The organism is Bradyrhizobium sp. USDA 4341 (assembly GCF_054063755.1).
In genome coordinates this window covers 5,955,983-6,012,638 of sequence record NZ_JBSSGO010000002.1, presented here as the reverse complement: position 1 = coordinate 6,012,638, position 56,656 = coordinate 5,955,983, and the positions used below count along the sequence as shown (strand labels likewise).

At 64.2% G+C, this 56,656-nt stretch carries 53 protein-coding genes (2 of these 53 cut by a window edge); 25 read left to right on the top strand and 28 right to left on the bottom strand.

Going from position 1 to position 56,656, the window contains the following annotated elements; genetic code table 11:
* The 4 genes from ACVIGB_RS34580 to ACVIGB_RS34565 all read right to left on the bottom strand — a co-directional run.
* On the bottom strand, positions 1-643 hold the 5' portion of the coding sequence (locus ACVIGB_RS34580; protein ID WP_092122403.1) for a helix-turn-helix domain-containing protein. It extends 179 nt beyond the left edge of the window; 643 of the gene's 822 nt are visible here — the first part of the coding sequence; it begins with the start codon at positions 641-643; its stop codon lies beyond the left edge, outside the window.
* A gap of 201 nt (positions 644-844) precedes the next feature.
* Positions 845-1,501: a glutathione S-transferase family protein gene (locus ACVIGB_RS34575; protein ID WP_456719298.1), complete on the bottom strand. Its 657-nt coding sequence runs from the start codon at positions 1,499-1,501 to the stop codon at positions 845-847.
* Between the two features lie 94 nt (positions 1,502-1,595).
* Positions 1,596-2,807 (bottom strand): acyl-CoA dehydrogenase family protein, encoded by a 1,212-nt coding sequence (locus tag ACVIGB_RS34570; RefSeq protein ID WP_456719299.1) that lies wholly within the window; start codon positions 2,805-2,807, stop codon positions 1,596-1,598.
* Positions 2,808-2,857: 50 nt separating this feature from the next.
* A complete protein-coding gene (locus ACVIGB_RS34565; protein ID WP_456719300.1) occupies positions 2,858-4,015 on the bottom strand; it encodes an acyl-CoA dehydrogenase family protein in 1,158 nt (385 codons plus the stop codon).
* Between the two features lie 239 nt (positions 4,016-4,254).
* Here ACVIGB_RS34565 and ACVIGB_RS34560 point away from each other — a divergent pair, with 239 nt between their 5' ends.
* The gene (locus tag ACVIGB_RS34560) at positions 4,255-5,352 is read left to right on the top strand and encodes an ISAs1 family transposase (RefSeq protein WP_456718630.1); all 1,098 of its coding nucleotides are present in this window, start codon (positions 4,255-4,257) and stop codon (positions 5,350-5,352) included.
* Between the two features lie 56 nt (positions 5,353-5,408).
* On the opposite strand, the gene ACVIGB_RS34555 is transcribed toward ACVIGB_RS34560, so the two are convergent.
* Positions 5,409-6,545 (bottom strand): acyl-CoA dehydrogenase family protein, encoded by a 1,137-nt coding sequence (locus ACVIGB_RS34555; RefSeq protein WP_456719301.1) that lies wholly within the window; start codon positions 6,543-6,545, stop codon positions 5,409-5,411.
* A gap of 214 nt (positions 6,546-6,759) precedes the next feature.
* On the opposite strand from ACVIGB_RS34555, the gene ACVIGB_RS34550 reads away from it, so the two are divergent.
* The gene (locus tag ACVIGB_RS34550; protein WP_456719302.1) at positions 6,760-8,301 is read left to right on the top strand and encodes an acyl-CoA synthetase; all 1,542 of its coding nucleotides are present in this window, start codon (positions 6,760-6,762) and stop codon (positions 8,299-8,301) included.
* Positions 8,302-8,427: 126 nt separating this feature from the next.
* A complete protein-coding gene (locus ACVIGB_RS34545; protein WP_456719303.1) occupies positions 8,428-9,648 on the top strand; it encodes an ABC transporter substrate-binding protein in 1,221 nt (406 codons plus the stop codon).
* A 278-nt stretch (positions 9,649-9,926) separates the two neighbouring features.
* On the opposite strand, the gene ACVIGB_RS34540 is transcribed toward ACVIGB_RS34545, so the two are convergent.
* Complete coding sequence (locus ACVIGB_RS34540; protein WP_456749389.1) at positions 9,927-10,694, bottom strand: helix-turn-helix domain-containing protein; 768 nt, start codon at positions 10,692-10,694, stop codon at positions 9,927-9,929.
* Positions 10,695-10,946: 252 nt separating this feature from the next.
* Between ACVIGB_RS34540 and ACVIGB_RS34535 the strand changes: the two genes are divergently transcribed.
* From ACVIGB_RS34535 to ACVIGB_RS34525, 3 genes are all read left to right on the top strand, one after another.
* A complete protein-coding gene (locus ACVIGB_RS34535) occupies positions 10,947-13,166 on the top strand; it encodes a marine proteobacterial sortase target protein (RefSeq protein WP_456725009.1) in 2,220 nt (739 codons plus the stop codon).
* 200 nt (positions 13,167-13,366) lie between these two features.
* Positions 13,367-13,957: a class GN sortase gene (locus ACVIGB_RS34530; protein ID WP_456719304.1), complete on the top strand. Its 591-nt coding sequence runs from the start codon at positions 13,367-13,369 to the stop codon at positions 13,955-13,957.
* Between the two features lie 168 nt (positions 13,958-14,125).
* Positions 14,126-16,348: an acetate--CoA ligase family protein gene (locus ACVIGB_RS34525; protein ID WP_456719305.1), complete on the top strand. Its 2,223-nt coding sequence runs from the start codon at positions 14,126-14,128 to the stop codon at positions 16,346-16,348.
* A gap of 191 nt (positions 16,349-16,539) precedes the next feature.
* On the opposite strand, the gene ACVIGB_RS34520 is transcribed toward ACVIGB_RS34525, so the two are convergent.
* Positions 16,540-17,301: a S1 family peptidase gene (locus ACVIGB_RS34520; RefSeq protein WP_456719306.1), complete on the bottom strand. Its 762-nt coding sequence runs from the start codon at positions 17,299-17,301 to the stop codon at positions 16,540-16,542.
* A 436-nt stretch (positions 17,302-17,737) separates the two neighbouring features.
* On the opposite strand from ACVIGB_RS34520, the gene ACVIGB_RS34515 reads away from it, so the two are divergent.
* The 10 genes from ACVIGB_RS34515 (at position 17,738) to ACVIGB_RS34470 (ending at position 26,846) form a co-directional block, all read left to right on the top strand.
* Entirely contained in the window at positions 17,738-18,412 is a 675-nt protein-coding gene (locus ACVIGB_RS34515; protein WP_456719307.1) for a LuxR C-terminal-related transcriptional regulator, read from the top strand.
* 352 nt (positions 18,413-18,764) lie between these two features.
* On the top strand, positions 18,765-21,224 hold the full coding sequence (locus tag ACVIGB_RS34510; protein WP_456719308.1) for a S8 family serine peptidase: 2,460 nt from the start codon (positions 18,765-18,767) through the stop codon (positions 21,222-21,224).
* Positions 21,225-21,398: 174 nt separating this feature from the next.
* Positions 21,399-21,590 (top strand): hypothetical protein, encoded by a 192-nt coding sequence (locus tag ACVIGB_RS34505; RefSeq protein ID WP_029080476.1) that lies wholly within the window; start codon positions 21,399-21,401, stop codon positions 21,588-21,590.
* 58 nt (positions 21,591-21,648) lie between these two features.
* The gene (locus ACVIGB_RS34500; RefSeq protein WP_092126523.1) at positions 21,649-21,828 is read left to right on the top strand and encodes a hypothetical protein; all 180 of its coding nucleotides are present in this window, start codon (positions 21,649-21,651) and stop codon (positions 21,826-21,828) included.
* A 36-nt stretch (positions 21,829-21,864) separates the two neighbouring features.
* Positions 21,865-22,206, top strand: a complete 342-nt coding sequence (locus ACVIGB_RS34495) for a hypothetical protein (protein ID WP_143046797.1) — start codon at positions 21,865-21,867, stop codon at positions 22,204-22,206.
* Between the two features lie 99 nt (positions 22,207-22,305).
* Positions 22,306-22,992 (top strand): methyltransferase family protein, encoded by a 687-nt coding sequence (locus tag ACVIGB_RS34490; RefSeq protein ID WP_456719309.1) that lies wholly within the window; start codon positions 22,306-22,308, stop codon positions 22,990-22,992.
* Between the two features lie 155 nt (positions 22,993-23,147).
* Positions 23,148-23,780, top strand: coding sequence for an HAD-IA family hydrolase (locus ACVIGB_RS34485; RefSeq protein ID WP_456719310.1), 633 nt, complete (start codon positions 23,148-23,150; stop codon positions 23,778-23,780).
* 174 nt (positions 23,781-23,954) lie between these two features.
* Positions 23,955-24,266 (top strand): hypothetical protein, encoded by a 312-nt coding sequence (locus ACVIGB_RS34480; protein ID WP_092122361.1) that lies wholly within the window; start codon positions 23,955-23,957, stop codon positions 24,264-24,266.
* 249 nt (positions 24,267-24,515) lie between these two features.
* On the top strand, positions 24,516-25,463 hold the full coding sequence (locus ACVIGB_RS34475) for an AAA family ATPase (RefSeq protein WP_092126521.1): 948 nt from the start codon (positions 24,516-24,518) through the stop codon (positions 25,461-25,463).
* A gap of 6 nt (positions 25,464-25,469) precedes the next feature.
* On the top strand, positions 25,470-26,846 hold the full coding sequence (locus tag ACVIGB_RS34470; RefSeq protein ID WP_456719311.1) for a vWA domain-containing protein: 1,377 nt from the start codon (positions 25,470-25,472) through the stop codon (positions 26,844-26,846).
* A gap of 112 nt (positions 26,847-26,958) precedes the next feature.
* Here ACVIGB_RS34470 and ACVIGB_RS34465 read toward each other — a convergent pair whose 3' ends face one another.
* On the bottom strand, positions 26,959-27,486 hold the full coding sequence (locus ACVIGB_RS34465; protein WP_456719312.1) for a hypothetical protein: 528 nt from the start codon (positions 27,484-27,486) through the stop codon (positions 26,959-26,961).
* Between the two features lie 325 nt (positions 27,487-27,811).
* Between ACVIGB_RS34465 and ACVIGB_RS34460 the strand changes: the two genes are divergently transcribed.
* Positions 27,812-29,032: a T6SS phospholipase effector Tle1-like catalytic domain-containing protein gene (locus ACVIGB_RS34460; protein WP_456719313.1), complete on the top strand. Its 1,221-nt coding sequence runs from the start codon at positions 27,812-27,814 to the stop codon at positions 29,030-29,032.
* A gap of 243 nt (positions 29,033-29,275) precedes the next feature.
* Positions 29,276-31,144, top strand: coding sequence for a DNA helicase RecQ (gene recQ, locus ACVIGB_RS34455; protein ID WP_456719314.1), 1,869 nt, complete (start codon positions 29,276-29,278; stop codon positions 31,142-31,144).
* Positions 31,145-31,153: 9 nt separating this feature from the next.
* Here recQ and ACVIGB_RS34450 read toward each other — a convergent pair whose 3' ends face one another.
* Positions 31,154-31,534, bottom strand: coding sequence for a hypothetical protein (locus ACVIGB_RS34450; RefSeq protein ID WP_456719315.1), 381 nt, complete (start codon positions 31,532-31,534; stop codon positions 31,154-31,156).
* A gap of 60 nt (positions 31,535-31,594) precedes the next feature.
* Positions 31,595-33,334: an SWIM zinc finger family protein gene (locus ACVIGB_RS34445; protein ID WP_456719316.1), complete on the bottom strand. Its 1,740-nt coding sequence runs from the start codon at positions 33,332-33,334 to the stop codon at positions 31,595-31,597.
* Positions 33,335-33,691: 357 nt separating this feature from the next.
* Here ACVIGB_RS34445 and ACVIGB_RS34440 point away from each other — a divergent pair, with 357 nt between their 5' ends.
* Positions 33,692-35,440 (top strand): flavin-containing monooxygenase, encoded by a 1,749-nt coding sequence (locus ACVIGB_RS34440; protein WP_456719317.1) that lies wholly within the window; start codon positions 33,692-33,694, stop codon positions 35,438-35,440.
* Between the two features lie 83 nt (positions 35,441-35,523).
* The gene (locus tag ACVIGB_RS34435) at positions 35,524-36,465 is read left to right on the top strand and encodes a metallophosphoesterase (protein ID WP_456719318.1); all 942 of its coding nucleotides are present in this window, start codon (positions 35,524-35,526) and stop codon (positions 36,463-36,465) included.
* Positions 36,466-36,627: 162 nt separating this feature from the next.
* Here the strand turns inward: ACVIGB_RS34435 and ACVIGB_RS34430 are convergent, their stop codons facing one another.
* From ACVIGB_RS34430 to ACVIGB_RS34420, 3 genes are all read right to left on the bottom strand, one after another.
* Complete coding sequence (locus tag ACVIGB_RS34430) at positions 36,628-37,893, bottom strand: S1C family serine protease (protein WP_456719319.1); 1,266 nt, start codon at positions 37,891-37,893, stop codon at positions 36,628-36,630.
* A 205-nt stretch (positions 37,894-38,098) separates the two neighbouring features.
* Entirely contained in the window at positions 38,099-38,344 is a 246-nt protein-coding gene (locus ACVIGB_RS34425) for a hypothetical protein (protein ID WP_244549986.1), read from the bottom strand.
* Positions 38,345-38,729: 385 nt separating this feature from the next.
* Positions 38,730-39,743: a 1-aminocyclopropane-1-carboxylate deaminase gene (locus ACVIGB_RS34420; RefSeq protein ID WP_229166258.1), complete on the bottom strand. Its 1,014-nt coding sequence runs from the start codon at positions 39,741-39,743 to the stop codon at positions 38,730-38,732.
* Positions 39,744-39,904: 161 nt separating this feature from the next.
* On the opposite strand from ACVIGB_RS34420, the gene ACVIGB_RS34415 reads away from it, so the two are divergent.
* Positions 39,905-40,369, top strand: coding sequence for an Lrp/AsnC family transcriptional regulator (locus ACVIGB_RS34415; protein WP_092122337.1), 465 nt, complete (start codon positions 39,905-39,907; stop codon positions 40,367-40,369).
* Positions 40,370-40,388: 19 nt separating this feature from the next.
* On the opposite strand, the gene ACVIGB_RS34410 is transcribed toward ACVIGB_RS34415, so the two are convergent.
* Entirely contained in the window at positions 40,389-40,631 is a 243-nt protein-coding gene (locus ACVIGB_RS34410) for a hypothetical protein (protein WP_092122334.1), read from the bottom strand.
* 295 nt (positions 40,632-40,926) lie between these two features.
* Between ACVIGB_RS34410 and ACVIGB_RS34405 the strand changes: the two genes are divergently transcribed.
* On the top strand, positions 40,927-41,133 hold the full coding sequence (locus tag ACVIGB_RS34405) for a hypothetical protein (RefSeq protein ID WP_176534193.1): 207 nt from the start codon (positions 40,927-40,929) through the stop codon (positions 41,131-41,133).
* 194 nt (positions 41,134-41,327) lie between these two features.
* Complete coding sequence (locus ACVIGB_RS34400; RefSeq protein WP_456719320.1) at positions 41,328-42,461, top strand: LysM peptidoglycan-binding domain-containing protein; 1,134 nt, start codon at positions 41,328-41,330, stop codon at positions 42,459-42,461.
* 20 nt (positions 42,462-42,481) lie between these two features.
* On the opposite strand, the gene ACVIGB_RS34395 is transcribed toward ACVIGB_RS34400, so the two are convergent.
* Positions 42,482-42,862: a c-type cytochrome gene (locus ACVIGB_RS34395; protein ID WP_456719321.1), complete on the bottom strand. Its 381-nt coding sequence runs from the start codon at positions 42,860-42,862 to the stop codon at positions 42,482-42,484.
* Between ACVIGB_RS34395 and ACVIGB_RS34390 the strand changes: the two genes are divergently transcribed.
* Positions 42,846-43,817: an NAD-dependent protein deacetylase gene (locus ACVIGB_RS34390; RefSeq protein WP_456749255.1), complete on the top strand. Its 972-nt coding sequence runs from the start codon at positions 42,846-42,848 to the stop codon at positions 43,815-43,817. The two genes, ACVIGB_RS34395 and ACVIGB_RS34390, sit on opposite strands and share 17 nt — an antisense overlap.
* Positions 43,818-43,957: 140 nt before the next feature.
* On the opposite strand, the gene ACVIGB_RS34385 is transcribed toward ACVIGB_RS34390, so the two are convergent.
* From ACVIGB_RS34385 to ACVIGB_RS34355, 7 genes are all read right to left on the bottom strand, one after another.
* Positions 43,958-44,254: a hypothetical protein gene (locus ACVIGB_RS34385; RefSeq protein WP_092122321.1), complete on the bottom strand. Its 297-nt coding sequence runs from the start codon at positions 44,252-44,254 to the stop codon at positions 43,958-43,960.
* On the bottom strand, positions 44,251-44,529 hold the full coding sequence (gene minE, locus ACVIGB_RS34380) for a cell division topological specificity factor MinE (protein WP_456725011.1): 279 nt from the start codon (positions 44,527-44,529) through the stop codon (positions 44,251-44,253). Before minE ends, ACVIGB_RS34385 begins: the two co-directional genes overlap by 4 nt.
* Positions 44,529-45,344, bottom strand: a complete 816-nt coding sequence (gene minD, locus ACVIGB_RS34375; protein ID WP_092122315.1) for a septum site-determining protein MinD — start codon at positions 45,342-45,344, stop codon at positions 44,529-44,531. Before minD ends, minE begins: the two co-directional genes overlap by 1 nt.
* A 21-nt stretch (positions 45,345-45,365) precedes the next feature.
* Positions 45,366-46,082, bottom strand: a complete 717-nt coding sequence (minC, locus tag ACVIGB_RS34370) for a septum site-determining protein MinC (protein WP_092122312.1) — start codon at positions 46,080-46,082, stop codon at positions 45,366-45,368.
* A 169-nt stretch (positions 46,083-46,251) separates the two neighbouring features.
* Positions 46,252-46,500 (bottom strand): hypothetical protein, encoded by a 249-nt coding sequence (locus tag ACVIGB_RS34365; protein ID WP_212316731.1) that lies wholly within the window; start codon positions 46,498-46,500, stop codon positions 46,252-46,254.
* 46 nt (positions 46,501-46,546) lie between these two features.
* Positions 46,547-47,263: a TetR/AcrR family transcriptional regulator gene (locus tag ACVIGB_RS34360; RefSeq protein ID WP_456719322.1), complete on the bottom strand. Its 717-nt coding sequence runs from the start codon at positions 47,261-47,263 to the stop codon at positions 46,547-46,549.
* A 110-nt stretch (positions 47,264-47,373) separates the two neighbouring features.
* On the bottom strand, positions 47,374-48,360 hold the full coding sequence (locus tag ACVIGB_RS34355) for a tripartite tricarboxylate transporter substrate-binding protein (protein WP_456719323.1): 987 nt from the start codon (positions 48,358-48,360) through the stop codon (positions 47,374-47,376).
* A gap of 289 nt (positions 48,361-48,649) precedes the next feature.
* On the opposite strand from ACVIGB_RS34355, the gene ACVIGB_RS34350 reads away from it, so the two are divergent.
* The gene (locus tag ACVIGB_RS34350) at positions 48,650-50,308 is read left to right on the top strand and encodes an alkaline phosphatase family protein (protein ID WP_456719324.1); all 1,659 of its coding nucleotides are present in this window, start codon (positions 48,650-48,652) and stop codon (positions 50,306-50,308) included.
* 137 nt (positions 50,309-50,445) lie between these two features.
* Here the strand turns inward: ACVIGB_RS34350 and ACVIGB_RS34345 are convergent, their stop codons facing one another.
* From ACVIGB_RS34345 to ACVIGB_RS34320, 6 genes are all read right to left on the bottom strand, one after another.
* Positions 50,446-50,826, bottom strand: a complete 381-nt coding sequence (locus tag ACVIGB_RS34345) for a TadE/TadG family type IV pilus assembly protein (RefSeq protein ID WP_092122303.1) — start codon at positions 50,824-50,826, stop codon at positions 50,446-50,448.
* On the bottom strand, positions 50,823-51,320 hold the full coding sequence (locus ACVIGB_RS34340; RefSeq protein WP_456719325.1) for a TadE/TadG family type IV pilus assembly protein: 498 nt from the start codon (positions 51,318-51,320) through the stop codon (positions 50,823-50,825). Before ACVIGB_RS34340 ends, ACVIGB_RS34345 begins: the two co-directional genes overlap by 4 nt.
* A 14-nt stretch (positions 51,321-51,334) precedes the next feature.
* Positions 51,335-52,597 carry a TadE/TadG family type IV pilus assembly protein gene (locus ACVIGB_RS34335; RefSeq protein ID WP_456719326.1) on the bottom strand — a complete coding sequence of 421 codons (1,263 nt, stop codon included), beginning with the start codon at positions 52,595-52,597 and terminating at the stop codon, positions 51,335-51,337.
* Between the two features lie 240 nt (positions 52,598-52,837).
* Complete coding sequence (locus ACVIGB_RS34330) at positions 52,838-55,102, bottom strand: spermidine synthase (RefSeq protein ID WP_456719327.1); 2,265 nt, start codon at positions 55,100-55,102, stop codon at positions 52,838-52,840.
* Positions 55,103-55,314: 212 nt separating this feature from the next.
* The gene (locus ACVIGB_RS34325) at positions 55,315-56,562 is read right to left on the bottom strand and encodes an ABC transporter substrate-binding protein (protein WP_456719328.1); all 1,248 of its coding nucleotides are present in this window, start codon (positions 56,560-56,562) and stop codon (positions 55,315-55,317) included.
* Positions 56,563-56,606: 44 nt separating this feature from the next.
* Positions 56,607-56,656, bottom strand: the final stretch of a protein-coding gene (locus ACVIGB_RS34320; protein ID WP_092122295.1) for a VOC family protein. The gene runs 826 nt beyond the window's last position; the window shows 50 of its 876 coding nt (coding positions 827-876); its start codon lies beyond the right edge, outside the window; the stop codon is at positions 56,607-56,609.

The window sequence follows — 56,656 nt, the reverse complement described above, 5'->3', positions numbered from 1 at the left end:
GCAGATGCCGCGCGCGCTTCCAGGCGCGGAAGGAGCGGAACGATATTCCGGTCTCCTCCTTGAACAGATGCAGGAAGCGCGAGGGCGATAGCCCGGCCTCGGTGGCGCAGCCGGCCGCGGTCACCGGCTCGCCGGAGAACTGCCCGATGCGGCCGATCGCGCGCACGACCCGCGGATCGAGCACACGCTGCGGCAGCGCGTCGCCGAAGCACATGGTGTCGAACTCGGCATTCGCGATCGCGTCGCGATGCTGCATCTCGGCAAGCGTCGCATAAGCGTTGCGAATCCGGTTCGCGAACAAGTGAGAGTCGGGTCCTTGCAGGCGGCGGGCGACGGCTTCGAGCGTGCCATCAGGCACGCTCTCCGGCTCGATCGCAACGCAGATCGCGGATCGATATTCGCTGGTGATGGTGTGGCGCAGGTTCGGCATCGTCACCGCGAGCTCGCCGTGGGATTCGCGGCCTTCGCTGGTCGACAGATGCAAGCCGTCGCGGATCGCGACATAGACATGGAATGCGCCGGGACAGCGTTCGCGCGGGCGGCCGAGCAGCCCCGCATAGAACACCCGTTCCGGCGTGATCAACATCCGGTGGCCGGACTGCTGGCCGGACTTTTGGCACTTCGCGTCCACGATCGCGTCCATGGCGGTTCCTCCTCGCGCGGCTCTTTGGGCCGCTGCGGCAGAGCTACCATAGCGCAAATTCGCAAAAGCGATACGTCGTCATTCCGGGGCGATGCGACGCATCGAACCCCAATGCGCAATTGCGCATTATGGGATCTCTAGGTTCCCCAATGCGCAATTGAGTATTGGGGTTCAATGCTGTGCATTGCCCCGACGGGGAATTTACGGCCGCGCTCGCGGCGCAACGTTCTGTTCCTGCCCGGCTTTTTGCTCCGACGCCACCGCGCGCTTGTAACCTTCGCGCTGCTGCAGTCGCGCCCAATAGGCCGCGACATTCGGCCCGAAATCCTTGGCGAGGCCGATGTTGCTGGCGAGCCGGAGCGCATAGCCGTTGGCAATGTCGGCGGCCGTGAAGCGTTCCGCGCAGAGGAATTCAGAATTCGCGGCAGCGGCCTCCACCGCGCGCAGGCGGCCCAGGAACCATTTTGCATAATCGCCCGCGACCTGCGGGTTGCGCCGCTCCTCCGGCTCGAGCTGGCTGTAGCGAAGCACCAGTGTCTGCGGAAAGGTCAGCGTCGCGTCGGAAAAATACATCCAGTTCAGGAACGCACCATAGGCCGGCTCGTCGGGGCCTACGATCAACGGCGTTGGGCCATATTTGGTGCCGAGATAATGGCAGATGCCCGAGGACTCCGTCATCCTGGTCTCGCCATCGACCATGAACGGGATGGTGCCGAGCGGATTGATGCCGAGATATTCCTTGGCGAACACGCGCGGCGGGAACGGCAGCATCTTCAGCTCATAGGGCAGCCCGAGCTCCTCCAGCATCCACAGCGGACGGAACGAGCGCGCGGCATCGCAGTGATAGAGCGTGATCATCAGGCGTTTCCCATGTTCCGCCGCCACCATGGAGCGCCGGCGAGGTGACTGCAACATTGTCGTGCGCGGTGCATTCATCGCGCACGTTTCCGGTTCAGGCATTGCCGTATTTGCGCAGCTCGAGCCGCGCGATCTGGTTGCGATGGACCTCGTCCGGACCGTCGGCGAGACGCAGCAGCCGGGCCGTCGCGTAGGCCGCCGCGAGCCCGAAATCGTTGCTGGTACCGCCGCCGCCATGCGCCTGGATCGCCCAGTCGATGACCTGGCAGGCCATGTTGGGCACCGCGACCTTGATCATGGCGATCTCGGCCTTGGCCACCCTGTTGCCGACCGTGTCCATCATGTGGGCCGCGTTGAGCGTCAAGAGTCGCGCCTGCTCGATCATGATGCGCGATTCCGCGATCCGCTCTTGCGTAACGGTCTGCTCCGCGACCGGCTTGCCGAACGCGATCCGGCTCCTGGTCCTGATGCACATCTTCTCCAGCGTGCGCTCGGCGAGTCCGATCAGCCGCATGCAGTGATGAATGCGGCCCGGGCCGAGGCGGCCCTGCGCGATCTCGAAGCCGCGGCCCTCGCCGAGCAGCATGTTGCTTGCGGGCACCCGGACATTGGTGAACGCGACCTCCGAGGCGCGGTCCGGCACGCCGTAGAAGCCGAACACCGGCAGCGGGCGCAGCACCTCGATCCCGGGCGCATCCATCGGCACCAGGATCATCGACTGCTGGCGATGCCGGTCCGGATTATTGGGATCGGTCTTGCCCATGAAGATGCAGACCTTGCAGCGCGGATCGGTGGCATTGGTGGTGTACCATTTGCGACCGTTGATGACGTAGTCATCGCCGTCGCGCGCGATCGAACTCTCGATATTGGTTGCATCGCTTGATGCAACGGCCGGCTCGGTCATCGCGAAGCAGGACCGTATCTCGCCCGCGAGCAGCGGCTTCAGCCATCGCTCCTGATGCTCCCTTGTGCCGTAGCGCGCCAGCACCTCCATGTTACCGGTATCAGGCGCCGAGCAGTTGAAGAGTTCGGGTGCAAGGTGCGACCGTCCCATGATCTCGCACAGCGGCGCATATTCGAGATTGGAGAGACCTGCGCCGTGCTCGCTCTCGGGCAGGAACAGATTCCAGAGCCCCTCGTCCCTGGCTTTCGGTTTCAGCTCCTCAACGACAGGATAGACCTTCCACGGGCCGAGCTCTTCCGCCTCGCGGTAGAACCGGGCCTCGTTCGGACAGACATGGCGATCCATGAACGACTGAAGCCGATGCTTCAGCTCGATAACTTTCTGGCTCTCCTGAAAGAACATAGCGGCCTCCATCTCTGCGCGGCGATGCGATCCGTCGGACCGGCTTCGCGCTATTTCTTCATCCCGGGCAGCGTGCCCATCATCTTGCACAACACCATCAGCATCACCTCGTCGGCGCCGCCGCCGATCGAGGTCAGGCGGCTGTCGCGATAGGCGCGGCTGACCGGAGTCTCGTTGGTAAAACCCATGCCGCCCCAATATTGCAGGCAGGCATCGGTGAGCTCGCGGCCGAGCCGGCCGGCCTTCAATTTCGCCATGGTCGCAAGCCGCGTCACGTCTTCGCCCGCGACCAACGCCTCGCCGGCACGATAGATCAGCGAGCGCAGCAGCTCGACCTCGGTCTGCATCTCTGCGAGCTTGAAGTGCACCACCTGGTTGTCGAGGATCGAGCCGCCGAACGCCTTGCGGTTGCGGGTGTAGTCGATGGTCTCGTTGATGATGAATTCATGCGCCTTCAGGCAGGCGGCCGCACCCCACAGCCGCTCCTCCTGGAACTGGATCATCTGGTAGGTGAAGCCCTGTCCTTCCTCGCCGATCCGGTTGCGCTTCGGCACCCGGACATTGTCGAAGAATATCTGCGCGGTGTCGGAGGAGCGCATGCCGAGCTTGTCGAGCTTGCGCGCGACCTGCACGCCCTTGGTCTTCATCGGCACGCAGATCAGCGACTTGTTGCGATGGACCTGGCCGTCGCTGGTGTTGGCGAGCAGGCAGATCCAGTCGGCCTGGGTGCCGTTGGTGATCCACATCTTGCCGCCATTGATGACGTAGTCGTCGCCATCGGAGCGCGCGCTGGTCTTGATCGAGGCGACGTCGGAGCCGGCGCCGGGCTCGGAGACGCCGATGCAGGCGACCTGGTCGCCTGCAATCGCCGGCACCAGGAATTCGCGCCGCACCTCGTCGGAGCCGAACCGCGCCAGCGCGGGCGTCGCCATGTCGGTCTGCACCCCGATCGCCATCGGCACGCCGCCGCAGGTGATGGCCCCGAGCTCCTCGGCCATCATCAGCGCGTAGGAATAATCCAGCCCCTGCCCACCATATTCGACCGGCTTGTTGAGGCCGAGGAAGCCGAGATTGCCGAGTTTCTTGAACAGCTCGTGCGCCGGGAAGATGTCGGCCTTCTCCCATTCATCGACATGGGGATTGATCTCGGCCGCGATGAATTTCTGCAAGAGCCGGCGCGGTTCGTCGTGGTCGGCGGTGAAGAGCATTGTTGGTCTCGCGTTTCCTCGTCGTTTCTTTCACCTCCCCCTGAAAGGGGGAGGTCGGCGCGCTCGGCGACGCCGAGCGGGCCGGGTGGGGGTCACACTGCCAGTCGGACTTGCGGCTTGACCCCCACCCTGCCCTCCCCCTTTCAGGGCAGGGGAATCGCACGTGCGCGGCTGCAAGTAGTTGCCAAATCGGGAGAAAGAGATTCTGAAGGTCGCTCCTGATCTAGAGGGAGCGGCCGATGCAACGATTTGCCGAGTGCTTTGAAGATTTGCCCGACCCGCGGGCCGACAACGCGCTGCATGACCTGACCGAGATCTTGTTCATCGCACTGATGGCGACGCTGTGCGGGGCGACGAGTTGCACCGACATGGCGCTGTTTGCCCGGATGAAGGCCTATCTTTGGCAGGATGTGCTGGAGCTCAAGAATGGCCTGCCGAGCCACGACACGTTCAGCCGGGTATTCCGGATGCTCGATCCGAAGGCGTTCGAGGTCGCGTTCCGGCGTTTTATGACGGCCTTTGCGCAAGGCGCGAAGATCAAGCGGCCGCGCGGGGTGATCGCGCTCGACGGCAAGGCGTTGCGGCGGGGTTACGAACGCGGCAGGAGCCACATGCCGCCGGTGATGGTGACCGCCTGGGCGGAGCAGACGCGCATGGCGCTCGCCAATGTGCTGGCGCCGAACAACAACGAAGCCGACGGTGCCCTGCAGTTGCTTGCGCTTCTGCAACTCAAGGGCTGCGTGGTCACGGCCGATGCCCTGCATTGCCACCGCGGGATGGCCGAAGCGATTGTGGCACGGGGCGGTGACTACGTGCTGGCGGTGAAGGCGAACCAGCCCGCTCTGTTGGAGGATGCCAAAGCCGCAATCCGCGCCGTCAAACGCAAGGGCAAGACCTCGCTGACCACCATCGATGCGGAACATGGACGCAACGAGAAGCGTGTGGCGCTGGTCGCATCGGTTCCTGGCATGGCCAAGAAGTACGACTTTCCGGGCCTCAAAGCTGTCGCCCGCATCACCAGCAAGCGGGGACAGGACGACACGGTCGAGCGCTACTTCCTGATGAGCCGCCCCTACAGCCGCAAAGAGGTCCTGCGCATCGTCCGTGCTCATTGGGGCATCGAAAATCGCCTGCACTGGCCGCTCGACGTCACCCTCGACGAGGACCTTGCCCGCAATCGCAAGGGCAACGGACCGGCCAACCTGGCCGTGCTCAGGCGTCTGGCTCTCAACGTCGCCCAAGCCCACCCGGACACGACAGTCTCCCTGCGCGGCAAGCTCAAGCGCGCCGGATGGAACGATGCATTCCTCTTCGAACTCCTCGGCCACATGCGATAGCCCTGCCTTTCAGGGGGAGGGTGTTTCCTCACGCATAGCGTCGCCTGCTGCCTCGATCACAATCCCATCTGCCGTGACGCGAGATCCTTCATGATCTCCTCGGTGCCGCCGCCGATCGCGTTGACCTTGACCTCGCGGTAGATGCGCTCGACCTTGATGCCGCGCATGAAGCCGGCGCCGCCGAAGATCTGCACCGCCTCGGAGGCACAATGCGCCATGGTCTGCGTCGCCTGGTTCTTCATCATGCAGATCTCGGCGACCGGGCTTTCGCCCTGGCCGAGCCGCCACGCTAGCATTTCCAGCATCGCCTGCGAGGCCGCGACCTTCTGCGCCATGTCGACGATCTTGTGCCTGATCACCTGGTGCTGGGCGATCGGCTTGCCGAACGTCTTGCGTTCCTTGGCATAGGCGACCGCCTCGTCGAGGCAGACGCGTGCATAGGCGGTGCAGCCCGCCGCCATGCCCATGCGCTCGCTGTTGAAGTTCTGCATGACGATCTTGAAGCCCTGGCCCTCCTCGCCGATCAGGTTCTCGACCGGCACGCGGCATTCGTCGAAATGCAAGGTGGCCGTATCGGACGCCCACCAGCCCATCTTCTTCAGCTTGGTGCGGGAGAGGCCCGGCGTATTGCCCTCGATCAGGAGCAGGCTGACGCCGCCCGGCCCCTCGCCGCCGGTGCGCACCGCGACCGTCAGATAGTCGGCGCGCATGCCCGAGGTGATGAAGGTCTTCTCGCCGGAGACGACGTAATGGTCGCCGTCGCGCCGCGCCTTGGTCCGCAAATTCGCGACATCGGAGCCGCCGCTCGGCTCGGTGATCGCCAGCGCTGAGATCTTCTTGCCCGCAAGCACCTCCGGCAGCACCCGCGCCTTCACCTCGGGCCGCGCGGCGCGGGCGATCGGCGGTGAGCCGATGGTGTGGCTCATCAGGCTCGCGGAGACGCCGCCGGCGCCGGCGCGCGCCAGCTCCTGCGAGGCCACGATCTTCATGAACTGGTCGGCGGCGATCCCGCCATATTCTTCCGGGAAACCGAGGCCGAGCAGCCCGATTTCGGACGCCTTGGCATAGAGCGCACGGGGAAACTCGCCCTCTTCGTCCCATTGATGGGCATAAGGCTCGATTTCCTTGGCCACAAAGCGCCGCATCACCTCGCGAAAGGCCTCATGCTCGCCGGTGTAGAACGGGTTTGCCATCCGCGTGCTCCGTTGATTCCCGCCTCCGACGATGTCCGGATTTTTCCCTGTTCACTTGCGTCGAGTGGCTGTTCGCCGGATCGGGTTTCCATCTGGCCTCCCGCCAGCCACTAAACGCAAGACAGTATCCCGATACGCCCCTCCACTGCCAATTCATGGCATCAATTGAGCCAGGAACAGGCGGCGCAAGACTGCCGTTCCAGAGGAGGGACATTTGCCGGTTCGTTATTACGACTGGATCGCGCATCATCGCCGGCGCACGCCGGACAAGATGGCGCTTGTCGATCTCGCAAGCGGTCGCCGCTTCAGCTATGCGGAGCTCGACGCCCGCGTATCGCGGCTCGCGGGCTATCTGCGCGACACCCTCATGGTCGCCAGTGGCGACCGGGTCGCGGTGCTGGCGCTGAACACCACCGATACGCTGGAGGTGCAGTTCGCCTGCTTCCGGGTCGGGGCGGTCTTCCTGCCGCTCAACACCCGCCTCACCGTTCCCGAGCTGCGCTACATCACCGGCGACGCCTCGCCCAAGGTGATGATCCATGACGACGAGCTTGCCGAGACCGCGCTTGCGGTCGCAAGACTGTGCGATGTCGCGTCGACGGTGCGGCTCGGACCCGGCGGTGCCTATGAGGCCGGCATCGCGGCGGCGAAACCGCTCGAACGGTTCGAGGAGGCCACGCTCGATGACATCTCGACCATCATGTACACCTCGGGCACCACGGGCCAGCCCAAGGGCGCGATCATCACGCACGGGATGACGTTCTGGAATTGCGTCAATCTCGGCGGCCCCGCCTACATCTCGCCGGCCTCGGTGCTGCTGACCGTGCTGCCGCTGTTCCACACCGGCGGGCTGAATTGCTACACCAACCCGGTGCTGCATGCCGGCGGCACGGTGCTGATCATGCGCGCGTTCGATCCCGGCGAGGCGCTCAAGCTGATCGGCGATCCCTTGCAGGGCATCAACGTCTTCTTCGGCGTGCCCGCGATCTATCAGTTCATGTCGCAGCATCCGGCCTTCGCATCAGTGGATTTCAGCCGCCTGATGATCGGCGGCGTCGGCGGCGCGCCGATGCCGGTGCCGCTGCTGAAAACCTGGGAGGCGCGCGGCGTCGCGCTGCAGCAGGGCTACGGTATGACCGAGACCTCGCCGGCGGTGATGGTGCTCGACCGCGAGGATGCCGCGCGCAAGGCCGGCTCGTCCGGCAAGCCCGTGCTGCACACCGAGGTCAGGATCGTGCGGCCCGACGGCAGCGATGCCGCAGTCGGCGAGCTCGGCGAACTCTGGGTCAAGGGCCCGAACATCACGCCGGGCTACTGGAACCGGCCGGACGCCAACGCCTCCTCCTTCACCGACGGCTGGCTGCACACCGGCGACGCCACGCGGATCGACGAGGAAGGCTTCTACTACATCGTCGACCGCTGGAAGGACATGTACATCTCCGGCGGCGAGAACGTCTATCCGGCCGAGGTCGAGAGCGTGCTGCATCAATTGGCAGCCGTGGCCGAGGCCGCCGTGATCGGCATCCCGAACGAGCAATGGGGCGAGGTCGGGATGGCCGTGATCGCGGTGAAGCCGGGCCATACGCTGACGCCGGCCGAGATCCACGCGCATTGCCAGGCCAATCTGGCGCGGTTCAAGTGCCCGCGCCTGATCGAATTCATCGATGCCCTGCCGCGGAATGCGACAGGCAAAATTCATAAGCCGACGCTCCGGCAGCAATTCAGCCAGCCGAAGCCGACTGATACTGCGGCGTGATCTGAAACGCGCCTCGCGCGTTCCGGATTTCGCAGTGACAAGAATTGCCCCGCAACCGTCTGCCGGGACCGGCTGCGGGTTCGTTGCGTAAGTCCCCAACCAGACTCAATCGAGGAAATTGCCTTTATGAAAACCACAAAATTGTCGCTGCTGGCCGCCGCCGCCGCGCTCTGCCTGCTCTCCACCCAGGCCGCCTTTGCACAAAAGAAGTATGACACCGGCGCCTCCGACACCGAGATCAAGATCGGCAATGTCGAGGCCTATAGCGGTCCCGCCTCCGCCTACGGCGTCATCGGCAAGACCGAAGAAGCCTATTTCAAGATGATCAACGATCAGGGCGGCATCAACGGCCGCAAGATCAACTGGATCTCCTATGACGACGGCTACTCGCCGCCGAAGACCGTGGAGCAGATCCGCAAGCTGATCGAGAGCGACGAGGTCTTCCTTGTGTTCAACGCGCTGGGCACGCCAACCCAGACCGCGGTGCAGAAGTATCACAACGCCAAGAAGGTGCCGCAGCTGTTCCTCGCCACCGGCGCCAGCAAGTGGAACGATCCGAAGGATTTCCCATGGACGATGGGCTTCCAGCCGAGCTATCGCGTTGAGGCGCGGATCTTCGGCAAGTACATCCTCAAGGCCAAACCGGATGCCAAGGTCGTGATCTTCTATGCCAATGACGATTTCGGCAAGGACTACCTGGTCGGCCTCAAGGAGGTGCTCGACAAGTCGAGCGTCAAGATCGTCGCCGAGGAAAGCTACGAGACGACAGAGCCGTCGATCGATTCCCACATCGTCAAGCTGAAGGACACCGGCGCCGACGTGTTCGTCAACATCTCGACGCCGAAATTCGCCGCGCAGGCGATCAAGAAAATCGCCGAGCTCGGCTGGAAGCCGATGCACGTGATGACCGACGTCTCGATCTCGATCGGCGCGGTCATGAAGCCCGCCGGGTTCGAAGCCAGCGAAGGCGTGCTGTCGGCCGGCTACCTCAAGGACGCGTCCGATCCGCAGTGGAAGAATGACGAGGGCATGAAGAAGTTCATGGCGTTCGCCGAGAAGTACATGCCGGGCGCCAATTTGTCCGACGCCAATCTGGTCTATGGCTACGCCGCGGCGCAGACCATGGTGCAGGTGCTGAAGCAGGCCGGTGACAATTTGACGCGTGAGAACGTGATGAAGCAGGCCGCCAGCCTGAAGGATTTCACGCCCGACACGCTGATCCCCGGCATCCGGATCAACACCAGCGCGACCGACTTCGCTCCGGTCGAGCAGCTCAAGATGATGCAGTTCAAGAACGGACAGTGGGAGCTGTTCGGCGACATCATCAGCGCGGAGACCGGCGGCTAGCGCAACGCGCTCGAACAGCGAGCATCAGGTATCGCGAAGCCGCCCATCCGGGCGGCTTCGTTGTTATGCGGGTGTTCGCGAAAGCGAACTGACGTGAGGTCAAAGCAAGCGGGTGGCGCGCGTCTCTTTCACCGTCACCCTGACGAGCGCGCTCTTGCGCGCGTCTCGAAGGGTCGACGGCCCGGCTGTGGCCGTGCATCCTTCGAGGCTCGCAAGAGCTCGCACCTCCAGCCACAAAGGCAAAGCCTTTGCGCGGGGATGACGGAACTGGCAGGTGACTATCCCGGCAAAAAAATCGCGAACGGCTCGTCGATCGTGCGGCGCAGATGCTCGCGATAGAGGGCGTAGTTCGCATCGTCGGCCGACACCCGGCCGAGGCTCGGCTTCGGCACGTTCTTCACCGGCAGGAACGCGATCGGCGCGGCGACCGGCGTCAGCAGCGAGCCGCGGCCGGCGAGCAGCGTCGTGATGATGCCGTACATCTCACCGGAATTGCGCGGGCGCGAGACCGTGATCACGCGGTGTTGGCCATGTCTGTTGGTGACGAGATAGACAAAGCCCGATTCATTCGGCACCGCCACCTCGCCATACTGGGTGTAATCGGCATCCTGCCGCTCGCCCTCGCGGAAGCCGAGCGATGACGCCGTATCGTCCCAGGCGATCTCCGTCCGATAGGCATAGACCGCGCCCTGCTCGCCGAACGACGGGCGCACCGTGATGTAAGTCCCTTCGATCCGCGCCACCGAGCGGCGCGAATAGGATCCGAGGCTGTCGGGCGCGATCCCGCCATTGGCGGGCGCGGCCACCGTGATCGCCTCCGGCAGCTTGCGCTGCAGGGGAACGCCGAGCGCCTGCTCGAGCCGCACGGTGGTCGCCAGCGTGAACGGGCGGCGGCCGCCGAGCACCTTCTCCAGTGTCGAAAGGCTGAGCTTCGCCTGCTCGGCCAGCGTCTGCCGCGAGATGCGGCGACGCGCGATTTCCTCCCGGATGGTCTCCGCGACCTGCTGGCTCTGCTCGGCTGAAAGCTGCTTGTCCGGCGTCGGCATCGTGGTCCTGCGCTGATTCCCCATCAATCTGTGCAGTCTAGCAGACCGGACAATCCATCACAAAACCGCACAAACCCGCCTCGGCCGGCGGCGGGCCGCGCCGGACGGCGGCCAATCATTGCCGATCATTCTGCTCGCGCCAAAACCGCCGCTCTCCATGATTGCGAAGCAGCGAAAGTCTCGCTCGGAGTGATGAAAATGACGATTTACGATGCATGTGAGAGCAGCCCGCGGATCCGGCTGCCGCGCCGGATGCGCATTGCGCTGTTCTTCCTGGTGGAAGGCGTCGCCGCGCTGGCGATCGGCTTTGCGGCGCTGTTCGTGAGCTTTGATCCGGTGTGGTCGGCCGAGTTGCCGCAACAGGCGGCGCTGCGGCCATCAGATGCGCGCTCCGGCTCGCTGCTGTTCAAGACCGACGACGGCTATGCCGATGCAACCAGGCTCGGCATCGATGTCGACCTTACCGTGTCCGGTCCGACCGTCCGTGCCCGCGTCACGCAGATCTTTCGTAATCCGACCAAGGACTGGGTGGAAGCGACCTATGTCTATCCGCTGCCGGCCGGCGGCGCGGTCGACACGCTGAAGATGGTGGTCGGCGACCGCATCGTGGTCGGCGACATCAAGGAGCGGCAGCAGGCCCGCGCCATCTACGAACAGGCCAAACACAATGGCCAGAAGGCCGCGCTCACCGAGCAGGAACGGCCGAACATCTTCACCAACTCGGTCGCCAATATCGGCCCCGGCGAAACCGTGCTGGTGCAGATCGAGTATCAGGAGCCGGTGCAGCAGAACGGCAACGAATTCTCGCTGCGGGTGCCGATGGTGGTCGGACCGCGCTACAATCCGCGCCCGGTGGTGCAGAGCGTCGACCTCCGCGCCGATGGCAGCGGCTGGGGCGCCACGTCAATCGATCCGGTGCCAGACCGCGATCGCATCGCCTCTGAGGTGCTCGATCCCGCGACGAATGCTCCGGTCAATCCGACCAACATCACCGTGCACCTCAACGCCGGCTTTCCGCTCGGCGAGGTGAAAAGCCATTTCCACCAGGTCAGGATCGAGAGCCCCGGCAGCACCACGCGCGTCGTCAAGCTCGCCGAGGGCCCGGTGCCGGCCGATCGCGATTTCGAGCTGAGCTGGAAGCCGGCCGCCGAGAAAGCACCGTCGGTCGGGCTGTTCCGCGAGCATGTCGGCAATTCCGACTATCTGCTGGCCTTCGTCACCCCGCCATCGGTCGAGCAGGCGCAACAGAAGGCCCTGCCGCGCGAAGTGATCTTTGTGATCGACAATTCCGGCTCGATGGGCGGCACCTCGATCATCCAGGCCAAGGCGAGCCTCATCTACGCGCTCGGCCGCCTGCAACCGACCGACCGATTCAACGTGATCCGCTTCGACGACACCATGGACACGCTGTTCCCGGCGCCGGTTGCGGCCAACAACGCCAATATCGGCAACGCGACGTCGTTCGTCAGCGCGTTGCAGGCGCGCGGCGGCACCGAGATGGTTCCGGCAATGCGCGCGGCACTCTCCGACACCAACCATGACGACGCCGACCATGTCCGCCAGGTCGTGTTCCTGACCGATGGCGCGATCGGCAACGAGCAGCAATTGTTCGAGACCATCAGCGCGCTGCGCGGCCGCTCACGCATCTTCATGGTCGGCATCGGCTCGGCGCCGAACACCTATTTGATGACGCGCGCCGCCGAGCTCGGCCGCGGCACCTTCACCTCTATCGGTTCGGTCGAGCAGGTCGACGAGCGGATGCGCGACCTGTTCGCCAAGCTGGAGAATCCCGCGGTGACGAGCCTGTCCGCAAAGTTCTCCAATGCGACGGCCGACCTGACGCCGTCGGCACTGCCCGACGTCTACCGCGACGAGCCGCTGGTGCTGGCCGCGAAGCTCGACAAGCTTGCCGGCTCGGTCGAGATCAAGGGCCGCATCGGCGACCGTCCGTGGAGCGTGACGCTGCCGCTCGCGAATGCCGCCGAAGGCAAGGGCCTCTCAAAGCTATGGGCACGCCGCAAGATCGCGGACGCCGAGGTCGCGCGCACCACGCGGCAGGCGAGCCCGGAGGACGCCGACAAGACCATTCTTGCGCTGGCGCTGGAGCATCAGCTTGTGACGCGGCTGACCAGTCTCATTGCGGTCGACAAGACGCCGAGCCGTCCCGAAGGCGAGCCGCTCAGGCTTTCCGAACTGCCGCTCAACCTGCCCGCGGGCTGGGATTTCGCAAAGGTATTCGGTGAGCGTCCGCGCCTGCCGGCTGCACCGATCGAGCGCCGCGCTGAAGCCGGCGACGGCAAGCTGCAGCTCGCCGCGCTGAAGCGGTCACCGGTCGCGACGCCAGGTCCCGGCACGATCCAGCTGCCGAAGACCGCGACCGATGCCGAACTGAAGATGATCGCGGGCGTGATCCTGCTCACGGTCAGCCTTCTGCTTTTGGTGTTCAACCGGCGTCAGACGTCGTCCCACTGACGTCGGATGAAAGGAGGAGGTGCCCCCCGACCTCCTCTTTCAAGAGCGCGCGCGGCCTTCCCACCCGTCCCCCATGGGCCGCGCGCGCCATTCTTTCCCAATCGTCATTGCGAGCGAAGCGAAGCAATCCATGTCACCGCGCGGGGAAAGATGGATTGCTTCGTCGCTTCGCTCCTCGCAATGACGGGAGCAAGATAGCTATGCGCCGCTTCATCCTCCCAGTCGCCTTCGCCCTCATCGGCCTGATCCTGTTCGGCCAGGGCGCCTATATCCGAGCCAAGGCGCTGCTCGCGCAGGTGCTGCTGGAGCGCGCTTTCGCACAGAGCATCGCGACCGGACATTCCGTGAAGCCGTGGCGCTGGGCCGATACCTGGCCGGTCGCCCGGATCGAGGTGAAGCGCCTGCATGCTTCCGCGATTGCGCTGGCCGGCAGCAGCGGCCAGGCGCTGGCGTTCGGCCCCGGCCATGTCGAAGAGACCGTCGATGCCGGCGAGCCGGGCGTTGCGGTCTATTCCGCGCATCGCGACACCCATTTCCGGTTTCTGAAGGATGTCATCATCGGCGACGAGATCGACGTCACGAGAAGCGACGGCAAGATTTTTCGCTACCGGGCCGATCGCAGCGCGGTCGTCCGCTTCGACCAGTCCGGCATCGATCCGCTCACCAACCGGTATGAGCTGGTGCTGTCGACCTGCTGGCCGTTTGACGCGCTGACATCCGGTCCCGAGCGTTATCTGTTGCACGCGACCATGATCGACCCGGATTCGAGCCTATCCGACTCAGGTTCCTGATCCGCATCGATTTTGCGCCTGCCGGGATATTGCAAGCGATGGCCTGACTTGCGTCAGCGTGAGTTGCTACCCCCTTCCATCAGCCATAAAAACAATGAAAAATCGCGTTCTGCGGTGATCCGCCGTGGGCCAGAGGAAACAAGTAGAACAAGGATAAGGGCAGGCTCCATGGAAGCTTTCGCAGGCACCGCGTCACATTCGTCCCGCAAATGGGTACCGCCCGCTGACGCCAGCGACATCGTCAAGAGCATCCATGCGATGTTGCACCCGCGCAACATCGTGCTGGTGGGCGCCACCGACAAGCCCGGCAACTACGCCGAACGGATCTGGAACAATCTGATCAAATACCAATATGCCGGCGGCCTGTTTCCGATCAACGCCAAGCGCGAAACGATCTGGGGCGTCACCTGCTACAAGGATTTCGCCAGCCTTCCCGAAAAGCCGGACCATGTGCTGGTGCTGGTGCCGGCCCGCTTTGCCGTGCAGGTGATCCGCGATGCGGCCGCCGCCGGCGCGCGCTCGGCGACCATCGTCACCTCCGGCTTCAGCGAGCTGCAGGATGAGGAGAGCCAGCGGCTCGCGGTCGAGCTGAAGCAGGCGATCAAGGAGACCGGACTTGCGGTCACCGGTCCAAATTGCCTCGGCAATCTCAGCGCCGGCGAGAACCTGTTCACCAACATTGACGACCGCATCGTCACCATGGAGCCGGGTGCGGTCGCGATCGCCGGCCAATCCGGCGCGATCGTGATGGCGATCCGCCAGGCGCTGGAGGATCGCGGCGTCGGCGTCGGCTACATGGTCACGACCGGCAACGAATCCGGGCTCGAGACCCCGGACCTGATGAGCTATTTCGCTGCCGATCCGAGCATCCGCGTCATCGTGGTCTATCTCGAAGGCGTCAGGAACACAAAGGTGTTCCGCGAAGCCTGCAAGGCCGCGCGCGCCGCGGGCAAGCCGGTGATCGCGCTCAAGCTCGGCTCCTCCGAAGGCGGTCGCGCCGCCGCGATGGCGCATACCGGCGCGCTCGCCGGCTCGATCGAGACCTTCGATGCGATCTCGACCCGCGAAGGCGTGATCCGGGTGCGCGGGCTGGATGAATTGATCGAGACCACCGAGTGCTTCGTGCATGCCGATCCGCCGAAGGGCAACCGCCTCGCAGCGGTGTCGCTGTCGGGCGGCAAGCGCGGGCTGCTGATCGACGCGTTCTATTCGGCCGGCCTGAATTTCGCACCGCTGAGCCCGAACGCGACGGAGCAGCTGGCGAAGATGCTCGGCCCCGGCAGCATCGTCGGCAATCCGCTCGACGCCGGCTTTGCCGCGGTGGTCGATCCGTCCGTCTACATGAAGTCGATCAAGATCATGATCGACGATCCCGACACCGACATCGTCATCATCGATGCCGAGCTGCCGAAGGCGCCGCATGAGCTGCGCGAGCGCAATCTGCGCATCGTCAACGAGATGGCGGGCCAGGCCAACAAGCCGGTGATCTATATCAGCGCGATGTCGATCGGCTTCACCGAATTCACCAAGGGACTACGCAAGTCGCTGCCCGATATCGCGGTCATGCAAGGACTCGACCGCGCGGTCGGCGCGATCAAGTCGCTGATCGAGTACGCAGGTCTGCGCAAGGAAGTGCCCGACATCGTGTCGAGCTCGAAGGCATCCGCGCGCGCGGTGCTGGAGAAGACGCTGAAGGCCGCCAACGGCGCCGCCGCGCTCGACGAGGTTGCCTCGAAGCAGCTACTCAAGGCCTATGGCATCCCGATCTCCAAGGAGGACGTCGCGCAGACCGCGGCGGAGGCGGTGAAAATCGCCAAGGCAATCGGCTTCCCGGTGGTCGCGAAAGTTGTCAGCCCCGATATCCTGCACAAGTCGGATATCGGCGGCGTGGTGCTGAACCTTGCCAACGCCGCCGAGGTGAAGAAGGCGTTCAACGACATCACGGCGCGGGTGAAGAAGCTGAAGGGCAAGCCGAAGCTCGAGGGCATCCTGATTGCGCAACAGGTCAAGGCCGACCTCGAGCTCGTGGTCGGCGCTTCGCTCGATGCCGAGATGGGCCCCGTGGTGCTGTTCGGCACCGGCGGCGTCGATATCGAGCTGCTGAAGGACGTCGCCCTTGCCGGCGCGCCGCTCGATGCCGCCGAGGCGAAAGAGCTGATCGCCAAGACCAAGGCCGGGGTCAAGCTGAAGGGCTATCGCGGCAAGCCCGCGCTGCACGAGCCGTCGGCGGTGAAGGCGCTGGTCGGGCTCTCCAACCTGATGGCCGACGCCAATGGCCGCATCGCCTCGATCGACGTCAATCCGTTCCTGATCAACAGCAAGCTCGGCGTCGCGGTCGACGGCCTGATCGTGCTGAACAACGCCGCCGCGAACAAGGCGGCGGGGCATTAGGGGTCAGCGCACGTTGTCGTTCTCCGTCATCCTGAGGAGCGCGTAGCGCGTCTCGAAGAATGAATCGGCCACCGGCCGGGCCGTGCATCCTTCGAGGCTCGCTCCGCTCGCACCTCCAGCGACAAAGGCGAAGCCTTTGCGCGGGGATGACGGAACTCCGAGCGCGTTAGCGGCCCGAGCAGCGCAGCACGCTAAAAGCTCGCGCCCCACTGGCGCGCGGTCTGCGTCACCCAGTCGCGATAGAGCGTGAGCGGCGTCACCCCGGTGATGCCGCCGCAACCGGCTGCGCCGTTCGGGCCGGTGGACCAGCTCACCACGCCGACGATGACAGGCCCGCCTGGCTTGTCCTCGAACACCGGCGCACCGGAATCGCCGGTGCAGGCGCCGAGCCCGTCGCGCACGCCCTGCCCGACCGGATCGACCAGACGGATCTGCAGCGTGCCGGGCTTGCCGCTCGCGATCAGGCCGGCGACGCGAATGCTGCCGCCGCTCTTGCCGTCGCCGCGCACGGTGACACCGACGCCTGCGACGGTGAAGCGGCCGCCGACCTGGATCGGAATGTTGGGCATACCGAGCACGGCCGGCGCCTTGCCCGCGGCTGGGTCCGCAAGCTGCAGCAGCGCGACATCGGCGGTCGCCACATGATTGGTCATCGCCTGCATCCGAAAGCCGGGATGGATCGCAACCGTCTTGACGTCCTGCAGCTTCGGCTGCCGGTCCGGCCCATAATCGACGATCTTGTAATCGGCACCGGGCTGCACGCAATGCGCCGCGGTCAGCACCACCTTCGGCGCGATCAGCGCGCCGGTGCAGAAATTGCCACGCGAGCCGACGATGGTGACGACGGCGCGCGCGACGCCATCGGTCGACGGCGCGCCACCACCGACGATCGCGAAGGCCGGCGTTGCCATCAACAGGGTCAGAAAGGCTGTCGCTCGAATCACGCTCGTCATGGAACCCTGTTGATCTGCATCTGTATTGAGCACATCCGAGGCGCGGCATTGCGTCGCTCACACTCGGCCGAAGAACACGCAATCTTGTACAGAGCACCCGGGCCCGCACGCGTCAATTATCTAAATATCTAGACGTCGATCACTACGGCGTTGAAGTCGCCACGAGATTTCCTGCAGCCCATGGTGCGCACGCGCTGTGTCTCGCCGCCTTGCCGCGATATCCATCACATCGTATCCTGCGTCGTGCTGCCGGCACGACGTTCGAATGTGAACTGTATCTCTTGATCACGCGCCTATCGCGGCCGTAGTTTCGACCTGATAATAATACAACCTCTGGCAGCATACCGCATACTTACCTTCATGACTTTCTGGATGCCGGTGCCGTTGACATAGAGACGGCTTTTCATCCGCCATTTCGTTGAGTTCGAGGATAATGATGAGGATCGCGGTCGTCACGCCGATCAGGCTGTTCAGCGAGGGGCTTGCCTCGAGTTTCCACAACCACGCCGAGTTTGCCGTCGAGACGGCAGTCGCCGATCTTGCCGGCCTGCGTGCGACCCTCGAGACCGGCAGTGTGGGTGTCATTCTGATCGACGTCACACAGGGCATCGATCTCGACGAGGTGCGTGTGATTGCGAGCGAGCATGCGGAGATCGCGCTGGTAGCGCTCGGCCTCAACGAGGACCGGCGCGACGTGGTCCGCTGCGGCCGGGCCGGATTCAGCGGCTACATTTCCCGGAATGCCAGCTTCGACGAGCTGTGCCGCGCACTGTCGGACGTGGCGTCAGGGCGGCTTGCCTGCAGCGCCGAGATTTCCGGCGGATTGCTGCGCGCGTTGTTTTGCATGGAACGTCAGGCAGATACGATCGATACGGACCAGGGACTGACGCGCCGCGAAGGCGAGGTTCTCAAGCTCATCGGGCAGGGCATGTCGAACAAGGAAATCGCACGCGATCTCAATCTCAGTCTTGCAACCGTCAAGCATCACGTCCATCACGTGCTGCAAAAGCTCGGCCTGCCGCGCCGGGCGCAGGCGATGCGGCGGGTCCGCGAAGCGCCGTGGCTCGCATCATCTGCGCCGGCTCTCGATCGCCGCCGCGAGCTCGACTGACACCAGCGACCTGAATTCCGTATTCGACTGACCGCAGCGCGCGCACGCATTGGTGCGCAGATGCGGCGCGGCTTTGCCCGCATGCGCGCCGCATCACACCGCGAGACCGATCCCGACTAAACCCTTTGATCGATCTTTCGAGGCGCAGGATCGATCTCATGGATCGGTCGATCCGTATCATCGGCTCGATCCTTTCTGATCCACCACGGCGAATAGGCCTTTCGCGGCACACCTGCCACAACAGCACCAACGCAGCGACATGCCGCTCTTTTCGTTCGCTGCGCGATTGCAGATTGCCGTGGAAGACGGATCGGCTGCACGAATTCGCAGCAGATCGGCCAGGATCGATTTCATGAATCCAGTTGCCGACATCGCTGGTCTGGCTGCCTTGTGGCAGAGAACGTCGGGTGGCGACCCCGCGGTGAAGATCGCGATCATCGACGGCCCCGTCGATCTCAATCATCCCTCGCTCAGGCAGGCCCGTGTCGCCATGGGCGGCGAGTTCGTCGCGCCGTCTTCATCGATCATCCAGTCCGAGCACGGCACGCATGTCACGAGCGTGCTGATGGGCACGCCCGGCAGCCCGGTGCTCGGCGTCGCGCCGAACTGCAGCGCAACCGTGTTCTCGATCTATCGCGAGAATGCCGCCGGACAGATCGAGCCGTCCTCGCAAAGCACCTTGGCGCTCGCGATCAACCAGGCGCTGGCGGTGGGCGCCGACATCATCAACATCAGCAGCGGTCAGCAATCCGCGACGGGGCAGGCCGATCGCATTCTGGTCGACGCGGTGCGGGCCTGCGAGCGCGCCGGCAAGCTGATCGTCGCCGCCGCCGGCAATGATGGCTGCCGCTGCGTCCAGGTGCCGGGCAGCCTCGCTTCGGTGCTTGCAGTCGGCGCGTGCGATCTGGCCGGCAACCCGCTGCCGTTCAGCAATTTCGGCGACGCCTATCTGGAGAACGGCATCCTGGCGCCTGGCGAGAACATCGCCGGCGCCTCGCCGGTCCGCAACGTCAGCCTGCGTTCCGGAACGAGCTACGCTGCGCCGATCGTGACAGGCGTCGTCGCGCTGCTGCTCTCATGCCTGCGCCAGAACGGACGCAAGGCCGATCCGCAAGCCGTTCGTGCCGCGCTGCTCGAAAGCGCGGTGCCCTGCCGCAACGACGGCAGCGCCTCGCGCTGTCTCGCCGGACGGCTCGATATTCCCGCGGCTGTCGCCGCCCTGCTTGGCGAGCAGGCGGACGCCGTCATGCCGTCGGGTGCCACGGCCGCGCCTCCCCGCTTCTGGGGAGTGTCCGCGCGCCCTTTCGTCCAACCGTCATCCGCCGCTCAGCCAACTGCAACCAGAGAGGGTTCCATGGGAGATCTATCAGCAATGTCTGCACCATCGGCTCCGCGCATATTCGGGCCGGACGGCTCGGTCCTGCGAAGCAACGCCGGGATCATGCCAAGCGAGGCGCAGCCCGCCGCGCCGGCGGCACCTGCGGCCATGGCCGTCCCGGTTGATCACGGCGTCGTCGCCGCGCCGATCGCCGCACCCGCGCCTTATCCGTATCACGCCCCCCATGCGGGCGGCGACATGGTCTGGATGCCGGCACCGGCACCCCAGATGGTGATGCCGCCGATGATGATGCCGCAGATGGCAATGCCAACGGCCGGCATGATGCCGCAAACCTGGCTGCAACCGCAGCAGCTGCACGCGCTGATGCCGAGCAATGCGCTTCCCGTCGCAATGCCCCAGGCGCTGCCGATGTACGAAGCGCCCGCGGTTCGAGCCAGCGAGAAGAACTGCGGCTGTGGCGGCGGCATGCGTCCGCAGGGCGCTACGGCCGAGTCCACCGGTCAGCTCGCCTTCCCGATCGGCCGTCTGTTCTACGATTTCGGCAAGGAAGCCCGCCTCGACTACTTCGTGCAGGCGATCGCCAACTGGCGCGACAGCCTGATCGGACGCGGCGATCCGGCGTTCGGACCGGAGCGCGATCACTCCGGCGATACCTCGGCGCCGTACAATCCGGCGATCATGGCGCGCTATCTGTTGAACCAGGCTGAAGGCGAGACCGCGACGCCGGCCGGCGCCGGCAACAACTTCCCGGATGCGGACGCCATCACCTGGACGATGACGATCGATTCGATCCCGATCTATGCGATCAAGCCGCTCGACGTGTTCGGTCTCGGGTTCTTCGCCGCGCTGATCCTGGCGCTGTGGCATCAGGAGGTTTCGCACGACGATCCCGCGACGACCCGCACCGTGGTGCTGGCGAATGCGGCTGCCGCCGGCGCTGACGCACGACCGATCACGCCCCCCGCATTCCCGCCGCGCGGCGGCGTCGCGCGGGTCTCGATGGCCGGTTGGGTCGACAGTACCAACACGACCAAACTGCTCAACGGCACGGTCGTTCCGACGCTGGTGACCGATTGGCGCGGCTTCTACCAGTGGGATCTCTACACGCTGTTCGGGCCCGACCCCACCACCTGGCCGGACGGCGCCGAGGGCTTCCTCGAGCGGATCTACAACGAATTCCGCAATGTCGGTCTTTCGCCGCAGGATCGCGCGCTGAACTACTCGGCGATGAATGCCTACAATACGCGGAAGATCTTCACCGACGTCGCCAAGAAGGGCTTGCGGCTCGACACCGTCGAGGTCGACCAGAGTCTCATCTGCCGTCCGGAATCGATTTGCCACGACGTGACCTACCGCTTCTTCAACCCGACGCAGGTCCTGACCCAGGCTCGCGAAGTCTATCAGTACACGATCGACGTGAGCGACGTGGTGCCGGTGGCGGTCGGGCCGCTGCGGCAGTGGCAGGTCTATTGACGCGATTGCTCCTCTGCGTCCGGAGGAGATCAGAACGTGGCGCGAATTAGCGTCACGTGGTCCAGGGGATCGACGCGATGAGCGATTCCCTGGGCGACGTCCAGCGACGGCTGCCCCGGTCGGTGCCCACCTCCCGTAGTTGCCGTCAATTCAAACCGAAAGAAGGAGCTGAACATGTACGCAAGGAACGACTTTGAGACCTTCGGCAGCGTGCGTAGCCCGATCCAGTGTGAGGGCATCGAGCGCGGTCCGAAGCGGATTGCCGAAGTGGCGACCAACGGGTCGGTCAACCCGCAGGGTTGGCAGGACATCCTCGGTACGGCCGTGCAGGCGCTGCCGGGCGTCCTCGGTGCCTTCGGCATCTGATCGCCAAACTCGGGGCCCGGCGCTGTCGGGCCCCACCCCTGCCCTCGAGGAGGCCGACATGATGCAGAAATCCACCGCCAGGAGCCCACAGCAACAGCAGCAGAACGGTCGCCGGATCGAGCCCTCCGGAAAGATCGTCGTGTCGTCAGTCGTGAGCCACGCCTCGCTGCTCGCCGCGATCAGCGACCGCAACCCGATCATCGCCAAACGCACCACATCCGACGAAGACAAATCCTGACGTCGTCGTCATCACCGAACCTATGGAGCCGATGCCATGGCAAAACCGCCCCGCAAATCCGGATCCGACAGCGCCGCCTCTCCGCCGCCGGCGGAAACACCATCCGCAGCGTCAAGCCTTGCCGACGCGCGGCGCCCGTTGGAGGCGGCCGTTGTCGCCCGTCCGAAGATCGCCACCACGCCCGCCCCGCCGACAACGTCGGCCTACATGGCGCCGCCGCAGGGCCCCGGTGCTCCGCAGCAGATGCGCCATGATGGCTCGCCGCGTTCGGAGGAGCGGCTCAACACCGCGATGAAGATCCTGCTCGATCCCACGGCCCGCGCGTTGCCGAGCAAGGTCTATTCCGGACAGGCGCGAAACTGGACCCGCAGACCGTGACCAGGTCTGCGCACTGAGCGGCGCTTCGATCCGCTACCCGGACATGCAACGGCCCGCCCGATCCGGCGGCGCGGCCGTTGCCGCTCGTCGGAGAGAGACATGAACCAGAACGGCAATCCTCCTCGCATCAATCTGCGCCGCGCCGCCTGCACTTTTGTGGGCCTCGGGACACTCCTGTTTCTAGCGGCCGGCACCATGCGATGGGCCGGCGCGTGGATGTTCCTGCTCGAGATCACGATCGGCGGACTGATCACCGAGGCATGGCTCGCAAGACATGATCCGGGTCTGCTGGCGGAGCGCCGCACCGCGCACGGCCAGGCCGGGTGGGATCGCGTCATCACGACGATCATGCCGCTGTTGTGGCTGACATGGCTGCCGCTGATGGCGCTCGACGCGGTGCGCTACCGGACATCGTTCGTCCCGTTCTGGCTGCAATGCGCCGGCGCGGTGATGATCGCGGCATCGTTCTACATCGTCTACCGGACCTATCGCGAAAACAGCTACGCCGCCCCGGTCGTGAAGATCCAGCGCGAGCGCGGGCATGCTGCGGTGACCACGGGGCCGTACGCCTATGTGCGGCATCCGATCTATGCCAGCGGCCTGTTGACCTATGTCGGCACCCCGCTGCTGCTCGGATCCTGGTGGGGCCTTGGCATCGTGCCTGTCATGGCGGCGCTGCTCGGTTTGCGGTCGCTGATGGAGGAGCGGATGCTCACCGCCGAGCTCGACGGCTATGCCGAATATCTCGCCCGCGTGCGTTACCGCCTGGTTCCGATGGTCTGGTGAGCCCGTTCCGTATGGCGGAGTTTGCCGCAAACTGGCGGCTTGCCTGATCGGCGGCAATTCCAATAAAGAAGGCTGAACGCGCGTTTCCCTGTCTTCGGCCAAAACGGCCGGACGACCCGAGGCGAAGCCGCCGCTTTGCAACGGGCAGGACATTGATGATCGAGGCAGTGATCTGGGATTTCGGCGGCGTCTTGACCACCTCGCCGTTCGAGGCCTTCGCGCGCTACGAGACCGAGCGCGGCCTGCCGGTCGACATCATCCGCCGCACTAACGCCGCCAACCATCTCGAAAACGCCTGGGCCAGGTTCGAGCGCGCCGAGATCGGGATCGATGCGTTCGACGCGCTGTTCGCCACGGAATCGAAGGCGCTCGGCGCCGAGGTGCGCGGCAAGGACGTGCTGCCGCTGCTCTCCGGCGACCTGCGCCCCGAAATGGTCGAGGCGCTGAAGCGCATCAAGGCGAAATTCAAGACCGGCTGCATCACCAACAATCTGCCGTCGAACGCAATTGGCAGCCATAGCGGACGCACGCTCTATATCGCGGAAGTCATGGCGCTGTTCGACCATGTCATCGAGTCCGCGAAGATCGGCCTGCGCAAGCCCGATCCGCGCATCTACCAGATGATGGTGGAAGCACTGCAAGTGAACCCGAAGAACTGCGTCTATCTCGACGACCTCGGCGTCAACCTGAAGCCGGCGCGCGAGATGGGCATGACCACGATCAAGGTCGCGAACGCCGCGCAGGCGATCTCCGAGCTCGAAGCGGCGACCGGCCTCACGCTGAGGTGAAGCGGCCTGGCGGCATATTCACTCCGCATTCAGGCGGCAGTCGCTAATTCTCAACCTCCCTTGGGTCACGGCGCGACCATGAAATCGCATCGTAATCCCGTTCCTGGTCTGAGCATGACGCTCCGGAAAAGCCGACGTTCACTTCTCCGGATCATGCCCGCGGAGGCACATCCCATGAAACATCTCGTCGTCGCCTTGGTCTCGGCTGGTTCGCTGCTGGTCTCGGTCGCAGCGTTCGCGCAATCGACTTCAACCCCCGCGCCGGCGGCGGCTCCCGCGCAAGAGAACACGTCGGCGGCAGCGCCCGTGCCTGGTGCCAAGCGCGCGGCCTGCCAGAGCGCGGCGAAGGCGCTGAAGGGTCAGGAGCGGCACGACCAGATGCAGCTCTGCATGGCGCAGGCGCATCTCGACTGCCTGAAGCAGGCGATCGACCAGAAGATCGTCGGCCCACAGCGCAAGGATTTCGTGAAGAGCTGCGCGGGCTGAGCGTTTCGTAGCCCGGATGGAGCGAAGCGAAATCCGGGACAGACGATCCGGGGAAAGACCCTCCCGGATTACGCTGCGCTCCATCCGGGCTACGCGTTCCCCCGTATTGCGCTCGGCGGAAATACCCCGGAACCACGCGCTAACTCCAGCCTTTAATCCCATGCCTTTGCGGGCCAAACGAGCCTTGTGCTTTGCCCGCAACGGGAGCAGAACAGGTCCGAGTTCAAGACAAATTCGGAGCTGATCCTCGTGGCTGACACCAGGCCCACCGCCTCGATCGAGGCCGTGGAAAGCGGCCTCGCCGCGCAAGGCTATATTGCGAGCCGGCAGATCGCGACTGCGGTCTATCTGTCGCAGCAGATCGAGAAGCCGATCCTGGTCGAGGGCCCTGCCGGCGTCGGCAAGACCGAGCTTGCGAAGGCGATCGCCGCCTGGCGCGGCCTGAAGATGATCCGCCTGCAGTGCTATGAGGGCCTCGACGAGGCCAAGGCGCTGTACGAGTGGAAATACGCCAAGCAGCTGCTCTACACCCAGATCCTGAAGGACAAGCTCGGCGAAGTGCTCGGCGGCGCGCAGACGCTGGCCGCAGCGCTCGACCAGCTCCACACGTTCGGCGACGTGTTCTTCTCCAAGGAATTCGTCGAGCCGCGGCCGCTGTTGCAGGCGCTGGAGCAGCCGGCCGGCTGCGTGCTGCTGATCGACGAGATCGACAAGTCGGATGCCGAATTCGAATCGCTGCTGCTGGAAATTCTCTCCGACTTCCAGGTCACGATCCCCGAGCTCGGCACCGTCTCCGCGGTAGCGCCGCCGACCGTGATCCTGACCTCCAACAGCGAACGCGATCTCGGCGATGCCTTGAAGCGGCGCTGCCTACATCTGCATATCGGCTTCCCCGAGCAGAAGCTTGAAGAGCGCATCGTCGAGAGCCGGGTGCCCGGCATCTCGCAGACGCTGCGCAAGCAGATGGTCGGCTTCATCCACGAGATCCGCTCGCTCGACCTGAAGAAGCTGCCCTCGGTCAGCGAGGCGATCGACTGGGCGCGCGTGCTGGTGCTGCTACAGGCCAGCGAGCTCGACCACGAGATCGTCAAGGACACGCTCAACGTGCTCCTGAAATACGAGGCCGACATCGAGGCCGCGACGCCGCAGATTTCGTCCTTCATCGCCAAGGCGTCGCGCCAAGGCGTGTTCAGCTAGACCAAGATGCGCGAGAACCTGCATCGCTTCTTTCGTGCGGCGCGGGGAGCCGGGGTCCGGGTCTCGCCCGCGGAAAGCATCGATGCGATGCGGGCGGTCGCCCAGGTCGGCTTTGCCGACCGCGACATCCTGCGCGACACCTTTCTGCTGACGCTTGCCAAGACCCAGGACGAGAAGCGCTCGCTCGGCGAATGCTTTGACCTGTTCTTCAGCCAGCCAGAGCCGCAGCAGGAAAGCGCCGAGCAGAACAAGACCGACGACAACAGCGAATCCGGCGCCAATCCGTCGGCCGATGAGCATGGCGATACGGCGGGCGGCGCCGCCAACGAGAATGTCGGGCCGCTGGCGCAGATGCTGCTGTCGCAGGATCGCTCCGCGATATCGACGGCGATCGCCAATGCCTCGGGCGCCGCCTCGCTGCCCGACATCCGTTACTTCACCCAGCGCGGCATCTTCCAGACCCGCATCCTCGATGCGATGGGCATCCAGCGCCTGCGCGACGACATCGACGAGCAGACCACGCGCAATCCGGCGCTCGCCGAGCGGCTGCAGGAAGCGCTCAACGGCCTGCGCGGCACGGTTCGCGACGCGGTCTCGCAAGCCCTGCTGCTCTACGGGCGCGAGGAGACCGAAAATTTGCGCAACGAGATCCTCCGCAACGCGCCGCTGGCGCGGATCGAGCCGCGTCAGGTCGAGCAGATGCGCGCGCTGATCCGCCAGATCGCGCGCCGGCTGCGCGAGCGCTATTCCAAGCCGCGCAAGCGTCAGCGCCGCGGCCATCTCGACGTCCGCCGCACGCTGCGCCGCAACGCAGCCTGGGGCGGCGTGCCGTTCCTCACCGCGTGGAAGCGCAAGCATCGCGAGCGGCCGAAGATCATAGCGCTCTGCGACGTCTCGGGTTCGGTCGCCCGCGTCTCGGACTTCTTCCTGCTCCTGATCCACAGCCTGCACGAGGTGGTCGACGACGTCCGCTCGTTCGCCTTCTCGGGCCATTTGATCGAGGTCAGCGACATCCTGGAATCGAAATCGCCGGAAGAGGCGATGAAGGAGATCATGTCCAAGGTCGGCTTCGGCTCGTCCGACTACGGCAATTCCTTCGCCGATTTCGAGCACAATTGGATGAGCGCGATCACGCCGCAGACCACGGTGATCGTGCTCGGCGACGCCCGCAGCAACAATCTCGATCCGCGCGCCGACATCCTGCGCCGCATCGGCGAGCGCTCCAAGCGGCTGGTGTGGCTCAATCCCGAAGGCCGCATGGTCTGGGGCTTCGGCGATTCCGAGATGCCGCGCTACGCGACCTTCTGCACCGTCGTGCGCCAATGCGCGACCGCCCGGCAGCTCGAGCGCGCCGTCTCCGACATCGTGGCGACGTATCAGTAGATCGCCAGCGTTTTGGAGCGTTTTCGAGCGAAGTGGACACCGGTTCGCGTGAAGAAAAACGCGTCAAACAAAAATCTGGAGCTTCGGTTCTGATTCAATCAGAACCGAAGCTCTAGAGGCGAAGCGAGTCGCTGTGAAATTGCCATCCGACGAACGCAACGAGCGTCAGCGCGATCGAGGCAAAGATGCTGACGAGCTTGATCGTCGTGATCGCCTTCAGGATCGAGACGGAACGTGCCGCCGCATGCGGGTCGCCGTGCAGCAACAACCAGGCCAGCAAGCAATCCTCGATCAGGTCGCTGAGCAGATACACCGCCGGCACGACGAGGCCGAGCCACGCTGCAGTCGGATAGATCTGGTTGAGCCAGTATGATGACGCCGCGCCCATCGCGCCCGCCAGCGCCAGCATGACGGCGAGATCGAGCGGGAACAGAATCGGGAAGACATATTTCATCCGGAGATCGGATTGCACCAGCTCGCCGAGCTGTTCGCCGCTGTAGCTCAGCGTCTTCTCTGGAAAACGGGTCTGGAATCTATTAGCGAAAACGCGATCGGAGTAGCTGCCGACCCACCAGAACAGTCCGAACGCACTCACCACCAATCCCGCGAGAATGACCGTCACGAGAACTTGGTGGCTCATGCCGATCCGGTCCAGTCCAGGCTGCGGAAAACAGCGGGCAAGATGATCGCGCGCACCGGCGAAATCCCTGAAGGGCAGAAAAACATCGACGCAATATCGCAATGACTGACGATGAGATTTCCATCTTTTCCAAAGTGTTGCAATTGAATTCTGCGGATCGCCGTGGAGTGCGCGCACGCGCGCCCGATGCCGGCCGCACACTCCAGAACGACGGTCGGCGTTCATGCCGCATACACAGAACCGTCTTCGATTGGAGATTGAATCATCCCCGTGTTCTGCCGTACATAGAGGTCGCGAATTTTCACGGCGGCCGCGGGGGCAACGGATGCCGAAGGATCTTGTGATTTGTTGCGACGGCACGGGCAACGAGATCGGCGCCAATATTTCCAACGTCCTGAAGCTGTTTCGCGTCGCCGACAAGGATGACCGGCAGCGGATCTACTATCATCCGGGTCTCGGCACGATCGGCCTGCAGAACAGCTGGGGCCGCTTCAAGCAGGAGGTGCGCGGCCTTTTCGGCCTGGCCTTCGGCGCCGGTCTCGACGAGGACACGCTTGGCGCCTACCGGTTTTTGTGCCGGCTCTGGGAGCCCGGCGACCGGGTCTGGATGTTCGGTTTCAGCCGCGGCGCCTATACCGTGCGCACGCTGGCGGCCTTCGTCCATGTGATGGGCCTCCTGCCGGTCGACCAGCTCGATATCGCGGACTACGCGTTCAACACCTACAAGAAAGCCAGCTCCGACTCCCAGAAATCGGACGGCACGTTCGACGATGCCCCGCTGAAGGAAGCCTGGCACTTCAGCCAGATCGCCGGCGGGCGCAACATCGACATCGAGTTCGTCGGAGTCTGGGATACCGTGGCCTCGATCATCGTGCCGCGGCAGGACAACTTCCTGTTCGACATCCAGACGCTGCTGTTCACCCGCACCAACTCCAGTGTCAGGCGATTCCGCCAGGCGATCGCGATCGACGAACGCAGACGCATGTTCCGCCTCAACCGCTGGATTGAGCCGCAGAAATTCCGCTCCGATCCGTTCAATCCGGCAACGGAGGTGGAGCAGGACATTCGCCAGGTCTGGTTCGCCGGCGTGCACTCCGACGTCGGCGGCGGCTATCCCGAGGACCAGAGCGGGCCCTCAAAATTTCCGCTGATCTGGATGCTCGAGCAGGCCAGGGTCGCCGGGCTGCACATGGATCAGGCGCTGATCGATCATCTCGCCTGGGGGATGCCGTTGCCGCCGCACAAGCACGACTATGTGCCGCCGAGCGCGACCGCCCCGCTGCACAATTCGCTGACCGCCGCCTGGGAAATCCTGGAATGGATTCCGAAGAGCGACAAATGGAAGGAATGGCCGGAGCGGAAGTCCTTCCTCGGCTTCTATCTGCCGCGCGGCGAGCCGCGGCCCATACCGGAAGGGGCGACCATCCACGCCTCGGTGCTGGAGCGCATGGACAAGGATCCGGCCTACCGGCCGATCAACCTGCCGAAGACCTACAAGGTCGAGCCAATGACGCCGCAGCCGGCGCCGCTCGCTCCGACGGCCTGACAGCGTCAGAGTTTCCTATCTTGAGGCGCTTTTCTTCACGCGAAGCGGCATCCACTTCGCTCGAAAGCGCTTTGCGCATCGATCGGCATCCTTGATCCGCGTGCGGCTGAGCTCAGCCGACGCATCGGCGCGCGCGATGGCCGGCAGCCATTGCCTCAATTGAGTTTATCGCAGGACGGTGTATTAACACGTTTCGTTCCGGAATCGTTCGATCCGGGAACCCGAATCGCCCTCTCAGGGATCATGACCGCCCAACCCGCCCTCGATCATGCATCCGCTCCGCCCCGCGACGCGCGATCCGTGCTCAGTTCCGTGTTCGGCCTGTCGGGCTTCCGCGGCGCGCAGGAGAAGATCGTCCGCCACGTCACCGATGGCGGCAATTGCCTGGTGCTGATGCCGACCGGCGGCGGCAAATCGCTGTGCTACCAGCTGCCGTCGCTGCTGCGCGACGGCTGCGGCATCGTGGTATCGCCCTTGATCGCGCTGATGCGCGACCAGGTCGCGGGCCTCACCGAGGCCGGCGTCAACGCCGCGGTGCTGAACTCGACGCTGTCCTATCAGGAAGCATCCGAGGTCGAGCGGCGGCTGCTCGCGGGCGATCTCGACCTGCTTTATGTCGCGCCGGAACGGCTGCTCACGCCGCGCTGCCTCAATCTGCTGGGCCAGGCGCAGATCGCGCTGTTTGCGATCGACGAGGCGCATTGCGTCTCGCAATGGGGCCATGACTTCCGCCCCGAATATATCGGCCTGTCCGCACTCGCCGAGCGCTTCCCCAAGGTGCCGCGCATCGCGCTGACGGCAACCGCGGACGCGCTGACGCGAAAGGAGATCGCCGAGCGGCTGTCGCTCGCCGACGCGCCGGAGTTCGTCGCAAGCTTCGACCGCCCCAACATCCGCTACGAGATCGTCGACAAGCAGAACGCCACCACGCAGCTGAAGAACTTCATCAAGGAGCGGCATGCCGGCGACGCCGGCGTGGTCTATTGCCTGTCGCGCGCCAAGGTCGAGGACGTCGCGGCATCGCTGAGCGAGGCCGGCATTCCCGCGCTGCCCTATCACGCCGGGCTCGACGCCAGCGTGCGTGCCCGGCATCAGGACCGGTTCCTCAATGAGGACGGCATCGTGATCGTCGCCACGATCGCGTTCGGCATGGGCATCGACAAGCCCGACGTGCGCTTCGTCGCGCATCTCGATTTGCCGAAGAGCATCGAGGCCTATTACCAGGAGACCGGACGCGCCGGCCGTGACGGCAAGCCGTCGGCCGCGTGGATGGCCTATGGCCTCTCCGACATCGTGCAGCAGCGCCGCATGATCGACGAATCCACCGGTGCCGACGCCTTCAAGCGCGTCTCGATCGGCAAGCTTGACGCGCTGGTTGCGCTCGCCGAGACCGTGCATTGCCGGCGGCAGCGCCTGCTCGGCTATTTCGGCGAGACCCGCACGGACGAAAGCTGCGGCAATTGCGACAACTGCCTGACGCCGCCGCGTGTCCGCGACGGCAAGGTGCTCGCACAGAAGCTATTGTCCTGCGTCTATCGCACCGGGCAACGGTTTGGCGCCATGCACCTGATCGACGTGCTGGTCGGGCGGCTGACCGAACGCGTCAAGCAGTTCAACCACGACCAATTGTCGGTGTTCGGCATCGGCCGCGAGCTCAACGAGAAGCAATGGCGCGCGGTGCTGCGCCAGTTGGTGGCGATGGGCCATCTGCGCGCCGACAGCGACGCCTTCGGCGCGCTGAAGCTGACCGACAGCGCCCGCGGCGTGCTGAAGGGCGAGACCTCGGTGATGCTGCGCGAGCAGCCGGAAGGCGCGCGCAACCGCGCGGTGCGCGGCAAGTCGCGCCGCGGCGAGCTCGCGCCCGCCGCCGACAGCCCCGGCGGGATCGCCAGCCCCGCGTTGCATGCCGCCCTGCGCGCCTGGCGCTCGGAAGTCGCACGCCAGCGCGGCGTGCCGGCCTATGTGGTGCTGCACGATTCGACCATCGACGGCATCGCCGCCATGCGTCCGGACACGCTGGGCGAGCTGCGCAACATCGCCGGGATCGGCGACAAGAAGCTCGAGCATTACGGCGACGAGCTGATCCGGATCGTGAAGTCCAACGACGGCTGATTGCCCTAATCATCCGTCAGGGCATGGCCGCTCCCGATTGGCCCAGTAAGGACATTGAGGACAGACCTCACCTTCGGGATAATCAATTCCCTCCTCGTGAGGACAGCCCATCAGCTCAGAAGTCAGCGCCACCGAACGAACCTCCTCGACCCGAAGAAAGGTGGCGACTTCTTCCATGACCGTCGAATTGGCGCGGATGTCACCAGTTTCAACAACCCATCTGCGCAACGCGAATGGCGGCGCCTCCGGCGCCGTGATCACCGCAACAGCAACCTTACTGCCACGGGTATTGTCAGGCCCGTAGAACGCCACGGTCCCGACCGGATAACCGGAAAAGCCTGATCTGCTCTTCTTTTCCAGCCATTTCTGTGGTTGCCAACCGATTTTCATCGTGATTTCCTCGAATAGGAATTGGCAACGACATGCGTCACCTCACAAGGTCTGCTCGTTTCAAGAAGGCTGCTTGGACGTCAGCAACTTGATAAAATTCTGCTTCGCCTTGTGGCGCATCATGAGATCGGCGAGGTAGGTCGAATGTTGAGCGGCTCCGTCAAGCCGCCGCATGCGTTTGATCAGCGCATGTGCGGAGCCGTAGTTGGCCTGCCCTCCCATCCGAACCTTGCGTTCTACTAGGTAGGCATAGGCCTTCAGCGCCTCATCGGGAAGGTCCGGTTCGCTGGCTCTAGCGAGCTCTTCCATGAGATCTTCGCGGCACCCATGCTTGCCCACGGCCGCCCATGCGTCCGCCAGCAGCCCTTCCAGCATCAGCACTCGAACGAGAACATCGGCCGCCCCTAGCCAAACCCATTCCGTCTGCGGGCCCGACTTTGCAGCTCGGTCGTTCAGCACGGTAATGGCCCCGTCGCGAACCAAACTCTGTTGCTTGCGATCGCTGGCGGTAGATTTCAATCGCTGGTACAGCTCGACGCTGGGCTCTCTGCTGAACATTCTCCAAAGCAGCTTGTTGGCGTCTTCGTTCCGTCCGTTGCGCCCAAGGAGATCGCAAGCAAAGAGAACCAGACACCGGTCGGGGTCGTCCTCGAACTTCCACAGCCCCTCTTCGGCCCATTTCAACGCCTCTTGCTCCCGCCCGTTGTCGAGACAAACCTGAGCAATGCTAAGATAGTCACCGGCGCTCGACAAATCGCTCGATCGAATGGCGATGATCGCATCGATGTCGTTGTCTCGTTCGGCAAAACGCTCCAACATAGTTCGGATCGCATATTCACGGGCCCGACGGGTCTCCGCTCCTCTTCCCCGCCTGGACTTCACCTTTCGCCATGCCATGGTTGCGAGCCTGCGATACTCGGCAAGACCAGCCTCACCGAGTATGTCGGCGTAGGTCTCGCTTGCGCCGAAGAAGAAATCAGAGTCCGAGTCGACTTCGCGCACGAACAGCGTTCGCGCCAATTCGATAGGATCGGGCCCTGACTTCTCACAAGCACTCACATGAATCTCGCAGGCGCGCACGTAGCACGCCCCTCCGCCGCCGTCGGAATCATCGACCTTGGTCAGCGCATCGTCCATTCGCGCGAAAAAATGATCGAGCAGCTCCAGGACAAGCGAGGCTCTCCCACCTTCGAGCAGCCCCGAAATGTGATCAAGGACTCCGTCAATCGAACGAGTCCAATCGCGCATATCGCGATATTCGATGTAGCCACGGACACGGGTCGCACCGGTGATAGCCTTCTTGAAGCCCGCGAGCAGCGTGGTCTCGTCGCCCGTGTCCAATTCGGCCGACAGTCCCAATTGTTCAAACAGCTTGGTATCTTTCTCAGCGAGCTTCAGAACCATCTCGACGAGGTTCTCGACGCTCTTGGCACGCAGATGATTGCGAATCTTGCCAAGACGGCTGGAAACATGCTCCACAGCAGCCGGCTCAAGACTGTTGGCCGCCAGAGCGGTTGCAGCCATGTGCTTGCATGAGCCCCAGTCGCCGTAAGCCCGGCATGTGCAGTTGCCGGAAATCGTCCTGCCTTGGCCTTTCACCTCGCATCGATAGACATCCGTACCGACAACCCGTGCCACGACGCGGGCTTTGTCGATCGCGATGATCTCGACCCGCCCGTCCAGATGATAGGCGCGTCCTCGCACGAAGGCCTTTTCGCCGACGGCGTCCCGCAATACAGCGACATCGAACCGAGTGACAGTTCCGCTCTTAAGGAGAGCGCGCCCCGGCGCTTGCACCATTGACATGGGCCCCTGAACACTGATCGAGCTTCGTTTGTTTCACTATAACCATCGCGCGCTCGCGTCTCGACACAACTTGCAGGTTTCCAACTGCATTATCGACGGGCCGAGGGCAGTCTCCAACTCTTCCCTTCTTATGGAACTTGGCCCTTGCGTGCCGAACAGCCCGCACAAGAGAGCCCGTACCGAACCACCTTCGGACCCTCGGCCCGGCATAGGAGCCATACCCGGCGGGGCAACGCATGCGCTTGCGGGCCGCGCCGCCCTCGCCCTAATCTTTCGGTCGTCGCGTCCAACGAGGCGCGGCCAAGACTTGCCGACAAAACATAACGACAAGAGATAGGGAAGAGACGGGCCATGGCTCAGGAGAGCACCGCGCGCGAGGCTGCGCGCCCTGCCGAAAGTGGAACGTTCGACGCCGTCGTGATCGGCGCCGGGTTCGCCGGCATGTACATGCTGCATCGGCTGCGCGGGCTCGGCTTCACCGCGCGGGTCTATGAGGCCGGCGGCGGCGTCGGCGGCACCTGGTACTGGAATCGCTATCCCGGCGCGCGCTGCGACGTCGAGAGCCTGCAATACTCGTTCTCGTTCTCCGAGGAACTCGATCAGGACTGGAGCTGGTCGGAGAAATATTCTCCGCAGCCCGAAATTCTCGCTTACGCCAACCACGTCGCCGACCGCTTCGACCTGCGCAGCCAGATCGTGTTCGACACCCGCGTCACCGCGGCGACCTTCGACGAGAAGGCAGGCAGCTGGCTGATCGAAACCGATCGCGGCGACAGGATCACCGCCAAATTCTGCATCATGGCGGTCGGCTGCCTGTCGGCGCCGAACCGACCCGCTTTCCCCGGGATGGCAGATTTCCGTGGGCCGATCTATCACACCGGCGAATGGCCGCATGACGGTGTCGACTTCACCGGCCTGCGTGTCGGCGTCATCGGCACCGGCTCGTCCGCGATCCAGTCAATCCCGATCATCGCGCAGCAGGCGTCCGAGCTCACCGTGTTTCAGCGCACCGCGACCTGGTCGGTGCCGGCATGGAACGAGCGGCTGTCGGCGGAGTATCTGAACGAGGCCAAGGCGCACTATCCGGAGCTGCGCGCGAAAGCCCGTGCGCGCCCGACCGGCTTCTACTTTCAGTTCAACGCCCAGCCCGCCTTGCAGGCAAGCGAGCACGAGCGCGAGCGTCTTTATGAGGAAGCCTGGCAGCGCGGCGGCCTGCCCTTCCTCGGCGCGTTCGGCGACCTCCTGTTCGAGAAGGCCGCCAACGACACCATCGCCGATTTCGCGCGCGAGAAGATCCGCGGCATCGTCAAGGATCCCGCCACCGCCGAGCTGCTGTGCCCGCGAAACGTGTTCGGCTGCAAGCGGCTCTGCGTCGATACCAGCTATTTCGAGACCTACAATCTGCCGCATGTGAAGCTGGTCGACGTGTCGAAGACCCCGATCGAGCGCTTCACCACCGACGGCATCGTGGTCGACGGCACCGAATACAAGTTCGACGCGATCGTCTCCGCCACCGGCTTTGCCGCCATGACGGGCTCATTCGACAAGATCGCAATCACCGGCCGCGGCGGGCAGACGCTCGCCGAAAAATGGCAGGCCGGCCCGCGCGCCTATCTCGGCCTCGCCTCGGAGGGATTTCCGAACCTGTTCATGATTACCGGGCCCGGCAGTCCGTCAGTGCTCGCGAGCATGATCCAGGCGATCGAGCAGCATGTCGACTGGCTGGCGGATTGCATCAGCCACATGCGCGACGTCGGCGCCGGGACGATCGAGGCGGTCCGCGACGACGAGGACGCCTGGGTCGCCCATGTGAATGACGTCTCCACGGTCTCGCTGCGCTCGACCTGCAGCTCCTGGTATGTCGGCGCCAACATCCCAGGCCGTCCCCGCGTGTTCATGCCCTATATCGGAGGCTTCCCGATCTATGTGCAGAAGTGCAATGAGGTGATGAATTCGGGTTATGACGGCTTCGTGCTGCAGGGTGCCCGCAAAGGCAACACGCCGCCGCAGGTCCGCTTCACCGAGCGCTGGCAGGTGCCGCTCGACATCGAGGTGATCTCGCCGGCCGCAGTTGCCGCCAAGCGCGTCCCCATGGTCTGAGCCTCAGTGGTATCCCGGCCGGGATTGCGCGTGATAGTGTCGTGCCGGGTTCGCGTTTCGCATCGCGGGCCGCACGGGGGACGATGGCCGACACTGCATTGCAGGGATTGGTCGAGCGGATCGGCGCGGATCACGTCGTGCGCCGGCTTGGAATCGAGGCCGCGCACGAAAAGCAGCTGTTCGGCCAGGGCACATTGGTGTTCAACGTCGAGAACTGGAAGCTGGCGCCGTGGATCGTCGAGACCGCGCTCAAGCTGGCCGGCCTCCATGGCCGGGCGCGCCGCAACGCCGACCGGGTCGAGGTGCGGCGCAACCTCGTGACGTCGGCGCGTCTGCCGGCGGCCTTCGACGGCTTCACCATCCTTCATCTCAGCGATCTCCACGCCGACATCAGCCAGGGAGCGATGCGGCATCTGGCTGACATCGTCCGCTATGTCGCTTGCGACATCTGCGTCCTCACCGGCGATTATCGCGGCAAGACGTTTGGCCCGTCCGAAACCAGTCTCGCGCTGATGAAGGATCTCTGCGCGCGGATCAAGCTGCCGCTCTACGGCATCCTCGGCAATCACGACAGCATCCGCATGACGCCGGCGCTGGAGGCGATGGGCATCAGGATGCTGTTCAACGAGCAGGAGCCGATCACGCGCGATGGCGCGACGATCCATCTCGCCGGCATCGACGATGCGCATTTCTATCGCACCGACGACATTGCAAAATCTGCCGCGGCGATCCCGCGCGATGCGTTCTCGATCCTGCTCGCGCATACGCCGGAATCCTATCGCGAGGCGGCAGCGGCCGGCTTCGACCTGATGCTGAGCGGCCATACCCATGGCGGCCAGCTCTGCCTGCCCGGCGGCATCGCGATCAAGCTGGAGGCGCGACTGCCGCGCAGGATGGGCAAGGGCGCCTGGCGTTTCCAGACGCTTGCCGGTTACACGTCAACCGGCGCCGGCACCAGCCTGGCGCCGGTGCGGCTGAACTGCCCGGCCGAGATCACCGTGCATACGCTGCGGCGACTCGGCTGATACCCGCCCGTACGTCGCAGGCGCGCACGGCCAAAATAGCGAAAACAACCACCCCATGCAAAGTAGCCGGCGGCTGCCCGGACTTTCGCAGGGAATGACGTGTGGCCGATCGCCATATGCGATCGCCCTGCCTAAGGATGGGGAGAGGGAGTAGCGGAGGTCTCAATTGCCCTTCTTCGCGCTCGCGCTCTGCTCATTCACCGTGCAGGTGATCAACAGGGTGTAGCCGCGCGCATCCTTGGCGATATCGGACGTCTCCTTCTTCGTCCCGTCGCGCCATTCGGCGGTCCGGTACATCACCGCGCTGTTGTCGAGGAAGTCGCGCAGCGCGCCGGTCTTGATGGCGAAGTTGACGTTTTCCGGGATCGATCCCGTAGCCCGCGCCATCCTGACCGCGTCGAGCTTCGCGGCCACCACGCCGACCACGGCGCCGCCGAGATCGAACAGCGGCCCACCGCTGTTGCCGGGCTGGACCGCGGCGCTGATCTGCAGATGACGCGTGTCGTTGAGGATACCGCTCAGCGACGAGACGATGCCCGTGGTCACGGTGAAATCGGATGTCAGCAGGCCGTGATAGGGATAGCCGATCGCCACGACTCCGTCGCCAACCCGAATCGAGTTCTGCCGGATGCTCGCGACATCCTTGAATGGGGACGGCGCCTGCAGCAGTGCGAGATCGTTGGTCTCGTCGTCGGACACCAACCGTAATTTGACCGCCGCCGCGCCGCTCAGATTGCCCGTGATCTCGCTGCAACCATCGACGACATGATGGTTGGTGACGACGTGGCCGCTATCGCTGACGACGAAGCCGGTGCCGGTCCCCGATCTCGCCTGCTTCGCGGGCGGCGCGTTGGGTGCTGCAGCCTGCTGCGGCGGCGCGGCCGCAGGCTTTGTCGCGACCGCGAACTCGCCGGCGTTGGAGACGCCGTTCTTCTTCACCGAGACCACGCAGTTGAGCAGCGCCGGCAGCAATTGCGCGGTCTGATTGAGATTGAACTGAAACAATTGCCCCTGCGCGAACGCCGTCATCTGGCGCGCCTTGCGGAACTGATTGATCAGCGCCGAATTCACCGGCATCTCGACATTCACGAGCTTCTCGCCAAGCGGCATGCCGTAGACATTGAACGCGGGCTGGCCGTCGAAGGTCAGCGCAAGCGGAAAGGCTTCGCCCGGCGTCAAACGCCAGCTGTCATGAGCCAAGCCCAGCCGCCAGCTGCCATTCGCGGCAACCGCCACCATGAAGAAGATGCCGCTCTGGTATGTGCTCCCCGCCGAGCAATGCGTGAACGCACCGCTCTTGTCGTCGGTAAAGGCGCCGCCCTTCCAATTGCCGACCGTGATCGAACCGTAGGGACCGCGGGCGCTCGATGGGGTTGCGGACGCAAACAGCCACGCGGCCACAACGGCCGCCCAGATCGCAACTCTCATGACATGCACTCCCCAGCCACAACCCCTTATAGGAGGCGGAGAAATTCATCCGCAAGTGGTGCGTGGCTTGGCCTTTGGTCCAGCGGCCAAGCAATACCGCCGCGGATGAGGCGATCACCACACCCTCTGGTTACAGACGGCATGTTCCTATTATGTTCCAAAAATGTCAACCCGGACATAGTCCAGCCGCCGCGCCAGGCGGACGCTATTGCGGCTCCCGAACCGAAGACTGCGCCGGCGGATTTGGATCGCTGAACCAGTAGCGGGATGCCAGCCCGTGAACGCCGACACCGATCAGGAAAATGCCGGCATAGAGTTCGACCGCGTGATTCATCGCCAGCAGGCGGGCGCGCAACACGGCGCCGTGGCCCGGGCAAGCCCAAAACCAATGCCCCACCGCGACGATGCCGACGCCGAGCGCGGCGATGGCTCGGCCGGCCGCATTCATCATCCTCACGCGAAGGTCTCCCGACTCGCCCGGCCTAGACAGGATATCGGGAGAAGCTGACGCCGACCTGACGCGTCAGCCTCGCGAGAGCCCGTGGACGTAGCCCGGATGGAGCCAATGGGTCGCGCAAACGCGCGCCCGATGACAGGCCCCGCACAATCCGGGACGGTCTTTCCGCGGAGGGTGCTGTCTTCTCCTTCCCCCTGAAAGGGGGAAGGTCGGGATGGGGGTCAGCCGCAGGCGATGCTGCAGGTGGAGAAAGCAGATCCCCACCCGCTTTGCTCTGGCGAGCAAAGCGACCTCCCCTTTTCAAGGGGAGGTTTGGAGCAGCGTAGCCCGGATGAAGCGAAGCGTAATCCGGGCTACGACGTGAGAAGCGCCGCCCGCCTCAGCCGTTCCTGAACGCGTAGGCGTAGCCGTTGAGCGCCGGCGCACCGCCGAGATGGGCGTAGAGCACCTTCGACCCGGCCGGGAAGAAACCCTTCTGCACCAGATCGATCATGCCCTGCATCGACTTCCCCTCGTAGACAGGGTCGGTGATCATGCCTTCCAGCCGCGCGCTGAGGCGGATCGCCGCCTTGGTCTCTTCCGACGGCACGCCATAGGCGGGATAGGCGTAGTCCTCGATCAGCACGACATCATCCTCGACGATGTCGCGGCCGAGTTCGACCAGATCAGCGGTGTTCTGCGCGATCGACAGCACCTGTGCCTTGGTCTGCGCAGGCGTGAACGAACCATCGATGCCGATCACGTTGCGCGCGCGCCCGTCGGCGGCGAAGCCGACCAGCATGCCGGCATGGGTCGAGCCGGTCACCGTGCAGACGATGATGTAGTCGAACTTGACGCCGAGCTGGCGCTCCTGCGCGCGCACCTCTTCGGCGAAGCCGACATAGCCGAGCCCGCCATATTTGTGCACGGACGCGCCGGCCGGGATCGCGTAGGGCTTGCCGCCCGCCGCCTTCACTTCCTCGAGCGCCTGCTCCCAGCTCTTGCGAATGCCGATGTCAAAACCTTCGTCGACCAGGCGCACGTCCGCGCCCATCACGCGCGAGAGCAGGATGTTGCCGACGCGGTCATAGACTGCGTCCTCGTGCGGCACCCAGCTTTCCTGCACCAGCCGGCACTTCATGCCGATCTTGGCCGCAACCGCCGCAACCATGCGCGTATGGTTCGACTGCACGCCGCCGATCGAGACCAGCGTGTCGGCGTTGGAGGCGATCGCGTCGGGGATGATATATTCGAGCTTGCGCAGCTTGTTGCCGCCGAAGGCGAGGCCGGAATTGCAATCCTCGCGCTTGGCATAGAGCTCGACCTTGCCGCCGAGGTGCTTTGACAGCCGATCGAGCTTCTCGATGGCGGTCGGCCCGAAGGTGAGCGGGTAGCGTGCGAACTTCTCCAGCATACTGGCATCCTCTTTGGTGGTCTGGAACGGCGGCCAGAACTATCACTCCATCTGCGAAAGGTGCTCTCTAAGTCAGGCCCCCTGATCGCCGAAGATTGCTGGATTTGCACCAGATGATATGTTTTCTCTCACATTTCCGGCCAATAATGAGAGATTCTTCCATGTCCGCCCGACTCGACCGCATCGACCTCAAGATGTTGAGATTGCTGCAAAAGAACGGCCGGCTCAGCAACGCCGAGCTGGCCGACCAGGTCGGCGTAAGCCCCGCCACTTGCCATCGCCGGACCCAGGCGCTGTTCGACGAGGGCTTTCTCAGCGGCGTCCGCGCGATGGTCGCGCCGCGCAAGGTCGGCAAGGGCGCGCTGGTGATGGTCGGAGTCGTGCTCGACCGCTCGACGCCGGAGAGCTTTGCGAGCTTCGAGCAGGCGGTGGCGAAGCTGAAGTTCGTGCTCGACTGTCACCTCGTCGCCGGCGACTTCGATTATTTCCTCAAGATCCGCGTCGGCGACATGGAGGATTTCAACCGCATCCATGGCGACCAGCTGATCGCGCTGCCCGGTGTGCGGCAGACCCGCACCTTCTTCGTGATGAAGGAGGTGGTGGACAATGCGGAGCTGGAGTTCTGAGCTGCGGTTCCGCCGGCACCTACTTCGAAGCTTTGGCGATCTTGTGCGCGAGGTGGCCGGTCTGATGATCTCTGCGGAGTTGGCTCAGCGAGGTCTCGTTCAACGCAGCCAGGACATCGCTCAGCTTCTCGGTTTCGGGATAACCCGCCGCGAAACTTGGCCCGTAAACCTTGCGCAAGGTGCGGAGCAGCGTGTTGCCGTGCTTGCCGCTGATTTCGCCATCCTTGTTGGGATGCCGGTGGTCGAGACCTGCCTTGCTCATGTTGCTCTCCCTTGTACCATTGGCTGGCAGCATCTGCCTGCGGAGATCAAATGGCAATTGAGGCCGCAAACGGCCGGGAACCCACCCCGCGCGCTCACCCATCCTTGGTCGAAGGCGAGTATTCGGTGGCTATTTGCGGCGTATTCGGTCAATGTAACCAACGTGCTCCTGCGGACTCCGGAGAGGCCTGACGCGGCCATCGAAGTAGCAAGTCGCGTCCATACGGGAAGCCACAGCTCCATTGCGTCACAGCACAGTCCTGCGTGAGAGCACCCCCAACTGCAGAGGTGGACAGATGTCATATGCCTACAAGCTGAATGAAGACGTTCACCACCGGGCCCAGGGGCCGCAAGGTCGCGCCGAGGCCGATGAGCCGGCGGTCTACACCATCATTCAACGCATGCCGATCGAAGCCGACGGGCGGCTTCGATACCGAATCAGGAGCAAGGCAGGCAATATCGAGCGCGTGGTGACGGAAGAACAGCTGTCGTATTCGCAATAGGCAATGCGCCGCCGGGGTTCTGAGCCAGACGCGATCTCCATCAGTTGCGGCGTCGGCCAGCCTGCCCGAGAGGAGTAGTCCTTTCATTCGACTTGATGGGCCGCGCAAATCGGCGCAGTCTCTCCCGGACTCCCCACAGGGCTGCAGGGTCGCGCGCGTGGATGCGCGGGTCGATTCATCCGGGGATGACAGTCATGAACGTCACGGCGATGAGACTGGCCATACCGTTGCTGGCACTTGCGGCCGGCGGCACCGCTGCGTTCATCTTCGGCATCCACCGAACCCAGCAGATCCTGGGCGTAAACACCCGCTTGATGGCGACGGCGCCAGCGGCTTCCGCGGGAAACCAAGACAAGACTGCGCTGGCAAAGACGCAGACCGAGACCGCGGCGCTGGCCAACGCTTTGGCAGGACCGTCGCCAACACCGGGCGGCAACGCGGTGCCGGAGTTCGACGTCGTCAGCATCGAGCCGACCGGCGAGACCGTTGTCGCCGGCCGGGCGCTCCCTGGCGCGACGGTGGAATTGCTGCGCAATGGCGAGGTGCACGATCGCGCCGTGGCGGACAAGTCCGGCCAGTTCGTCATGGTGCCGCGCCCGCTTCCGCCGGGAAACTATGACCTCACCCTGCGCATCACGCATGACGGCAAGCCAGTGACCTCCAAGCAGAGCGTGGCAGTGGCGCTCGACGCTGCGGCTAGCGAGCGGCCGATGGTGGCACTGATGGCGCCGGACAAGCCGATCCGCGTGCTGTCGCAACCTGCGGCGGCGACGCACGGGAAGGTGGCTGTCGAGGCCGTCGAGACCGAACCGGGCGGCAAGCTCCATGTCAGCGCTCAGGCAACTCCCGGCGCGAACGTCAGGCTCTATCTCAACGACAGTCTGATCACATCCGCGACTGCCGACGCGGCGGGGCACCTCTCGGTCACGATCAACAAGGGCGTCACGACCGGCGATTATCGGATCCGGCTTGACGACGTCGACCCCGGCTCCGGCAAGGTCCGCGCGCGTGCCGAAGTGCCGTTCAACGTTCCGGACACGACGACGACCGCATCGATCCCGGCCCCTGCGGCATCGTCCGGCCGTACGGATGGGACCGCGCCGCAGCTGGCGGCGGCAACCACCGCCGCATTGAGCTCACCCTCCGCCGTGATCGTGCCGAAGATCACCACGACCACGGTCGCCCGCGGCGACAGCCTGTGGCGGATCAGCCAGCGCGCATTGGGCGCCGGCCAGCGCTACGCGGTGATCTATCGGGCCAACTCGCAGCAGATCCGCAATCCCAATTTGATCTATCCCGGCCAGGTCTTCGTGCTGCCGGCACGGTGAGGCCGGCATTCCGGCAACGCTCACTTGCCGGGGGATTTCAGGAAGGCGACGATCTTGGCGCGATCCTCCGCCGAGCGCACGCCGGTATACGGCTTCATGCCGTTGCCCGACACCACGGCTTCGGGATCCTCGATGAAGCGCAGCAGCGCGCTGTCATCCCAGACAATGTCGGATGATTTCATCGCCTCCGAGTAGGGAAAGTTCGCAACCGATCCGGCCTTGCGGCCGACGATGTTGTGCAGGTTCGGGCCGACACGATTGTCCCCCTCCTTGACGGTGTGGCAGGTGCGGCAGGAATTATTGAACGCCTGCTCGCCGGACACGCCCGCATCCTGGCCATGGGACGGCGACAATAGCAGGTACATCAGGCCGCAAACGACGACGATGAATCCTGGCCGCATCGGTCTCTCCCTCGGCAATTGCGCTAAACAAGACAGTTTGCAACACCCCGCCCCGGCCACCATGCCGTCAACGCAGAGGCCACCCGAAGGGTCCTCATCTGGCAGGCCCCACATCTGGCGCAGGCATGCCCGCCACACTAGATGTGCTGCCATGCAACACCCCGCCCTTGAGGATTTCGTCGCCGGCCACCAGCGCCTGTTTGTCCTGACCGGGGCCGGCTGCAGCACCAATTCCGGCATTCCCGACTATCGCGACAGCGACGGTAACTGGAAGCGGACGCGGCCGGTGACGATCCAGGCATTCCTGGGTGAGGCGGCGACGCGCCAGCGCTACTGGGCGCGCAGCATGGTCGGCTGGCGGCGGTTCGGCCGCGCGATGCCGAATGGTGCGCATCGCGCCCTGGCGAAGCTCGAGCAACATGGCCGCTGTGAGCTGCTGCTGACCCAAAACGTCGACCGGCTGCACCAGGCCGCGGGCAGCCAGCGTGTGATCGACCTGCACGGCCGGCTTGATGTGGTGCGCTGCCTCGGCTGCGGCGTGACGACGCCCCGCGAGCAGTTTCAGGGCGAGCTGGCGCGGCTGAATCCCGCCTGGCTCACGCTCGATGCCACTGACGCCCCCGACGGCGATGCCGACCTCGAGCAGGATTTTTCGTCGTTCGTGGTGCCGGCCTGCGAGGCCTGCGGCGACGTGCTGAAACCCGACGTGGTGTTCTTCGGCGAGAACGTGCCGCGCGACACCGTCGCGTCGGCGCAGGCGCATCTCGAGCAGGCCGATGCTCTCCTGGTCGTCGGCTCCTCGCTGATGGTCTATTCCGGCTTTCGCTTCGTCCGGATGGCGGAGCAGCGCGGCTTGCCGATCGCCGCAATCAATCTCGGCCGCACCCGCGCCGACGAGCTGCTCACGCTCAAGATCGAGGACCAGTGCGAGGCTGCGCTGGCGTTTTTGCTATAGATCAGCCGTCATTGCGAGCGCAGCGAAGCAATCCATCGTGCCGCGCACGTTGAAGCATGGATTGCTTCGTCGCTTCAGCGCAAAATTGCTCTGCAATTTTGTCGCGAGCTCCTCGCAATGACGATGGGCAGGTTATCGCGTCACGCGCGATGGCGCTGCGACTTGGCCATCGGCATGTTGGCGTTCCAGTGCGTCCAGCTGACGCTGGCGAGGCTGCCCCGGTCCGTTGCCAACGGGCGACGCGTGCGGCGCTCGTACTCGGCGATGCAGCGGCCGGATTCGCCGATCTTGCGCTGCAATTCGTCGATCGTCATCTGCGTCGCGCGGCCGCAATTGGCCTTGCCGAGCTGATCGACCTCGATCGCCTTCAATGCCGCACGCAGCTTCTTCAGCTGCGCGCGCTGCCAGGCAATGTGACTGTTGCTGTCTGCTGTCATGTGGCCGCCACCGTCTTTGATCGTTGCACGCCGTTGGGAACCTCGATGTCGACTTCGAGCATCGAAACGAACTTGCCCCGGTCCATCCGGACCACGACCTTGTCGGGATCGACGTCGATATGCTTGGAGACCACGCCCAGGATTTCCGAGCGGAGCATCTCCAGAAGGTCCGGCGTGCCGGTCCGGCCGCGCTCATGCGAAAGCAGGATCTGCAACCGCTCCCGCGCGACGGGCGCCGATGCAGAGCGGCCGCCGAACAGCCGCATTACGTTCATCATGCCGCCCTCCGTCGCAGCAGCCGGTCCATCAGCCCCTTGCGTTCGACCGGCACGGTCATCTCCACCGCCTCGCCCATCAGGCGCCGCACCGCGTCGGTATAGGCCCGCGCCGGCGCGCTGCTCGCAGCGTTCAGCGTGACCGGGCAGCCGACATTGGAGGCGCGCAACACGTCCTGGCTTTCCGGGACGATGCCGAGCAGTGGTGTGGCAAGGATTTCCAGGATGTCGTCGATCGACAGCATCTCGCCGCGGGCGGCGCGGGCGCTGTCATAGCGGGTGACCAGCAGATGCTTCTCGACGCGCTCGCCGCGCTCGGCGCGGGCCGTCTTGGAATCCAGCATGCCGATGATGCGGTCGGAATCGCGCACCGACGACACTTCCGGATTGGTGACGATGATGGCCTCGTCGGCATAGCGCATCGCGAGCGTCGCGCCGCGCTCGATGCCGGCCGGGCTGTCGCACAGGATCCAGTCGAACTTGGTCTTGAGATCGGCGATCACGCGCTTGACGCCTTCTTCGGTCAGCGCGTCCTTGTCGCGGGTCTGCGACGCCGGCAGCAGCCAGAGATTCTCCAGCCGCTTGTCGCGGATCAGCGCCTGCGGCAGCTTGGCGACGCCCTGCACCACATTGATGAGGTCGAACACGACGCGCCGTTCCGCGCCCATCACCAAATCGAGGTTACGCAGGCCGACGTCGAAATCGATGACGACGACGTTCTGGCCCATTTGCGCGAGCGCCGCGCCAAGCGCGGCGGTGGAGGTCGTCTTGCCGACCCCGCCCTTCCCAGACGTCACGACCAATACCTTGGCCATTCTCTCTCTCCTTGTGGTCGATCAGTTCAAAGCTGTGATGCGCAGCATTTCGCCCTCGAGCCACGCCTGGGCGGGCCGGTTGCGCAAGCTGTCGGCGATTTCATCTGCGGTCTGGTAGTAGCCGTCGATGGCGAGCAGTTCGGCCTCGATCTTCTGGCAGAAGATCCGGGCCGCCGAATTGCCGTTGATGCCGGCCATCGCGCGGCCGCGCAGCGTGCCGTAGACATGGATCGAGCCGCCGGCGACGATCTCGGCGCCGGAGCCGACCGAGCCGAGCACGGTGACATCGCCCTCGGCAAACACGATCGACTGGCCGGAACGCACCGGGCTCTCCAGCAGCAGCGACGGCAGCTTGGTCTTGTCCTTGTCTTTGTTCTTTTCCTGCGCCGGCGGCGTCTTCGGCTCGACATGGGTGATCGCGCAGGCGCGGCCGCCGGTCAAAAGCGGCGGCAGGTTGGCGCCGAGCTTGGATTCGTCGACACCTTCGATGCCGAGAATACGGATATTGCGTTCAGCGAGGCTGCCGACCAGATGCGCGATCGCGGCCTGGCTGAGATCGACCGCCGACAGGTCGAGCACCACAGGCTTGCCGGCGAAGAAGCCCGGCGACTTCCCCAGCGTCGCGTCGATCTCGGCGAGCCAGGATACGACCGGCACGACGGGCGAGAAAACGAACGCAACATAGGAACGGCCGCGCATGCGGACCTGCTGACGTGCCACCTGTTGAGTTGCGTCCATCGCCTCTGACTCGGTTCTCTTGTCGAATGGTTAACAATCGGACCGCATGGTTAATCAAAGGTTAACGGAAGGAGGTGTTTTCACGGATTTGCGAGGGCTGCTCCTCCGGCAACCGCTGTTGGCTGCGACCTGTTGCCTGGACGCATGATTCTGGGACCGGCGGCGAGGATCAACGCCGCGACGGCGATCGCTCGGCCTGCACCGATGCATCGAATACCGCGCGGCATGACGGGCTGAGCTGCTCGACCTGCGCCGCCATGCAGTCCCTGATCCGGCCGCGATCCGGAATGTAGGCGCCGCACAGGCGGACCGCGTCACCCATGCAGGCTTGACGCTGCATCGATTCGTTCAGTCCGGACTGGGCCATGGCGGGCGCGATGGTTGCACCGAGAAGCACGAGGGCAAGACGAAGTTTCATGGATACTCTCTCACTGACAGGTTGAAGTGTTGGTCGAGACTGGATGTCACGACAGCGGCGTGCGGCCGTTGCCGGCTGCGGGTTCGGCGTCGGCTTGCGACGGCGGAAGATGCAGAAGCGTTGCGATCGTCGTATCGAGCAGCTGCGTCCGCGCTGTCTCGGGATCGATCTCGGGGGCGAACCGGCCGAGCAGCATCGGAAAGGCCGGCGGCTGGTTGAGCGCCGCGTTGAGCAACGCAAAGAACAGCGCCGGATGGCTGCTGCGGATGATGCCCGCCGCGATGCCGGCCTCGAAGAGCTCGCGCGCGCTCTCATAGGCCGGACGCAGCAGCTTTTCGGTCACCATTGCGGAGCGCTCCGGCGCTTCCGCGCCGTGGCGCACCACGAAGTCCCTCACCTGCGGATGCGCGGCATAGAACGTGGCGACGCGGATGATGAGATCGCGCAGCCGGTCAGCCAGCGAACGGCGCGTGTCCGTGGCGATGGCGTGCACCTCGGCCATCACAGGCTCCGCAAGTGTAACGACGCGGTCGAGGCAGGCCTCCCACAGCGCGGCCTTGTTGCCGAAGTGAACGCGCACGAGGTTCGGCGCGACGCCCGCCGCCGCCGCGACGCTGCGCAGGTCGGCGCCGTCGAAACCGAGACTCGCAAAGGCCTCGGTCGCCGCGATCAGCAGCGCCTGGCGGCCGTCGGGCATGTCCTTGCTGCGGCGTCCCTTGGGCCGGGAGGCCGGCGCCACCATCAATTTGCTTGGATCAGTCATCGCTACCATCATATGTACGATTGAACATATAAGAGCGTAATCCTGCTTTCCAAGGGCACAGGCCCGAACCGGCAGCACATCAAAACACGTTTGAAATCAGACGATTATGCCTATTCCGCCTTGATGTTGGCCGACTTGACGATCGGCCACCATTTCTCGACCTCGGCGGCCTGATGGTCGCGGAGCGCAGCGGGGCTCTGTCTATCCGGTGAAGGGATCTCCTGCCCGAGTTCGGCGAAGCGTTGCCGGACGACGGGCTCGGCGAGCGCCGACGTCACCGCCTTCGACAACGTCGACACGATATCGGCCGGCGTGCCCTTCGGCGCCCAGATGCCGTGCCAATAGGCGATGTAGAGACCCGGCAGTCCGGCTTCGTCGACGGTCGGAATCTCGGGTGCCGATGCGAGCCGCGATGATGCGGTCACCGCAAAAGCCTTCACGGTTCCGCTCTTCACCTGCGGCAGCGAGTTGGAGGCCTGATCGAACATGATGTCGATATGCCCGGCCATCAGATCGTTCAGCGCGGGACCGGCGCCGCGATACGGCACGAACGAGAAGTGGCTAGCCGTCAGCTGCTGGAAGAACACGCCTGCGACATGCGCGCCCGAACCCGGGCCCGCGGTGCCGGCGGTCGCCTTGTCGCCATTGGTCTTGAGCCAGGCGATCAGCTCTTTCAGATTCTGCGCCGGCAGATCGGGCCGTCCGATGATGAGCTGCGGTCCGCTCGCGATCAGCGCGATCGGTGCGAATTCGCGCACGTCATATTGCAGCTGATAGATCGCGCCGTTGAGGCAATGCGTGCCCCAATGCCCGATCGTGATCGTCGTGCCGTCCGGTGCCGCGCGCGAGGCGCGCAGCCCCGCGACGGTGCCGGAGGCACCCGTGACATTCTCGATGATGACGGGATGGCCGAGCGTATTGCGCATATATTCGGCGAGGATCCGCGCCAGCACGTCGGTCGGTCCGCCCGCGGCGAACGGCACGATCATCGTGATGGGGCGCGCAAGCGTTTCCGCGCGCGTACCGCGCGAAGCAAGCGGCAGCGTCGCCGCGCCGAGCGCGAGTTGCAGGAATGGCCGGCGAGACATGTTGGGCATGCGCGTTCCCCCCATGCTCTCATAGAGCCGGCAGTGTCGCGCGGTCCAGCGTAAGGTGTCAGAGACGCGATGTCCGTGTTTGAACGGCAAAGCTTGCCGTTGCCAAGCGTCGCCCGGCCGGCGCGTCGCCCAGATTGGGCCAATCCTGTAACCATTGGATGCCGGTCAGCCCCGACCACGGTCATCGAACTCGCATGAAAGCGTCATCCCGCCGTCAATTGACCGCGACAAGTTGTCGCGGCCAGCGCAGACGATTCCAAATTCACTGAAATTAAAGAGGGGCGAACTCATGAGTGGCTTTCGTGACTATTTCTTGTCAACCGCCGCGATCGCGGCAGCCATGCTGGCTTGCGGCGTCGCCGTCGCGCAAGCGGATGACGACAATGACCATTCGCAGCGACATGGCTACAAGCACGTCCTGCTGATCAGCGTCGACGGCATGCACGCCGTCGATTTGAAGCGTTGGGTCGAAAGCCGCCCCGGCGGCAACTTCGCCCAGCTCACCGGAAAGGGCGTGGTCTATCCGAACGCCTATACCACCGCGCCATCCGACAGCTTTCCCGGCATGCTCGCGCAGGTCACGGGCGCCACGCCGAAGGGCGGCGGCCTGTTCTATGACGACAGCTATGATCGCACCGAATATCCGGCCAAGGCCTTCTATACCAGCCAGGGTCTTGCGGACCCCGGTTGCGTGGGCCCGGCGGGAACCGAACTGACCAACTTCGAAGCGCTCGACAAGACCTACAATTACTCCAGCGGGCTGGTCGCTGATTACACCGCCGGCGGCACGCTGGGTCAGGTCTACACGCAGCTCGATCCGGATCACATGCAGCGCAAGCTGGTGAACGGCCAGTGCGTGCCGGTCTATCCCCACGAATACGTGCACACCAACACGATCTTCGAAGTCATCAAGGAGGCCGGAATGCGCACGGCCTGGTCCGACAAGCATCCGGCCTATGAGGACCTCGCGGGCCCGTCGGGCAAGGGCCTCGACGAGCTCTTCACGCCGGAGATCAATTCGCAGGACACCATCGACGCCGGCGCCCAACCCGGCGACGACTACACCACGAGCTACACCGGCGTCCGCTCCTACGACTCGCTGAAAGTGAAGGCGGTGTTGAACTGGATCGACGGCTACGATGGCACGCGAACCCAGCGTCAGCCGGTGCCCGCGATCTTCGGCATGAACTTCCAGGCGGTCAGCGTCGGCCAGAAGCTCGCCAAGGCCGGCCATGCGGATGCCGACAAGTCGCTCGTCGGCGGCTATGCCGACGGCAAGGCAACGCCCGGCAATGCGCTCACGCTGCAATTCCAGTTCGTGGACGACGCGCTCGGCAAGTTCGTCAACGAACTGAAGGCGCAAAACCTCTACGATTCGACGCTGATCATCGTCAGCGCCAAGCACGGCCAGTCACCGATCGACGTCAAGGACCGCGTGGCGATCTCCGACGCCTTGTACAGCAAGGCGCCCGGTTTCGGCAGCAACGGCTTCGAGATCTGCGACGACGAGGCGCTGGTCTGGTTGTCGCCGGAGCTGCAGCAGGCGACCAATCCGGCGACCGGCCATCTCTACTACGCAGATGCCAAGGCTTACATCCTCGCCCACGCCGCCGATCTGCATATCCAGAAGCTGCTCGACCGCGACGAACTGACCAAGCTGTACGAGGATCCGTTCCACAACAGCCGGGTGCCGGACTTCATCGCCATCACCGATCATGGCGTCATCTGCACCGGCGGCAGCAAGCTCGCCGAGCATGGCGGCTTCTCCAACGACGATCGCAACGTCCTGCTGCTGCTCTCGTCGCCGCGCATCAAGCATGCCAGGGTCGTCGAGGAGACGACCTTCACCACCCAGATCGCGCCGACGATCCTCCATGCGCTCGACCTCAATCCGCGCAGCCTCCAGGCGGTTCGTGACGAGGGTGTCGAGGCCCTGAAGCTGAAGTAAAGCGCAAAGGGAGCAACGCACCGAATGGCTTGCACCGGCACATCGTGACCGGGCCAGCCGAACAGTCTCGCCTGCACATCGGCGCCCCGGGGCACGGGACGCCGATGTCCTCACGGCACGCATCGGGGCGCGAACTTCTAGGCGGGAAAGCAGGCCGCTGCCGTCAGCGTGAACGGAGCCAGATTGAGAATCTGGGGAAACTGGAATTGATAGTTCGCGCTCACCTGGCTGCCGCACGCCGCGGCGCTGTAGGTGAATGTCGAGGACGGCAAGCTCAGTCCAAACGCCTGCTGGGTTGCGTAGGTGGCTATCGCGCTCGGGTTGCCGGTCGGACAAAGCGCAGTATTGACGCTGGCGCATCGCGCCGTGACCGCCACTGCGTGCTGCATTCCCACCTGCGTCCACATCAACAGCCCGAACTCGATCACGCCGAACAGGAACGCGAAGAAGAACGGCGCGATCAGGCCGAATTCGAGCGCCGACGCCCCGCTCCGGTCGGGCCAGAATGCGCGTCTCACTGCAGCCTCGCTGTCGACTGGGTGCTGATGATATAGGTGTTCGGAACGACCTGATAGTTGATGATGGTCGAGTAGCTGCCTTGCGCGGAGACGATGGTGTATGTACCCGCCATTCCGCCTCCGGGACAGATTCCGCCGCAGGTCATGCTGCTGACGCCCGAACTGGTCGCACACCCGCAAAATTTGATCGGAACAGGCGAGGCGTTGATCACATTGGAATTCGTCGCGGCTGCCACGGCGGTCGAAATCGCATTGGCGTCGAACCCATGTGCGATGGCATACTCGACGCCTGCTTGCGACGAACCCTCCACCTGCATCTTGCGGTAGATCGCAAGGCCGATATCGGTTACCGAAACGACCATCAGCGAAAGCAGCGGAACCAGGACGCCGAATTCGATCGCCGCGACACCGCGTGTGTCATTTCCGAACCTGCGACGGAAGAGTATGCAGCGTCGTTGGGAACGGCGCTCACCACCTGTCGTGCCCGTTTTCATCGCATCCCTCCAGTTTACTCAACAAGCTGCGCTGTCGCCGTACCGATGGCATTGCCGCCCATCGCGGCGCAATTGACCCGGACACTGGAATTTCCGACGATCGAGATCGTGTCGGCGATGATTTGCGTACATGTCGTGCTCGTGCCATTACCGCCACTGAAGCTCAGCGCCCCTTTCGGCAGGTAGACCGCTCCCTGCAGGTTTTGCGTACCGCCGCCCGTCAAGTTGAAGCTGCTACCGACCGGCATCCTGCGATCGCCATAGATTGCGATTCCAGCGGTCGTTCCGCTCGTCGGCGCCGTGAGGCTGACATTGGCGTTGCTTCCGATCGTCGCCGAGCCCCAGTTGCTGCTCGAGCCGGTAAACACCAGGGTGACGCCGGTTCCCGTGATCGTGGCATTGCCGGCCACCGACAGGTTCGCGCCGTTGAAATAGTAAATCCCCGGATTGAGTGTCAGGGTCGCACCCGCGGCCACCGAAATGTCACCGCAATAGCTGCCCGGACTGAGGGTCGTCGTCCCCTTCACGTTGAACTTGTTCGAGTAGTCGCACCATGTCGGCATCGTGGGCGTGACGTTGGCATAGGGATCCGCGATCGCCCTGATGCCGGTCCGAATGCCGTTGGTCGCCGTGATGCTGCTCGTGCCGGAAACCCCGCCGACGACACCAACCATGGCCGCGGATATCGTTGCCGAGCCGCTGACATTGAGCGCCGAGCCGCCGTTGGAATCGTCATAGAGGTTGCAATTGATCAGGTTGAGCTGGGTGTTGCCCTTCACCGTCACGGCAGGATTGGCGGTCGGGTCGAGCGCGAGCACGCAGCCTGTCCCGACATTACCCAGTGCGACGGCACGGGCCGTGACCGGCACCGCCCCGGAGCCGAACAACGCCGACATTAGCCGCGCTTGCGGCTGGGTGATGATGACTTCGACCGCCTGGGAGCTGGAAGTGAAGCTTCCCGTGGACGGCGGCTGGTTCACAGTGACGGTGACGTTGCTGATCCCGTTCGCGTAGCCGTAGAACGTCGTGATGGCGTTGGCCTCGGTCGCGAAATTGGTACCGGCGGTGGCTGCACTGACGGCCGCCGAGTCGGCCGCACTCATCATATTCTTGTGCTTGTAGAACCACCACGCGACCTCGGTACCAAGTCCTGCGGTTCCGACCAGGACTGGCGTCAGCAAGGCGATGATAATTGCGTAGCTGCCGGACTGGTCGCGCGCAAAGCGCTTCAGGAGACCATCCGGGCACGCTCGGCACTCATCCGGTGCCGACCTCATTTGCGAGGATATTCCAACTTCCGCCTTCCAAGTGATGAAGGCCGTCATGTTGTCCTCACGCCGCTTGTGGCAAGCTTCCACAATTCCTACAGCGTGACAATTTAATGTCAGTTCTGCGCGATCGACGAAAATCGGACATGGCTCTTAACACTCCTTTAGCCAATCCGAGCTGTCCGATCCTCTGTCGTGCCGCAGCAAACATGACCGTAGACGTTGGCCGCGCGCAGCTTCTACGCGCGCTCAGGAGCCGAACTTCGTCCGCAGCATGGGGCCAAGGAGATTCGAGTAATCGTCCGTCCAGAGGGCGCTGGCCGGATCCGGCGACATGGCGGCCCAATGCCGGGCCGCCTCGCCGACATCGTCAGGCGTGCGCGCTAGCATCACCACCCGGGACGCCGTCCTCAGCGTAGTCATGACGTCGCCGGCGGGATGCCCTTCCTTGAAGAGTGCGATCAATCCCTGGGACTGCGCGATATTCGCCATGATCGGCGCGAGATCGAGATGGCGGTTGGAGATATGCACAAGAATGACCCCGTGCGGCGCCAGCTTCGACACATAGCCGGCGATTGCTTCACGCGTCAGCAAGTGGACGGGAATGCTATCGGACGAGAAGGCATCCAGCACGATCAGGTCGTAGCGATCAAGCGAGGCCTGCAGTGTGAGACGCGCATCGCCGAGCACGAGGCTGGCCTTCGGCGCGCAGCGCGACAGGAACGTGAAGAAGGTTGGATTGCTCGCGATCCGGATCACCTCGGGATCGATCTCGAAGAACGTCCAGTTCTCCGCGCCGCGACGGAGGCAGGCGAGCGTGCCGGTACCGAGACCGACGACAGCAACCCGTTCGAAGCCACTCCGGGCGCCGCGTACCGCCGCAACCCCTTCGGCCAGCGGGCTGCCCGGATAGTAGTAGCTCTGAGGCTGAGGCGCTCCCTCGACCGGCGTACCGTCGTCGTTCCGCAACCGCTCTGCGCCATGCATCGTGTTGCCGTGGAACAGCAGCCGCGCGCGGCCATCCGCGAGGTCGACCACGGTATGGACCCCGAAGAAGCTGCGTGCGGTCTCGATCGGGGCCATGCCGGGACGCCAGAACGTGGTCAGCATCAGGCCGGTGATCGCCAATCCGGCGAACGACACCGGCCGCTGGCGCAAGAACATCATGCAGGCCGCCAGCAGGATCAGCAGGGCCCTGAACGGCAGCTCGAACGAGGCCGGAAGCTGCAGTTGGGTCACGTACCAGACCACAGCAAGCGCGATCGCCACCGCCAGCCATGGCAACGCCTTCATCAGCGCCTGGCGCGCGCCGCCTGCGAACATGCCGGGCACTGCCAACAATGCGAGTGCAATCAGGATCGGATATTCGTAGTTGCCGGAAAAGACCTGCGGCGCCAGCAGTCCCGCGAAGGCGCCGCCCAGCACACCGCCAAACGAGGTGCACAGGAAGAACTCCGTCAGCCGTTGCGGGTGCGGACGCCGGGCATAGAGCTCGCCATGGCAGAGCAGCGCCAACAGCGTGAACACGACGAGGTGGAGCACGGTCGTCGTGAGCCAGAACACCTTGCCGCCGACCAGACTGATCGCAAGGGGGGCCACGGCGAACGGAACGAGACGCACCACGGTCGCGTGGCTGATCCACGGTCGGTCGCGGAACACGACAACGAAGGTGAACAGATAGAGCGCCAGTGGAATAACCCACAGAAAGGGCGCTGCCGCGACGTCGGTCGTCAGATACGCGGTCACCGCGATGACGAGCCCGGACGGAATGGCCGCAAGCGCGATCCATTGCAGCCTGTCGGCCACGCTGATGACCGATGTCTCACACGACGGTGTCGCCCTTGCGGTGCCATGACCTCGTCCGAGCACGAAGGCAACCGCCGTGACGAGCAGCGCGAGGACCGCAAAGCCAAACGACCAGATGCTCGCCTGCATATTCAGCGCCAAGAGTGGCTCGACAACGACAGGATAGGCAAACAGGGCCGCGAACGAACCAAGATTCGACGCGGCATAGAGCACATAGGGATTGTCGGCATCGCGATGGCCGCTTGCGGCGAACCAGCTCTGCAGCAAGGGCGCGTTCGCCGACAACGCGAAGAACGGCAGGCCGATTGACGCAGCGAACAGCCCGAACAGCCAGAGCGCGGTTCCATCGGCGGGCGGCGCACCCCAATTGGGCGCGATCGCGATCGGCAAGGTCATGGCCGTGACCGCGAGCAGGAGCAGATGGACGAGGCCCGCGCGCTGCGGTCCGAACCACCGGCCGAGCAGATGTGCATAGGCATAACCGGCGAGCAGGACGGCCTGGAAGAACACCATCGCCACCGACCAGACCGAGGGCGCGCCGCCGAGCTTCGGCAGCACCATTTTCGCGAACATCGGCTGAATCAGGAACAGCAGCAGCGCGGATACAAGCAGCGTCGCCACGCTGAGGATCGGCAGCAGGCGTGTTTCATCAGCAGAACGCGATACCTCTGGAAGCGTGCGCTCTGGCGCGTTCTCGAAAAGTGACATCCGTTGATCCCTGCAATCCCTGCTTGCAGGGTAGAATAGCCGCGCCTAAGCAAGCGTTAATCGGAGTTCAGGGAGCGTGTATCGCCGGCGGAGAAAGGGTCCGGCAATCTCGTTGAATGACAAGGCAATTGTCGACCCGCTGGGAACCCACCAATCGAGCCATTGCCGGAAATGCAGTCTTGCCTACCGACGGGATCCTCCGCCGATGACCCTCACTTCTTGTCCAGCATCCCTTCAACGCCGGTGCCAAATCGCACCCAGTTCCGCCCATCGAACTTCTGTAGTTGCATTCGCTCGATCGGGTAGTGGTCGCTCGGCGACGTCGTCAACGCGATATCCGGAAGCAGCATGTCGAGGTGAGCTCCGTTCAAAGCCTCGGCCTGCCTCATGACGTTGGCGCGCGTCAGGTCGTCCTTGCATTGCTTGAGCACTTCAACCAGCGCCTGCGCGGCGTTGTATCCATAGACCACGTAATAGTTGTCTTGATCCTCGCCCGGCATGTGCTCGGCCATGAAATCGGAGAATCTCTTCAAGCCGGGGTCATCCTTCCAGGCCGCATCCGCGGGGTCCTTGGCGTAACTTGCGGTGATGATGTCCCTGGCGTTCTCGAGGCCGGCGGGCTTCAGGACGGCGCTGATCGACTGCGAGTTTCCATGCAGGATATGCACGGGCTTCCAGCCGATCTCTGCCGCTTTCTTGATGGCTTGGGCCGCAAATTTCGCGGAGGCAAAATTGACGAAGATGCTCGCGCCCGAGAATTTCAGCTTCACAAGCTCGGAATCGATCGTCGGCGCGCTTGTCTCATAGGTGACCTCGGCGACGACGTTGCCGGCCGCATCGCCCAGACCGTCTTTCAAGCCCTTGATGTTGTCCCGTCCGAAGTCGTCATTGGACGACAGAACGGCAATCTTTCCGTCGGGATAGTTTTCGCGCAGATACTTCCCGTAGATCCGCGTTTCGCTCTGGTAGCTTGGCTGAAAGCCCATCGACCAGGGATATGCGTTGTGATCGCCGAAGACGGTTGCTCCGGCCGCGATAAACAGCTGCGGCACCTTCCTGGCGTTGACATATTTGATGACCGACATGGTGGTCGGCGTACCGAGTTGATTGAAGAGCAGCAGCAACTCGTCGCTCTCGATCAACTTGCGGGTCTGCTCGACGGTCTTCGGGGGACTATAGGCATCGTCATAGGAGATGAACTCGATCTTGCGGCCGTTAACCCCGCCCTGATCGTTGATCATCTTGAAGTAGGCGGCTTCCGTCCTGGCGATGATGCCATTCGAGGACAGCGGTCCACTGTAGGGAGCCGTGTTGCCGATCTTGATCGCCGTGTCCGATGCGCCGGTATCGTAGCGCTTCTCCTCGTGAGCCGAGCCTGGCGCTGCAACGGCCAAGCCGGTCAGGATCGTCAGCGCGACACCCAAACAAGCGGATCTCGCCTCGCGCGCGTACCGTGGCATCTCTCTCCTCGCGATTTGATATTCGATCGGCAAGCGAACGGGCGCTATGCCGTCTTCAAGTCGAACTCGAAGCGGGTTCCCCACGTCGTCAGCT

Coding starts and splice junctions, on each gene's coding strand:
- ACVIGB_RS34575 (WP_456719298.1), bottom strand. CDS start 1,501: ATGATCACGCTCTATCACTGCGATGCCGCGCGCTCGTTCCGTCCGCTG.
- ACVIGB_RS34570 (WP_456719299.1), bottom strand. CDS start 2,807: ATGTTCTTTCAGGAGAGCCAGAAAGTTATCGAGCTGAAGCATCGGCTT.
- ACVIGB_RS34565 (WP_456719300.1), bottom strand. CDS start 4,015: ATGCTCTTCACCGCCGACCACGACGAACCGCGCCGGCTCTTGCAGAAA.
- ACVIGB_RS34560 (WP_456718630.1), top strand. CDS start 4,255: ATGCAACGATTTGCCGAGTGCTTTGAAGATTTGCCCGACCCGCGGGCC.
- ACVIGB_RS34555 (WP_456719301.1), bottom strand. CDS start 6,545: ATGGCAAACCCGTTCTACACCGGCGAGCATGAGGCCTTTCGCGAGGTG.
- ACVIGB_RS34545 (WP_456719303.1), top strand. CDS start 8,428: ATGAAAACCACAAAATTGTCGCTGCTGGCCGCCGCCGCCGCGCTCTGC.
- ACVIGB_RS34540 (WP_456749389.1), bottom strand. CDS start 10,694: ATGCCGACGCCGGACAAGCAGCTTTCAGCCGAGCAGAGCCAGCAGGTC.
- ACVIGB_RS34535 (WP_456725009.1), top strand. CDS start 10,947: ATGCGCATTGCGCTGTTCTTCCTGGTGGAAGGCGTCGCCGCGCTGGCG.
- ACVIGB_RS34530 (WP_456719304.1), top strand. CDS start 13,367: ATGCGCCGCTTCATCCTCCCAGTCGCCTTCGCCCTCATCGGCCTGATC.
- ACVIGB_RS34525 (WP_456719305.1), top strand. CDS start 14,126: ATGGAAGCTTTCGCAGGCACCGCGTCACATTCGTCCCGCAAATGGGTA.
- ACVIGB_RS34520 (WP_456719306.1), bottom strand. CDS start 17,301: ATGACGAGCGTGATTCGAGCGACAGCCTTTCTGACCCTGTTGATGGCA.
- ACVIGB_RS34515 (WP_456719307.1), top strand. CDS start 17,738: ATGAGGATCGCGGTCGTCACGCCGATCAGGCTGTTCAGCGAGGGGCTT.
- ACVIGB_RS34510 (WP_456719308.1), top strand. CDS start 18,765: ATGAATCCAGTTGCCGACATCGCTGGTCTGGCTGCCTTGTGGCAGAGA.
- ACVIGB_RS34505 (WP_029080476.1), top strand. CDS start 21,399: ATGTACGCAAGGAACGACTTTGAGACCTTCGGCAGCGTGCGTAGCCCG.
- ACVIGB_RS34500 (WP_092126523.1), top strand. CDS start 21,649: ATGATGCAGAAATCCACCGCCAGGAGCCCACAGCAACAGCAGCAGAAC.
- ACVIGB_RS34495 (WP_143046797.1), top strand. CDS start 21,865: ATGGCAAAACCGCCCCGCAAATCCGGATCCGACAGCGCCGCCTCTCCG.
- ACVIGB_RS34490 (WP_456719309.1), top strand. CDS start 22,306: ATGAACCAGAACGGCAATCCTCCTCGCATCAATCTGCGCCGCGCCGCC.
- ACVIGB_RS34485 (WP_456719310.1), top strand. CDS start 23,148: ATGATCGAGGCAGTGATCTGGGATTTCGGCGGCGTCTTGACCACCTCG.
- ACVIGB_RS34480 (WP_092122361.1), top strand. CDS start 23,955: ATGAAACATCTCGTCGTCGCCTTGGTCTCGGCTGGTTCGCTGCTGGTC.
- ACVIGB_RS34470 (WP_456719311.1), top strand. CDS start 25,470: ATGCGCGAGAACCTGCATCGCTTCTTTCGTGCGGCGCGGGGAGCCGGG.
- ACVIGB_RS34465 (WP_456719312.1), bottom strand. CDS start 27,486: ATGAGCCACCAAGTTCTCGTGACGGTCATTCTCGCGGGATTGGTGGTG.
- ACVIGB_RS34460 (WP_456719313.1), top strand. CDS start 27,812: ATGCCGAAGGATCTTGTGATTTGTTGCGACGGCACGGGCAACGAGATC.
- recQ (WP_456719314.1), top strand. CDS start 29,276: ATGACCGCCCAACCCGCCCTCGATCATGCATCCGCTCCGCCCCGCGAC.
- ACVIGB_RS34450 (WP_456719315.1), bottom strand. CDS start 31,534: ATGAAAATCGGTTGGCAACCACAGAAATGGCTGGAAAAGAAGAGCAGA.
- ACVIGB_RS34445 (WP_456719316.1), bottom strand. CDS start 33,334: ATGGTGCAAGCGCCGGGGCGCGCTCTCCTTAAGAGCGGAACTGTCACT.
- ACVIGB_RS34440 (WP_456719317.1), top strand. CDS start 33,692: ATGGCTCAGGAGAGCACCGCGCGCGAGGCTGCGCGCCCTGCCGAAAGT.
- ACVIGB_RS34435 (WP_456719318.1), top strand. CDS start 35,524: ATGGCCGACACTGCATTGCAGGGATTGGTCGAGCGGATCGGCGCGGAT.
- ACVIGB_RS34430 (WP_456719319.1), bottom strand. CDS start 37,893: ATGAGAGTTGCGATCTGGGCGGCCGTTGTGGCCGCGTGGCTGTTTGCG.
- ACVIGB_RS34425 (WP_244549986.1), bottom strand. CDS start 38,344: ATGATGAATGCGGCCGGCCGAGCCATCGCCGCGCTCGGCGTCGGCATC.
- ACVIGB_RS34420 (WP_229166258.1), bottom strand. CDS start 39,743: ATGCTGGAGAAGTTCGCACGCTACCCGCTCACCTTCGGGCCGACCGCC.
- ACVIGB_RS34415 (WP_092122337.1), top strand. CDS start 39,905: ATGTCCGCCCGACTCGACCGCATCGACCTCAAGATGTTGAGATTGCTG.
- ACVIGB_RS34410 (WP_092122334.1), bottom strand. CDS start 40,631: ATGAGCAAGGCAGGTCTCGACCACCGGCATCCCAACAAGGATGGCGAA.
- ACVIGB_RS34405 (WP_176534193.1), top strand. CDS start 40,927: ATGTCATATGCCTACAAGCTGAATGAAGACGTTCACCACCGGGCCCAG.
- ACVIGB_RS34400 (WP_456719320.1), top strand. CDS start 41,328: ATGAACGTCACGGCGATGAGACTGGCCATACCGTTGCTGGCACTTGCG.
- ACVIGB_RS34390 (WP_456749255.1), top strand. CDS start 42,846: ATGAATCCTGGCCGCATCGGTCTCTCCCTCGGCAATTGCGCTAAACAA.
- ACVIGB_RS34395 (WP_456719321.1), bottom strand. CDS start 42,862: ATGCGGCCAGGATTCATCGTCGTCGTTTGCGGCCTGATGTACCTGCTA.
- ACVIGB_RS34385 (WP_092122321.1), bottom strand. CDS start 44,254: ATGACAGCAGACAGCAACAGTCACATTGCCTGGCAGCGCGCGCAGCTG.
- minE (WP_456725011.1), bottom strand. CDS start 44,529: ATGAACGTAATGCGGCTGTTCGGCGGCCGCTCTGCATCGGCGCCCGTC.
- minD (WP_092122315.1), bottom strand. CDS start 45,344: ATGGCCAAGGTATTGGTCGTGACGTCTGGGAAGGGCGGGGTCGGCAAG.
- minC (WP_092122312.1), bottom strand. CDS start 46,082: ATGGACGCAACTCAACAGGTGGCACGTCAGCAGGTCCGCATGCGCGGC.
- ACVIGB_RS34365 (WP_212316731.1), bottom strand. CDS start 46,500: ATGAAACTTCGTCTTGCCCTCGTGCTTCTCGGTGCAACCATCGCGCCC.
- ACVIGB_RS34360 (WP_456719322.1), bottom strand. CDS start 47,263: ATGACTGATCCAAGCAAATTGATGGTGGCGCCGGCCTCCCGGCCCAAG.
- ACVIGB_RS34355 (WP_456719323.1), bottom strand. CDS start 48,360: ATGCCCAACATGTCTCGCCGGCCATTCCTGCAACTCGCGCTCGGCGCG.
- ACVIGB_RS34350 (WP_456719324.1), top strand. CDS start 48,650: ATGAGTGGCTTTCGTGACTATTTCTTGTCAACCGCCGCGATCGCGGCA.
- ACVIGB_RS34340 (WP_456719325.1), bottom strand. CDS start 51,320: ATGAAAACGGGCACGACAGGTGGTGAGCGCCGTTCCCAACGACGCTGC.
- ACVIGB_RS34335 (WP_456719326.1), bottom strand. CDS start 52,597: ATGAGGTCGGCACCGGATGAGTGCCGAGCGTGCCCGGATGGTCTCCTG.
- ACVIGB_RS34330 (WP_456719327.1), bottom strand. CDS start 55,102: ATGTCACTTTTCGAGAACGCGCCAGAGCGCACGCTTCCAGAGGTATCG.
- ACVIGB_RS34325 (WP_456719328.1), bottom strand. CDS start 56,562: ATGCCACGGTACGCGCGCGAGGCGAGATCCGCTTGTTTGGGTGTCGCG.